At 66.7% G+C, this 56540-nt stretch carries 52 protein-coding genes; 36 read left to right on the forward strand and 16 right to left on the reverse strand.

What is annotated here, in order from left to right; genetic code table 11:
* Positions 1-133 precede the first annotated feature (133 nt).
* The 10 genes from WJ542_RS02710 (at position 134) to WJ542_RS02755 (ending at position 11453) form a co-directional block, all read left to right on the forward strand.
* Positions 134-1048, forward strand: a complete 915-nt coding sequence (locus WJ542_RS02710) for a sensor histidine kinase (protein ID WP_411187627.1) — start codon at positions 134-136, stop codon at positions 1046-1048.
* Positions 1045-1701 carry a response regulator transcription factor RqpR gene (gene rqpR, locus WJ542_RS02715; protein ID WP_411187629.1) on the forward strand — a complete coding sequence of 219 codons (657 nt, stop codon included), beginning with the start codon at positions 1045-1047 and terminating at the stop codon, positions 1699-1701. Before WJ542_RS02710 ends, rqpR begins: the two co-directional genes overlap by 4 nt.
* Before the next feature lie 369 nt (positions 1702-2070).
* Positions 2071-3480, forward strand: coding sequence for a branched-chain amino acid transporter BcaP (gene bcaP, locus WJ542_RS02720; RefSeq protein WP_411187631.1), 1410 nt, complete (start codon positions 2071-2073; stop codon positions 3478-3480).
* A 459-nt stretch (positions 3481-3939) separates the two neighbouring features.
* Entirely contained in the window at positions 3940-4434 is a 495-nt protein-coding gene (locus WJ542_RS02725; RefSeq protein WP_411187633.1) for a (2Fe-2S)-binding protein, read from the forward strand.
* Between the two features lie 12 nt (positions 4435-4446).
* Entirely contained in the window at positions 4447-6846 is a 2400-nt protein-coding gene (locus WJ542_RS02730; RefSeq protein ID WP_411187635.1) for a xanthine dehydrogenase family protein molybdopterin-binding subunit, read from the forward strand.
* 13 nt (positions 6847-6859) lie between these two features.
* Positions 6860-7672, forward strand: coding sequence for an FAD binding domain-containing protein (locus tag WJ542_RS02735; RefSeq protein ID WP_411187637.1), 813 nt, complete (start codon positions 6860-6862; stop codon positions 7670-7672).
* 77 nt (positions 7673-7749) lie between these two features.
* Entirely contained in the window at positions 7750-8637 is an 888-nt protein-coding gene (locus WJ542_RS02740; protein WP_411187639.1) for an AAA family ATPase, read from the forward strand.
* A 4-nt stretch (positions 8638-8641) separates the two neighbouring features.
* The gene (locus tag WJ542_RS02745) at positions 8642-9868 is read left to right on the forward strand and encodes a vWA domain-containing protein (RefSeq protein ID WP_411187641.1); all 1227 of its coding nucleotides are present in this window, start codon (positions 8642-8644) and stop codon (positions 9866-9868) included.
* Positions 9859-10458, forward strand: a complete 600-nt coding sequence (locus tag WJ542_RS02750) for an SRPBCC family protein (RefSeq protein ID WP_411187643.1) — start codon at positions 9859-9861, stop codon at positions 10456-10458. Before WJ542_RS02745 ends, WJ542_RS02750 begins: the two co-directional genes overlap by 10 nt.
* A complete protein-coding gene (locus WJ542_RS02755; RefSeq protein WP_411187645.1) occupies positions 10431-11453 on the forward strand; it encodes an XdhC family protein in 1023 nt (340 codons plus the stop codon). Before WJ542_RS02750 ends, WJ542_RS02755 begins: the two co-directional genes overlap by 28 nt.
* A 100-nt stretch (positions 11454-11553) precedes the next feature.
* Here the strand turns inward: WJ542_RS02755 and WJ542_RS02760 are convergent, their stop codons facing one another.
* Together WJ542_RS02760 and WJ542_RS02765 are read right to left on the reverse strand one after the other, a co-directional pair.
* On the reverse strand, positions 11554-11682 hold the full coding sequence (locus tag WJ542_RS02760) for an MFS transporter small subunit (RefSeq protein WP_411187647.1): 129 nt from the start codon (positions 11680-11682) through the stop codon (positions 11554-11556).
* Between the two features lie 13 nt (positions 11683-11695).
* Complete coding sequence (locus WJ542_RS02765) at positions 11696-13090, reverse strand: L-lactate MFS transporter (protein ID WP_411187649.1); 1395 nt, start codon at positions 13088-13090, stop codon at positions 11696-11698.
* A gap of 393 nt (positions 13091-13483) precedes the next feature.
* On the opposite strand from WJ542_RS02765, the gene WJ542_RS02770 reads away from it, so the two are divergent.
* Entirely contained in the window at positions 13484-15412 is a 1929-nt protein-coding gene (locus tag WJ542_RS02770; RefSeq protein ID WP_411187651.1) for a DUF3857 domain-containing transglutaminase family protein, read from the forward strand.
* A gap of 36 nt (positions 15413-15448) precedes the next feature.
* On the opposite strand, the gene WJ542_RS02775 is transcribed toward WJ542_RS02770, so the two are convergent.
* Together WJ542_RS02775 and WJ542_RS02780 are read right to left on the reverse strand one after the other, a co-directional pair.
* On the reverse strand, positions 15449-16501 hold the full coding sequence (locus WJ542_RS02775) for a serine/threonine protein kinase (protein ID WP_411187653.1): 1053 nt from the start codon (positions 16499-16501) through the stop codon (positions 15449-15451).
* A 106-nt stretch (positions 16502-16607) separates the two neighbouring features.
* The gene (locus WJ542_RS02780; RefSeq protein ID WP_411190462.1) at positions 16608-16820 is read right to left on the reverse strand and encodes a hypothetical protein; all 213 of its coding nucleotides are present in this window, start codon (positions 16818-16820) and stop codon (positions 16608-16610) included.
* A 390-nt stretch (positions 16821-17210) separates the two neighbouring features.
* Between WJ542_RS02780 and WJ542_RS02785 the strand changes: the two genes are divergently transcribed.
* Positions 17211-18461: an MFS transporter gene (locus tag WJ542_RS02785; protein ID WP_411187655.1), complete on the forward strand. Its 1251-nt coding sequence runs from the start codon at positions 17211-17213 to the stop codon at positions 18459-18461.
* Between the two features lie 228 nt (positions 18462-18689).
* Positions 18690-18875 carry a hypothetical protein gene (locus WJ542_RS02790; protein ID WP_027793253.1) on the forward strand — a complete coding sequence of 62 codons (186 nt, stop codon included), beginning with the start codon at positions 18690-18692 and terminating at the stop codon, positions 18873-18875.
* A 46-nt stretch (positions 18876-18921) separates the two neighbouring features.
* On the opposite strand, the gene WJ542_RS02795 is transcribed toward WJ542_RS02790, so the two are convergent.
* Entirely contained in the window at positions 18922-19908 is a 987-nt protein-coding gene (locus WJ542_RS02795; protein WP_411187657.1) for a fatty acid desaturase family protein, read from the reverse strand.
* A 142-nt stretch (positions 19909-20050) separates the two neighbouring features.
* A complete protein-coding gene (gene mgrA, locus WJ542_RS02800; RefSeq protein WP_411187659.1) occupies positions 20051-21094 on the reverse strand; it encodes an L-glyceraldehyde 3-phosphate reductase in 1044 nt (347 codons plus the stop codon).
* A gap of 295 nt (positions 21095-21389) precedes the next feature.
* On the opposite strand from mgrA, the gene WJ542_RS02805 reads away from it, so the two are divergent.
* Positions 21390-21596, forward strand: coding sequence for a DUF3185 family protein (locus WJ542_RS02805; RefSeq protein ID WP_027793251.1), 207 nt, complete (start codon positions 21390-21392; stop codon positions 21594-21596).
* A gap of 56 nt (positions 21597-21652) precedes the next feature.
* Here the strand turns inward: WJ542_RS02805 and WJ542_RS02810 are convergent, their stop codons facing one another.
* Positions 21653-22414: a phytanoyl-CoA dioxygenase family protein gene (locus WJ542_RS02810; protein ID WP_411187661.1), complete on the reverse strand. Its 762-nt coding sequence runs from the start codon at positions 22412-22414 to the stop codon at positions 21653-21655.
* Between the two features lie 456 nt (positions 22415-22870).
* Between WJ542_RS02810 and WJ542_RS02815 the strand changes: the two genes are divergently transcribed.
* Entirely contained in the window at positions 22871-23242 is a 372-nt protein-coding gene (locus WJ542_RS02815; protein WP_411187663.1) for a hypothetical protein, read from the forward strand.
* Positions 23243-23340: 98 nt separating this feature from the next.
* Here WJ542_RS02815 and metK read toward each other — a convergent pair whose 3' ends face one another.
* Complete coding sequence (gene metK / locus WJ542_RS02820; RefSeq protein ID WP_027793248.1) at positions 23341-24528, reverse strand: methionine adenosyltransferase; 1188 nt, start codon at positions 24526-24528, stop codon at positions 23341-23343.
* 319 nt (positions 24529-24847) lie between these two features.
* Between metK and WJ542_RS02825 the strand changes: the two genes are divergently transcribed.
* From WJ542_RS02825 to hslU, 9 genes are all read left to right on the forward strand, one after another.
* A complete protein-coding gene (locus tag WJ542_RS02825) occupies positions 24848-25735 on the forward strand; it encodes a lipid A biosynthesis lauroyl acyltransferase (RefSeq protein ID WP_411187665.1) in 888 nt (295 codons plus the stop codon).
* 71 nt (positions 25736-25806) lie between these two features.
* The gene (dapF, locus tag WJ542_RS02830; RefSeq protein ID WP_411187667.1) at positions 25807-26673 is read left to right on the forward strand and encodes a diaminopimelate epimerase; all 867 of its coding nucleotides are present in this window, start codon (positions 25807-25809) and stop codon (positions 26671-26673) included.
* Positions 26674-26763: 90 nt separating this feature from the next.
* Positions 26764-27447 (forward strand): DUF484 family protein, encoded by a 684-nt coding sequence (locus WJ542_RS02835; protein ID WP_411187669.1) that lies wholly within the window; start codon positions 26764-26766, stop codon positions 27445-27447.
* Between the two features lie 46 nt (positions 27448-27493).
* Complete coding sequence (xerC, locus tag WJ542_RS02840) at positions 27494-28441, forward strand: tyrosine recombinase XerC (RefSeq protein WP_411187671.1); 948 nt, start codon at positions 27494-27496, stop codon at positions 28439-28441.
* A gap of 72 nt (positions 28442-28513) precedes the next feature.
* Positions 28514-29734 (forward strand): class I SAM-dependent rRNA methyltransferase, encoded by a 1221-nt coding sequence (locus tag WJ542_RS02845; RefSeq protein ID WP_411187673.1) that lies wholly within the window; start codon positions 28514-28516, stop codon positions 29732-29734.
* 237 nt (positions 29735-29971) lie between these two features.
* Positions 29972-31069, forward strand: coding sequence for a CobW family GTP-binding protein (locus WJ542_RS02850; RefSeq protein WP_411190463.1), 1098 nt, complete (start codon positions 29972-29974; stop codon positions 31067-31069).
* A gap of 686 nt (positions 31070-31755) precedes the next feature.
* Positions 31756-32175 (forward strand): RNA polymerase-binding protein DksA, encoded by a 420-nt coding sequence (gene dksA, locus WJ542_RS02855; RefSeq protein WP_027793241.1) that lies wholly within the window; start codon positions 31756-31758, stop codon positions 32173-32175.
* A 288-nt stretch (positions 32176-32463) separates the two neighbouring features.
* On the forward strand, positions 32464-33000 hold the full coding sequence (gene hslV, locus WJ542_RS02860; RefSeq protein ID WP_027793240.1) for an ATP-dependent protease subunit HslV: 537 nt from the start codon (positions 32464-32466) through the stop codon (positions 32998-33000).
* A gap of 26 nt (positions 33001-33026) precedes the next feature.
* A complete protein-coding gene (gene hslU / locus WJ542_RS02865; RefSeq protein ID WP_411187676.1) occupies positions 33027-34376 on the forward strand; it encodes an ATP-dependent protease ATPase subunit HslU in 1350 nt (449 codons plus the stop codon).
* 117 nt (positions 34377-34493) lie between these two features.
* On the opposite strand, the gene WJ542_RS02870 is transcribed toward hslU, so the two are convergent.
* The 3 genes from WJ542_RS02870 to WJ542_RS02880 all read right to left on the reverse strand — a co-directional run bounded on the left by WJ542_RS02870 (position 34494) and on the right by WJ542_RS02880 (position 36956).
* On the reverse strand, positions 34494-35036 hold the full coding sequence (locus WJ542_RS02870; protein ID WP_027793238.1) for a response regulator transcription factor: 543 nt from the start codon (positions 35034-35036) through the stop codon (positions 34494-34496).
* Positions 35033-36469: an ATP-binding protein gene (locus WJ542_RS02875; RefSeq protein ID WP_411187678.1), complete on the reverse strand. Its 1437-nt coding sequence runs from the start codon at positions 36467-36469 to the stop codon at positions 35033-35035. The genes WJ542_RS02870 and WJ542_RS02875 overlap by 4 nt, the downstream gene beginning before the upstream one ends.
* Positions 36470-36728: 259 nt before the next feature.
* Positions 36729-36956 (reverse strand): cysteine-rich CWC family protein, encoded by a 228-nt coding sequence (locus WJ542_RS02880; protein ID WP_411187680.1) that lies wholly within the window; start codon positions 36954-36956, stop codon positions 36729-36731.
* Positions 36957-37234: 278 nt separating this feature from the next.
* Between WJ542_RS02880 and argB the strand changes: the two genes are divergently transcribed.
* The 7 genes from argB (at position 37235) to WJ542_RS02915 (ending at position 44414) form a co-directional block, all read left to right on the forward strand.
* Positions 37235-38134, forward strand: a complete 900-nt coding sequence (argB, locus tag WJ542_RS02885) for an acetylglutamate kinase (protein WP_091993999.1) — start codon at positions 37235-37237, stop codon at positions 38132-38134.
* A gap of 54 nt (positions 38135-38188) precedes the next feature.
* Positions 38189-38938, forward strand: coding sequence for a pyrimidine 5'-nucleotidase (locus WJ542_RS02890; protein ID WP_411187682.1), 750 nt, complete (start codon positions 38189-38191; stop codon positions 38936-38938).
* A gap of 54 nt (positions 38939-38992) precedes the next feature.
* Positions 38993-39664, forward strand: coding sequence for a nucleoid occlusion factor SlmA (slmA, locus tag WJ542_RS02895; RefSeq protein WP_411187684.1), 672 nt, complete (start codon positions 38993-38995; stop codon positions 39662-39664).
* 400 nt (positions 39665-40064) lie between these two features.
* Entirely contained in the window at positions 40065-41210 is a 1146-nt protein-coding gene (metX, locus tag WJ542_RS02900; RefSeq protein ID WP_411187686.1) for a homoserine O-succinyltransferase MetX, read from the forward strand.
* The gene (gene metW, locus WJ542_RS02905) at positions 41207-41815 is read left to right on the forward strand and encodes a methionine biosynthesis protein MetW (RefSeq protein WP_411187688.1); all 609 of its coding nucleotides are present in this window, start codon (positions 41207-41209) and stop codon (positions 41813-41815) included. The genes metX and metW overlap by 4 nt, the downstream gene beginning before the upstream one ends.
* Positions 41816-41895: 80 nt before the next feature.
* Positions 41896-43302 (forward strand): AmpG family muropeptide MFS transporter, encoded by a 1407-nt coding sequence (locus WJ542_RS02910; RefSeq protein ID WP_411187690.1) that lies wholly within the window; start codon positions 41896-41898, stop codon positions 43300-43302.
* Positions 43299-44414, forward strand: coding sequence for a M48 family metallopeptidase (locus WJ542_RS02915; RefSeq protein ID WP_411187692.1), 1116 nt, complete (start codon positions 43299-43301; stop codon positions 44412-44414). Before WJ542_RS02910 ends, WJ542_RS02915 begins: the two co-directional genes overlap by 4 nt.
* 45 nt (positions 44415-44459) lie before the next feature.
* Here the strand turns inward: WJ542_RS02915 and WJ542_RS02920 are convergent, their stop codons facing one another.
* The 5 genes from WJ542_RS02920 to gatC form a co-directional block, all read right to left on the reverse strand.
* Positions 44460-45242: an exodeoxyribonuclease III gene (locus WJ542_RS02920; RefSeq protein WP_411187694.1), complete on the reverse strand. Its 783-nt coding sequence runs from the start codon at positions 45240-45242 to the stop codon at positions 44460-44462.
* Between the two features lie 57 nt (positions 45243-45299).
* On the reverse strand, positions 45300-46133 hold the full coding sequence (locus WJ542_RS02925; RefSeq protein ID WP_411187696.1) for a polyphosphate kinase 2 family protein: 834 nt from the start codon (positions 46131-46133) through the stop codon (positions 45300-45302).
* Positions 46134-46277: 144 nt separating this feature from the next.
* Positions 46278-47768, reverse strand: a complete 1491-nt coding sequence (gatB, locus tag WJ542_RS02930; protein WP_411187698.1) for an Asp-tRNA(Asn)/Glu-tRNA(Gln) amidotransferase subunit GatB — start codon at positions 47766-47768, stop codon at positions 46278-46280.
* 2 nt (positions 47769-47770) lie between these two features.
* Complete coding sequence (gene gatA, locus WJ542_RS02935; RefSeq protein WP_411187700.1) at positions 47771-49261, reverse strand: Asp-tRNA(Asn)/Glu-tRNA(Gln) amidotransferase subunit GatA; 1491 nt, start codon at positions 49259-49261, stop codon at positions 47771-47773.
* A 164-nt stretch (positions 49262-49425) separates the two neighbouring features.
* Complete coding sequence (gatC, locus tag WJ542_RS02940; RefSeq protein ID WP_027793224.1) at positions 49426-49725, reverse strand: Asp-tRNA(Asn)/Glu-tRNA(Gln) amidotransferase subunit GatC; 300 nt, start codon at positions 49723-49725, stop codon at positions 49426-49428.
* A 446-nt stretch (positions 49726-50171) separates the two neighbouring features.
* On the opposite strand from gatC, the gene WJ542_RS02945 reads away from it, so the two are divergent.
* From WJ542_RS02945 to rodA, 5 genes are all read left to right on the forward strand, one after another.
* On the forward strand, positions 50172-51215 hold the full coding sequence (locus WJ542_RS02945) for a rod shape-determining protein (RefSeq protein WP_004189550.1): 1044 nt from the start codon (positions 50172-50174) through the stop codon (positions 51213-51215).
* Between the two features lie 132 nt (positions 51216-51347).
* Positions 51348-52403, forward strand: a complete 1056-nt coding sequence (gene mreC / locus WJ542_RS02950) for a rod shape-determining protein MreC (protein ID WP_411187702.1) — start codon at positions 51348-51350, stop codon at positions 52401-52403.
* Positions 52403-52915 carry a rod shape-determining protein MreD gene (mreD, locus tag WJ542_RS02955; RefSeq protein WP_411187704.1) on the forward strand — a complete coding sequence of 171 codons (513 nt, stop codon included), beginning with the start codon at positions 52403-52405 and terminating at the stop codon, positions 52913-52915. The genes mreC and mreD overlap by 1 nt, the downstream gene beginning before the upstream one ends.
* 84 nt (positions 52916-52999) lie before the next feature.
* Positions 53000-55336 (forward strand): penicillin-binding protein 2, encoded by a 2337-nt coding sequence (gene mrdA / locus WJ542_RS02960; protein ID WP_411187706.1) that lies wholly within the window; start codon positions 53000-53002, stop codon positions 55334-55336.
* Positions 55337-55346: 10 nt separating this feature from the next.
* The gene (gene rodA, locus WJ542_RS02965) at positions 55347-56513 is read left to right on the forward strand and encodes a rod shape-determining protein RodA (RefSeq protein ID WP_411187708.1); all 1167 of its coding nucleotides are present in this window, start codon (positions 55347-55349) and stop codon (positions 56511-56513) included.
* The last annotated feature ends 27 nt before the right edge of the window (positions 56514-56540 follow it).

The following is a 56540-nucleotide window of genomic DNA, read 5'->3' on the forward strand; positions in this document are numbered from 1 at the left end:
CCGATCAGGGACACAGCCAGGTTGTTACTGGATGTAAATTTCGTTACGCTGCGCCGTGCCGTTATCCGTCGCACCGGGACCCAGACTCCCGGGCATCCATGGCGCGGCAAACCGGTTCCAGAACGGGGGATGAATGGACACGTCGAATTTCGCGGCAGTGATCGCGCGTGCGCCTGATGCGTTGGCGTCAGGCGGCGATCCGTCGCCCGGCGGTCTGTCGCGCCCGTACGCGGCTCCCATGCCGCACCGGCCACGCCCCGCCGATGCAGCGCTTGCCGGCCTGAGCGAGATCGTCGGCCGGCAGGAGCAACTCGCGGCAGCCCGCACGATCCGCATCGAAGCCGACGAGGCCGCCCGCGAGCGTCTCGCCCGCGAGCTGCACGACAGCGTCGGCGCCGAGCTCGCCGCCACCCATTTCGCGCTCGCGAACGTCCACACCTGGCTGCCCGCCAATGCGCCGCCGCAGTGCGCCGAAGCGCTCGCGCTCGTCGCGCGTTCGCTCGAAACCGCCGGCGAGGCGCTGCGCCACGCGCTCGACGGGCTCGCCGCCCCGCAACTCGATGCCGGCCTCGTGCCGACGCTCGCCGAGTGGACGCGCGGCTTCGGCAAGCGCACGAACCTCGCCACGAGCTTCGTCTGCGCGGCCGACGTGCGGCTCGCGCGCCTGCCGGCCGAAGCGGCGCTCGCCGTGTTCCGCGTGGCCCAGGAGGCGCTCGCCAACGTCGCGCGGCATGCCCGCGCGACCCACGCCGACGTGCGCATCGACTGCAGCATGCGCGACCTGACACTCACCGTGAGCGACGACGGCATCGGCCTGCCGCGCAGCTCGACCGGCGTGCGGCGCGCCGGCAGCCGCCGCAGCCAGTACGGCCTGGCCGGCATGCGCGAGCGCTGCGCCGCCTTCGGCGGAACGCTGCGCACGAGCGCCCGCCATACCGGCGACGGCCAGCCCGGGACCGTCGTGCGCGCACGATTCGCCTGGGGCGCGCTCCTTGCGGCCCCAGCCTCCGATTTCGCTCCACCCCTCGTGAAAGGCGCTCTCTCATGAGCCATCGCATCCTGCTGGTCGACGACCACGCCGTCGTGCGCCAGGGCGTACGCCAGTTGCTGGTCGACCGGGGCATCGCAAGCGAAGTGATCGAGGCGCAGACCGGCGCCGAAGCCCTCGCCGCCATCGCGAAACACGCCTGCGATGTGGTGCTGCTCGACATCTCGCTGCCGGACATGAACGGCGTCGAGGTGCTCAAGCGCGCGAAACGCAAGGCGCCGCGCGTGCCGGTGCTGATGTTCTCGATGTACCGCGAGGACCAGTACGCCGTGCGCGCGCTGAAGGCCGGCGCCTCGGGCTACCTCTCGAAGACGGTGGACGCGGCGCAGATGATCGCCGCGATCCAGCAGGTAGCGAGCGGCCGCAAGTACGTGAGCCCGGCGATGGCTGAGGCGCTGGCCGATTACGTGCTCGTGGACGGCGAGCAGATGCCGCACGAAAAGCTCTCCGACCGCGAGTACCAGACGCTGTGCATGCTCGCCTCGGGCAAGCGGCTCACCGACATCGCGCGCACCCTCTCGCTTTCGGTGAAGACGGTGAGCGTGTACCGCACGCGCCTGCTCGAAAAGATGAACCTCACCAACAACGCCGAACTCACGTTCTACGTGATGAGCAACCGGCTCGTCGATCTCGCGCCGGCGGTAGGCGCGTAAGCCTCTCGCAAGGCGGACGGGCACCCTGCGGCGCTGGGGTGGCGTCTGGGTGGCGCCGGGTTGCACCTCGCGGGCACGGCAATGGCACTTAAGCGGCCTTCTCGCCATAAGCCCTTGATCTGGAAATGAGTTTTTCCGATTCCGCACGCTCGGGCAAGGATTGCGCGCGCTCGTCTTCGTTTGCGGCAGATTCGCCCGCGGCCCACGGGTTCTTCAGCCCAATTTCGCTGCTTTTTACCCCGCTTTTACCCCTTTCCTGCCCCAATCCGCCCGGTCTCGCTGTCCATATCCGCTAAAATTTCCGGTTTCACGATTTTCGGCGCGCCGGCCCCCACAGAGGCTGCGCCCAAACCAGGAGTTCCCCGCCAAATGTCCCTCTTTCGCAAGAAGAACGTCGAGCACATGCTGCAGGCGAGCGCCCAGGGCGCCGGCCTGAAGAAAGCACTCGGCGCACTGGACCTCACCTTCCTCGGCATCGGCGCGATCATCGGCACCGGCATTTTCGTCCTGACCGGCACGGGTGCCGTGCAGGCCGGCCCCGCCCTGATGGTGGCGTTCCTCATCGCCGCCGTGGCCTGCTGCTTCGCCGCCCTCGCCTATGCCGAGTTCGCCTCGACCATTCCCGTCGCCGGCTCGATCTACACGTATTCGTACGCGACGCTCGGCGAACTGGCCGCCTGGGTGATCGGCTGGGACCTCATGCTCGAGTACGGCCTCGCCACCTCGGCCGTCTCGGTGGGCTGGTCGGGCTATCTGCAATCGCTGCTCGCGGGCTTCGGGCTCAACCTGCCCGCCGCGCTTACCGCCGCGCCCGGCGCGGTGCCGGGCGTGCATACGCTCTTCAACCTGCCCGCGTTCCTCGTGATGATGGTGATCACGGCGCTCCTCTCCATCGGCGTGCGCGAATCCACCCGCATCAACAACATCATGGTCGCCATCAAGGTGACGGTCGTGCTGCTCGTGATCGCCGTCGGGGCGTTCCACGTCACGCCCGCCAACTGGCATCCGTTCATGCCCAACGGCTGGAACGGCGTGTTCGGCGCCGCCGCCGTGATGTTCTTCGCCTTCATCGGCTTCGATTCGGTCTCGTCCGCCGCCGAGGAAGTGAAGAATCCCAAGCGCGATCTGCCCGTCGGCATCATCGCCTCGCTCGCCGTGTGCGCCGTGCTCTACGTGGCCGTCGCCGCCGTCGTGACGGGCATCGTGCCGTCCGCGCAGTTCGCCAACATCGGGCACCCGGTCTCGTACGCGCTGCAGGTGGCCGGCGAAAAGTGGGTGGCCGGCTTCATCGACCTCGGCGCCGTGCTCGGCATGCTCACCGTGATCCTCGTGATGAGCTACGGCCAGACCCGCATCATCTTCGCGATGTCGCGCGACGGCCTCCTGCCCGCGGCGCTCTCGCGCGTGCATCCGCGCTACGCGACGCCCTTCCTCACCACCTGGCTCGTCGGCATCTTCTTCGGGCTGATCGGCGCGCTCGTGCCGCTCAACGTGCTTGCCGAGCTCATCAACATCGGCACGCTCGCGGCGTTCTCGATGGTCTCGATCGCCGTGCTGATCCTGCGCAAGACGCATCCGGACCTGCCGCGCGCGTTCCGCTGCCCGGGCGTGCCCGTGGTGCCCATCCTGGCCGTGGCCTCGTGCCTGTTCCTGATGATCAACCTGCAGCCGCTCACGTGGATCGCCTTCGTGGTCTGGCTCGTGATCGGCATGGTGATCTACTTCGGCTATTCGCGCCGTCATTCGCGGCTCGCGCACGAGACGCACGACTCACGCTGAGGCAGGCGGGGCAGCGCACGCTTCCCCGCTTCGCCGTTCGTCGCTCGCCGCTCGCCGTTCGCCGTTCGCCGTTCGCTGCCCGCCGCATTTCGCGGCGGCGCATCAAACGCACGAACAGGCTCGAACGGCCTGTCCCGTCCGGGACAGGCCGTTTTTCGTGCTCGCCCGGCGGTAAAAGCCCGCGCAGCGCAAACCGGCAATTTGTGCTTTACTGTCCGGGCGTCATCCCTTGGCATCACTGAAGAGCAACGCACCAGCCGGACCCTCGCCCCCACTCCTTCCGGGCCGCCCACTCCATACGGGTAGCCGCGCGCAGCACGCGCAACGGACGGCAGACAAGCAGACGGCATTTCGGGGCAACATGGTGTACGCGGGCCCAGGCCGGTCTCTATCCCATCGCTTTGCATGGGGCCGCACGAGGCGCTGAAGCGCCAGGTGCGGCCGACAAGGAGACAATCAATGGCGATCAGTATCCGCCTCACGGTCAACGGCGCACCCGTGACCGCCGAAATCGAACCCCACACGCTTCTGGTCCAGTTCCTGCGCGAGCAGCTACGTCTCACCGGCACGCACGTCGGCTGCGACACGGCGCAGTGCGGCGCCTGCACCGTCCATCTGAACGGCCGCGCGATCAAGTCGTGCAACCAGCTCGCCGTGCAATGCGACGGCATGGACGTCACCACCATCGAAGGCCTGGCGAAGAACGGCGAGCTGCATCCGATGCAGGCCGCGTTCCGCGAGTGCCATGGCCTGCAGTGCGGCTTCTGCACGCCGGGCATGGTGATGAGCGCAACGGCGCTCGCCATCGAGAACCCGGACCTCACCGAAGCCGACGTGCGCGCGGGCCTCGACGGCAATCTGTGCCGCTGTACGGGCTATCACAACATCGTGAAGGCGGTGCTCGCGGGCGCGGAAGGCATGCGCGCCGGCACGTCCGCCGCCGCTACGGTGTAAGGGGAGGCCGTCATGAACGCACCCGAACCGAACCGCCTGATCGGCGCCCCCGTCAAGCGCAAGGAAGACCAGCGCTTCCTCACCGGCGCCGGCCAGTACACCGACGACGTCGTCCTGCCCGCGCAAAGTTATGCCGTGTTCGTGCGCTCGCCGCATGCGCACGCACGCATCAAGCGCATCGACACGAGTGCCGCCAAGGCCGCGCCCGGCGTGGTGGCCGTCTTCACCGGCGCGGACCTCGCCGCCGAGAACGTGGGCGGCCTGCCGTGCGGCTGGCTGATCCACAGCATCGACGGCACGCCCATGCACGAGCCGCCGCATCCCGTGATCGCGCACGAGAAGGCGCGCCACGTGGGCGACCAGGTGGCGCTCGTGATCGCCGAATCGGTGAAGGCGGCAAAGGATGCCGCCGAGCTGGTCGAAGTCGACTACGAGGAGCTGCCCGCCGTCGTCGACACGGCCCACGCCGCCGACGCCGGCCAGGCCCTCGTGCACGACGGCGTGCCGAACAACACCTGCTACACGTGGGGCCACGGCGACAAGGCCGCCACCGACGCGGCGTTCGCCAGGGCGGCGCACGTCACGACGCTCGACATCGTGAATAACCGCCTCGTGCCGAACGCCATCGAGCCGCGCGCCGTGAACGCGAACTACTCGCTGCACGACGACAGCTACACCGTTTATGTGGCCAACCAGAACCCGCATGTCGAGCGGCTGCTCATGGCCGCGTTCGTGCTCGGGCTACCGGAAACTAAGCTGCGCATCGTGGCGCCGGACGTGGGCGGCGGCTTCGGCTCGAAGATCTTCCTCTACGCCGAGGACGTCGCGCTCACGTGGGCCGCGAAGAAGATCCGCCGTCCGGTGAAGTGGACGGCCGAGCGCAGCGAGTCGTTCGTCTCCGACGCCCACGGCCGCGACCACGTGACGAAGGCCGAGCTCGCGATGGACAAGGACGGCAAGTTCCTCGCCATGCGCGTGCACACGACCGCGAACATGGGCGCGTATCTCTCCACGTTCGCCTCCAGCGTGCCGACCATCCTCTACGCGACGCTGCTCGCGGGCCAATACACCACGCCCGCGATCTACGCCGAGGTGAAGGCCGTGTTCACGAACACCGTGCCCGTGGATGCGTATCGCGGCGCGGGCCGCCCCGAGGCGACCTACGTGGTCGAACGCCTTGTGGAAACGGCCGCGCGCGAAATGAAGCTCGATCCGGCCGAGATCCGCCGCCGCAACTTCATCACGTCGTTCCCGTACGCGACGCCCGTCGGCCTCACCTACGACACCGGCGACTACGAGGCCTGCCTCGGTCGCGCGCTCGAACTCGCCGACGTCAAGGGCTTTGCCGCCCGGCGCGACGCCTCGAAGCAGAACGGCAAGCTGCGCGGCCTTGGCTACTCGTGCTACATCGAGGCGTGCGGCCTTGCCCCGTCGAACGTCGCGGGCGCGCTAGGCGCGCGCGCCGGCCTCTTCGAAGCGGGCGAAGTGCGCGTGAATCCGACCGGCTCCGTTACCGTGTTCACAGGCTCGCACAGCCATGGCCAGGGCCACGAGACGACCTTCGCGCAGGTCGTGTCCGACCGGTTAGGCGTACCGATCGAGCAGATCGAGATCGTGCACGGCGACACGGCCCGCATTCCGTTCGGCATGGGCACGTATGGCTCGCGCTCGATCGCGGTGGGCGGCTCGGCCCTCATGAAAGCGCTCGACAAAATCGAGTCGAAGGCAAAGAAGATCGCCGCGCACATGCTCGAAGCCGGCGTGGAGGACATCGAGTTCGCGAACGGCGTCTTCCGCGTGGCGGGCACCGACCGCACGAAGGCCTTCGCGGAAATCGCGCTCTCGGCCTACGTGCCGCACAACTACCCGCTGGAAACGCTCGAACCGGGCCTCGACGAAAGCGCGTTCTACGACCCGACCAACTTCACCTATCCCTCGGGCGCGTACATCTGCGAGGTGGAAGTCGATCCCGAAACGGGCGTGACGAGCATCGAGCACTTCACCGCCGTGGACGACTTCGGCAACGTCATCAATCCGATGATCGTCGAAGGCCAGGTGCATGGCGGCCTGGGCCAGGGGATCGGCCAGGCGATGCTGGAGCAGTGCATCTACGACAACGAGACCGGCCAGTTGCTCTCGGGCTCGTATATGGACTACGCGATGCCCCATGCGTCCGACGTGCCCTCGTTCACCGTCGAAACCGCGAAGGGCACGCCGTGCACGCATAACCCGCTCGGCGTGAAAGGCTGCGGCGAGGCGGGCGCGATCGGCTCGCCGCCCGCCGTCATCAATGCGATCCTCGACGCGCTCGGTCCCCTCGGCGTGAAAGACCTGCAGATGCCGGCCACGCCGCATCGCGTGTGGTCGGCGATCCAGGCCGCCGGGGGTTCCGGCGCGGCTTCACAACCTTGAGCGGAGGCGCACCATGTATTCATTCGACTACCAGCGCGCGGACGACGCGCAAGGCGCCGTGAAGACGATCGCCGCCGACTCGGACGCCAAATACCTGGCCGGCGGCCAGAGCCTGCTCGCGGCGATGAAGCTGCGGCTCGCGCAGCCCTCCACGCTCGTGGACGTCACACGCATTCCCGACCTGAAGGCGCTCTTCGTGGACGGCAAGGTCGTGAAGGTGGGCGCAGCGGTGTGCCATGCGGACGTCGCCGAAAGCGCGCAGGTCCAGAACGCGCTGCCCGCGCTCGCGCAGCTCGCGGGCGGCATCGGCGATCGCCAGGTGCGTGCGCTCGGCACGATAGGCGGCTCGCTCGCGAACAACGACCCCGCAGCCGACTATCCGGCCGCCGTGCTCGCGCTGAACGCGACTGTCGTCACCGACCGCCGCCGCATCGCCGCCGACGACTTCTTCCTCGGCATGTACGAGACGGCGCTGGAACCCGACGAGCTGATCGTGGCCGTGGAGTTTCCCGTTCCCGAGCGGGCGGCCTACGAGAAGTTCAAGAACCCGGCCTCGCATTTCGCGCTGACCGGCGTGTTCGTCGCGCAGTTCGCCAATGGCGCGGCAGGCGGACCCGTGCGCGTGGCCGTCACGGGCGCGGCGCCTTCGGTGTTCCGTGCGGACGCGCTCGAACAGGCGCTCGCGGCGAACTTCACGCCCGCCGCCGCGCGCGCCGTGACCGTGGCCGCCGACGACCTGAACACGGACCTCCACGCCAGCGCCGCCTATCGCGCGCACCTGATTCCGGTGCTCGCGGGGCGCGCGGTGACCGAGGCCATCGGCTAGGTCCGCCATCGGGGCACGCTCGCGCGCGCAGCCTGCTGCCCGCGGGAGCGTGCCCGCTTACGCTTTTCAGGCACGCCATGCAACCGGCCTCGATCGACGACACCCAGGCGCAACTCCAGACGCGCGGCTATTTCGCGAGCCGCGAGCTGGCGACCGCCCTCTTTCTCGCGCTGCGCATGCAGCGTCCGCTGTTCCTCGAGGGCGAGCCCGGCGTGGGCAAAACGGAGCTCGCCAAGTCCGCCGCCGCGATGCTCGGCACGACGCTGCTGCGGCTGCAGTGCTACGAAGGGCTCGACACCGCGAGCGCGCTCTACGAATGGGACTATCCGCGCCAGATCATGGCGCTGCGTCTTGCGGAAGCGGCCGGCGAAAAGCCGCGCAACGACACGCTCTACCGCGACGAATTCCTGCTCAAGCGGCCGCTGCTGCAGGCGTTGCAGCCCGACCCGCAGAACCCTGCGGCGCGGCGCGTGCTGCTGATCGACGAAATCGACCGCGCGGACGAACCGTTCGAAGCCTTCCTGCTGGAGCTTCTTTCGGACTTCCAGGTATCGATCCCCGAGTACGGTACGGTGCGCGCCCACGAACCGCCGCTCGTTGTCATCACCTCGAACCGCACGCGAGAAGTGCACGACGCGCTCAAGCGCCGCTGCCTCTATCAATGGCTCGGCTATCCGGACCGCGAGCGCGAGCTGGCGATCGTGGCGGCGCGCGCGCCCGAAACCTCCGAAGCGCTGCAGCGCCGCGCGGTGGCCTTCGTGCACCGGCTGCGCACGATGGATCTCTTCAAGGCCCCGGGCATTGCGGAAACCATCGACTGGTGCCGCGCGCTGGAGGCACTCGCGGTGACCGAACTCGATCCCCAGTCGGTGCAGGACACGCTGGGCGTCCTGCTCAAGTATCAGGACGACCTCGCACAACTGGACCCGCAGCGCATCGCCGAGGCGCTCGCGGTGGCGGAATAGATCGATGGACACCACGCCTCCCATGCTCGCGCGCAACGTCGTGCACTTCGTGCGCGTGCTGCGCGGCGCGGGCTTGCCGATGTCGCCCGCCCAGGCTGCCGACGCGCTCGAAGCGCTGAGCCTGATCGATCTCGCGCGCCGCGACGACGTGCGGGCCGCGCTGGCCGCCTTGCTCACGGCGGCGCCCGACGAGCGCGAGATCTTCGACGCCGCCTTCGAGCTGTTCTGGCGCGACCCCGACTGGGAGAGCAAGCTGCGCGCCCTGCTGCTGCCGAAGGTGCAGGGCGGCCTGCCGCCGCCGCGCCGCAACAACCGTCTCGCGGAGGCGCTCGCGGCCCGCGCCGCCGCGCCGCGCGGCGCGCCCCCCGCGCGCGACGAGCACAAAGAACACGAATTGCGCGCCCACGCGAGCTTCAGCGCCGAGGAACGCCTGCGCCATCGGGACTTCGAAACGCTCACCGCCGACGAATGGAGCACGCTGCGCCACCTGATCCGCGCGCGCCGCCTGCCGCTCGCGACCGAGCGCACGCGGCGGCTCAAGGCCGCCTCGCACGGCACGCACGCCGATCTGCGCGCGAGCGCGCGCCACGCCGTGCGCGCGGGCGGCGACTGGACCGTGTGGAAATACCGCGCCCCCGTCGAGCGCAAGCCGCCGCTCGTGCTGATGCTCGATATCAGCGGATCGATGAGTGCATATTCGCGCGCGGTGCTTTACTTCTGTCACGCGTTACTGCATTCTCGCGAGCGCCTTCAGGTCTTCCTGTTCGGCACGCGCCTCACGCACGCCACGCGCGCCCTGCGCGAACGCGACCCCGACATCGCGCTCGCGCAGCTCGCCACGCAGGTGGCGGACTGGTCGGGCGGCACGCGCATTGGCGCGACGCTCGGCGAGTTCAATCGCCGCTGGGCGCGCCGTATGCTCGGCGGAAGAGCCACCGTGCTGATCGTCACCGACGGACTCGATCACGAAGCAAGCGAGACGCTCGCCGCCGAAATGGCGCGCCTGCATCGCTTCGCGCATCGCGTGGTGTGGCTCAATCCGCTCCTGCGCTACTGCGACTTCGCGCCGAAGGCGCGCGGCGTGCAGGCGATGCTGCCGCACGTGGACGCCCACTACCCGGTCCACAACCTCGATTGCCTCGAAGCGTTCGGGCGCAGTCTGAGCGAAGCGCCGTTCGCCGCGCGCATGCCGCAGCGAACGTCACCAGAAGGAGGAACACGATGGAGCTGACCGAAAGCCACTCGCTGCCGGTACCGCAGCAGCGAGCGTGGGAAGCGCTCAACGACACGGCGATACTCAAGGCCTGCATTCCGGGCTGCGAGAGCATCGAGCCCGAAGGCGAATCCGCCTACGCCGTCGCGCTGACCGCCGTCGTGGGCCCGGTGAAGGCGCGCTTCAAAGGGCGCATGGAACTGACCGATATCGACGCGCCGAGAAGCTACACGATCCAGTTCGAAGGCCAGGGCGGCGCAGCGGGCTTCGGCAAGGGCAGCGCGCAGGTGAAACTCGAGCCGGAAGGCGAGAACGCCACGACGCTCACCTACACCGCGAACGCGCAAGTGGGCGGCAAGCTCGCGCAGATCGGTTCGCGGCTCGTGGACGGCGCCGCGCGCAAGATTGCGGCAGAATTTTTCAAACGCTTCGGCGAGCAGTTGGGCGGCGGTCCGGCCGCCGCCGAGGAAAGTGAAGAACCCGAAGCGGTTCAAGCAAGAAACGAAGCAGGAAGCGAAGTGGACAGTGAAAACGCCGCCGAAGACGCATCGGACGACGACGGAAAAAAGAGGAAACGATCATGGACAGCGTGGATCTCGAGGTCCTGAAGTCCAGCGTACGCTGGCTGGAAGAAGGGCACCGCGCCCTGCTGGTGACGGTGGTGAAGACGTGGGGCTCGTCGCCGCGTCCCGAGGGCGCGATGCTCGTGGTGCGCGACGACGGGCTCGTGGTGGGCTCGGTCTCGGGCGGCTGCATCGAGGACGACCTGATCGACCGCGTACGCCGCGAAGGCATCGGCATCGACAAACCCGAAGCCGTGAAATACGGCATCACGGCCGAAGAAGCACATCGTTTCGGACTGCCATGCGGCGGCACGATCCAGCTCGTGCTGGAGCCGCTTGGCGAGGCAAGCGGCATCGGCGCGCTGCTCGCAGCCGTGGAGCGCGGCGAACTCGTAGCGCGCACGCTCGCCATGGCGAGCGGCGAGGCCTCGCTCGGCCCCGCCAGCGCGACGGACGGCGTCTATTTCGACGACGCGCAACTGCTTACCATCCACGGGCCTCGCTACCGCATGCTCGTCATCGGCGCGGGGCAGCTCTCGCGCTACCTGTGCCAGATTGCCGTCGGGCTCGACTATCAGGTGACGGTGTGCGATCCGCGCGAGGAGTACACCGACACCTGGGATGTGCCGGGCACGGCGCTCGTGCGCACCATGCCCGACGACACGGTTCTGGAGATGAAGCTGGACGAACGCTGCGCCGTGATCGCGCTCACGCACGATCCGAAGCTCGACGACCTCGCGCTGATGGAAGCGCTCAAGACACCCGCGTTCTACGTCGGCGCGCTAGGTTCGCGGCGCAACAATGCGGCACGGCGCGAGCGGCTCAAGGAGTTCGATCTGAGCGAGGCGGAGCTTGCGCGGCTGCACGGGCCGGTCGGCATTTACATCGGCAGCCGCACGCCGCCCGAAATCGCCGTGTCGATTCTCGCCGAGGTGACTGCGGCAAAGAACGGTGTCTCGCTGCCCACCATCCTCCAGGTTGAAGGCGCGAAAGCCGCGCGCGAGATCGCGGCCGGCGCCGGGTCGGCCTGTCACGTTTGAGCGTGTTTGAGCGCGCTTGAACGGTTCCAGCGGGCCCCGACTCTCGTCGGCGGCCCGCGTCGCCGCCTGACTGACGCGGCGGCGAATTGCCGTCTCCGGCCTAGCCGAACAGCTTCATCGCCTGGGTGAGCGTACTGGTCACGCCCCATGCGAGCGGCACCAGCACATAAAACCAGAAGATAGCCATCAGCAGCTTGTTCGAGGATTTCGTGGCAACGGTCGTGCTCATTGTTCGAGACTCCTTAGTTTCCGGCCGCGAGTTGCGACTCGCTCATGTGATGCTTCTCGTGCACGCGCGTGACGAGCAGATTGCAGACGAAACCGACCACCAGCAGCACCGCCATGATGTGTACGGTCATCGTGTAGGCGTCGGCCTTCGCGACGCCATGCGCCACCTGGTAGGCGCGCACGTAGTTGACGAGGACCGGCCCCGCGACGCCGGCCGCGGCCCATGCGGTCAGCAGGCGCCCATGGATGCCGCCGACGAACGCCGTGCCGAACATGTCCGCGAGATAGGCAGGCACGGTCGAAAAGCCGCCGCCGTACATCGAAAGGATCACGCAGTACGCAAGCACGAACAGCACGATGTTGCCGCTCTGCGCGAACTGCGGCACCGCGTAATAGAGCACCGCGCCCAGCACGAAGAATATGTAATAGGTGGTCTTGCGCCCCACCCAGTCCGAAGCCGAGGCCCACACGAAGCGCCCGCCCATGTTGAAGAGCGAGAGCAGGCCCACGAAGCCCGCCGCTGCGGCCGCGCTCACGGTTCCCTTGAAGCTCTCCTGGATCATCACCGAAGCCTGCCCCAGGATGCCGATGCCGGCCGTCACGTTGAGAAACAGCACGAGCCAGATCAGGTAGAACTGCGGCGTCTTGAGCGCGCGGTCGATATGGACGTGCGCACGCGAAACGAGCCTGGCCGTGGTCGCGGGCGGCGTCCAGCCTTCGGGCTTCCAGCCGGGCGGCGGCACGCGGATCGCGAGCGAGCCGATCGACATCGAGATGAAGTACGCCACGCCGAGCACGACGAAGGTCTGCGCAACGCCCATGCTCGTGTCGCTTGCGAAATGCTTCATCAGCATGACGGAGAGCGGCGCCGCGATCATCGCGCCGCCGCCGAAACCCATGATCGCGAGGCCCGTGGCCATGCCGCGGCGATCCGGAAACCAGCGGATCAGCGTCGAAACGGGCGAGACGTAGCCGAGCCCGAGCCCGATGCCGCCGATCACGCCATAGCCCAGATACAGCATCCAGATTTCGTGCAGCCACACGCCGAGCGCCGAAACGAGAAAGCCGCCGCCGAAGCAGCAGGCCGCCGTGAACATCGTGCGGCGCGGGCCGACGCGTTCGAGCCACTTGCCGCCGAACGCCGCCGACAGCCCGAGGCACACGATGGCGAGCGAGAAGATCCAGCCGAGCGTGGTGAGCGACCAGTCGTCGGGCGCCGACTGCGTGATGCCGATCACTTTCGTGAGCGGCGCATTGAATACCGAGAAGGCGTACGCCTCGCCGATGCACAGATGCACGGCAAGCGCGGCGGGCGGCACCATCCAGCGCGAAAAGCCCGGCGGCGCGATCGTGGCCTCCTTCGAAAAGAAAGGTGGGGCACCGCGCGTCGAATCCGCAACGCTGCTCATGTTGGTCTCCTGTTCTGGGGCATCTGGGTACATGCGTGTGGGTACATCAAGCTGCGCACCCCACCAGGCTGGATGTACGGTGCGCTTAAATGTCGCAGAGCGACTGCCCGGAACCTTAGTCCCCACCGCCGGCGTTGGCAATATGAGACATCTATGCATATGGGATGCCCCCAGGTCCCCGAGTCCCCGCTCGGGCCCGGCAACCAGGCCGCGAGCGCCTGTCCGCACCATTACATGATCGAAAGGAGTCCCCATTGGATGCGCCCGGAACACGACCTCCGGCATTGTGCGGGGCTCCCGCTTGACAAGCGCATCGCGTGACTTTTAAGTGGGAACGTTGCGTTCGACAGCCGTGCCCCCCACACACCCGTTGCCAACCGCACGAGCACTTCCATGCGCCTCGCTCACCTGATCGCGCTATGCCTCGCCCTTGCCGGCGCGACCGCGCACGCGACCCATGCGGCCAATGCGGCGCTGCCCGACGACGCCTCGCAGGCGCCCTATACCAACGAGTCGGAGACGCAGACCTACACCGTCAACAAGGACGGTTCGTTCATCAAGCTCGACAAGCTCACGCTGCGCGTGAACACGGAAGCGGGCGTCGAGCGCGCCGGCCAGTACTACATCTGGTTCAACCGCGAGATGGCCGACGTCGAGGTGCTGGACGCCTGGACCGAGGATGCCCAAGGGGGCCGCCACGACGTGCAGCCCGGCCAGATCCGCGATGTCCAGGAAGTGCGTTCGTTCGACGCGCCGATGTTCCAGGACGTGGAGGACAAGGTCATCGTGTTCCCGGCCGTCGAGCCCGGCGCCCGCGTGCACCTCACCTATCGCAAGACGCAGCGCACGCCGGTCGTGGCAGGCTGGTTCAGCGACTTCACGCCGCCCGACCTCGCGCCCACACACGACTTCCGCGTGATCTACGACATGCCCGCCTCGGAGCCGCTCTACGCCGACGCACGCGGCTTCACGGCGCTGCCGCCGCGAACCTCGGGCGACCGCACGCGCTACGAATTCCGCTACGACAAGGCGAATTTCGGGCGCCTCGAATATGGTTCGGTTTCCTACGTTAGCTATGGCGACCGGCTCATGGTCTCGACCTTTCCCGACTATGCGGCGTTTGCGGCGGTATATCGCGAGTCGGCGGCGGACCCGAGCGCGCGCGATCCGTCGCTCGTCGCATTTGCGAAGCACCTCACCGAACACGATGCGACACCGCGGGCGAAGGCGCAGACGCTCTACGACTGGGTGCGCCGCAATATCCGCTACGTGGCGATCAATATCGGACGCGGCGAGATCGTGCCGCACCGCGCCACGGACATCCTCGCCAACCGCTACGGCGACTGCAAGGACCATGTGGCGCTCTACGGCGCGCTGCTGGCGGCGGTGGACGTGAAGAGCGAGCCCGCATTGGTCAATAGCGGCACGGTCTACACGCTGCCCGACGTACCGGGCTTCGGCGTGATCAATCACGTCATCACGTGGCTGCCCGACCTGCAGTTGTTCGCCGATTCCACCGCGAACAACATCGAGTTCGGCTTCTTGCCCTCCACCGACATGGACCGCGTGGCGGTGCTCGCGGGCGACGGCACGCGCGTACGCACGCCCGCCACGGCTTCGACGACGCGCGAGAGCGACCTCGACATCACCGTCGCGCCCGACGGCTCCGCGCACTTCGTGTTCCGCCTGCAGGCGAACGGCTGGGCCGCCGAGCAGACGCGCAGCGTGCTGCGCCTGCAAACCCCCGCCCAGCGCGAAGAATCGCTGCAGTGGGAGTTGCACAACGCGAACCTGCGCGGCACAGCAACGATCGCGACAAGCCCGCTCGAAGCGACGAGCGGTCCTCTCGTGCTCATGCTCACGGGCCAGTTGGACGGCTTCGTCGACCCGGAGATGACCACGCCCGTCCCGGCGCTCACGAGCTTCGTGGGCGGACTCGATGCGAACCTGCGCTACTGGCTGGACGAGCCGCGCCGCACGCAGCCGTTCGTATGCCGCAACTTCGTGGCCACCGAGCGCGCGCGCATCGCGCTGCCAGCGAGCATGCGCGTGCTGGACGTGCCCACGCCGCAGCACGCCGGGGATGCCTATGTCGAATTCAGTTCGGAGTACACACTCGATCCGGCAACGAACGTGCTGCGCGTCACGCGCACGGGGCGCACGCATTTTGCGAGCGACGTCTGCACGCCCGACGAATTTGCGCAAATGCGCCCGGCGTTCGAAACGATGTCGCGCGACCTGCGCGCGCAGTGGATCATCAAGCCGGTAACGAACGCCGCCGCCGCGAGCGGGCAGCCGGTGCACGCGGCGAGCGCGCAATGAGAGGACCTGTGACGCGACAAGCGGCCGGCAGGAACCTCACACCGGCCAGAGCGGCCCTTCCTGCATCGCGCCGATCTGTTCGCGCAACTCGAGAATGCGCTCTTCCCAGTAGCGTTGTGTGTTGAACCACGGGAAGGCGGCGGGGAACGCCGGGTCGTGCCAGCGCCGCGCAAGCCATGCCGAGTAATGAAGGAGCCGCAGCGTGCGCAGCGCCTCGACCAGGTGCAGTTCGCGAGGCTCGAATTCCGCGAAGTCCTCATAGCCCGCGAGCAGGTCCGCGAGCGCGCGCGACGCACCCGCGCGATCGCCCGGCAGCAGCAGCCACAAATCCTGGATAGCGGGACCCATCCGGCTGTCGTCGAAATCGACGAAGTGCGGCCCGGCATCGGTCCACAGCACATTGCTCGGGTGGCAATCGCCGTGCAGACGCAGCGAGCGCACGTCGCCCGCGCGCTCGAACGCGGCCTCGACGCCCTCCAGCGCGAGATTCGCGGCCGCCTCCCAGGCGCCGCGCACGTCGGCGGGCACGAAGCCGTGCCCGATCAGATAGTCGCGCGGTTCGTAACCGAAGGCCTGGATGTCGAGCGTGGGCCGCGCACGGTACGGCGTGAGCGCGCCCACCGCATGAATGCGGCCGATGAAGCGGCCGAGCCATTCGAGCGTCTCGCTGCGGTCCAGATCGGGCGCGCGGCCGCCACGCCGCTCGAACAGGGCGAAACGAAAGCCCTCGAAGCCGTGCAGCGTGCGGTCCTCGAACGTGAGCGCGGGCACGGCCGGAATCTCGCGCGCAGCGAGTTCGGCAACGAAGGCATGCTCTTCGAGGATCGCCTCGTCCGACCAGCGCTCGGGACGATAGAACTTCGCGACGAGCGGCGACTCGTCCTCCACGCCCACCTGGTAGACGCGGTTCTCGTAGCTGTTGAGCGCGAGCATGCGGCCGTCCGTGCGGCGGCCGGCGGGCATCAGCACGCTATCGACGGCGTCGAGTACGCACTCGGGCGTGAGGCGCGCGTAGGGTGCGGACGGGGAAGCCGACGACGCGGGCGTGTCGTCGGGGAAAGGAGGCTGGGAAGAGGGATCGTGAGTCATACCCGCAATTGTGCCTTCTGCGGGCCGACTGGGCGAGTGACGCGATCGGCGATCGGACTGCTACCGGGCGCGTCGCGCGCCCGGCGCCTGCTTCAGCTTGCCAGTTTCAATGCACGAGTGATCCGGCCGGCAGAACGTGCTCGCCCGTGTCGATCAGGTCTTCCAGAAAAAAGGGTTCGGTGTTGAGCTGCTTCGATGCGCCGGGCTCGCCGATGTACCAGGTGACCATGGCCATATTGCCGAGAATACGCATCACGATGCCACGAGCGCCATGCGGGACGGCGATGTGGACAGTGCGGACGATAGAACCGATTTGCATGATGTTTCCCCGTTCTCCATGCCGGCTTTCCTGCGTGAAACGCCGGTCAATTTGCTGAACCAGGTCTGCGGGCACCAACGGTTGTGCTCACATCCATACCAACACCGGCGGCTTGCCATTTCGCGCGCGCCACGCGCAGCAAGCCGGACCGGTTAACGCATTGTTGCCTGTTTGGGCCTGCGCGCAAAGCGAAAAATTAGGGGGGAGAATCATCTGCCCCATGTTTGCGCCTGCGCGCCCGGGTCGCCAGATCGGCCTCTTTTCTTACAAGAGACGAACAATAGCAGACGATCAAGTCAGCTCTTCGAACCACCCGCGCTGCGGCCCCGGCGCCGCGATTCGCACAACTGGCGTATCGTTGCGCCTTCGTTATCTTTCGGAGACCTTGCCGTGACCGTTTCACCGGGCGCCGATCGCAATTTCGCGGCCCCCTCGCCGTCGACCGCACCGTATCTCGAACGAGGCTCGCGTGCCTACTGGCGCGCCTGTCTCGCGCTGCTGTTCGCGGGCTACGCGACATTCTCCCTGCTCTACTGCGTGCAGCCGCTCCTGCCCGCGTTCTCGCAGGCATTTGGTGTGAGCCCCGCCCAGAGCAGCCTCTCGCTTTCGCTCAGCACCGCCGCGCTCGCAGGCGCGATCTTTATCGCCGGCTTCGTTTCCGAAGGCTGGAGCCGGCGCGCCATGATGACCGCTTCGCTCAGCGCGTCGGCGCTGCTCACACTCGCGGCCGCGTTCGTGCCGCACTGGCACGAACTGCTGGTGCTGCGCACGCTCGAAGGCCTCGCGCTGGGCGGCGTGCCCGCGGTCGCCATGGCCTGGCTTGCCGAAGAGATGCATCCCGATGGCCTCGGCCTCGCCATGGGCCTCTATGTCGGCGGCACCGCCATTGGCGGCATGTCCGGGCGCGTCATCACGGGTGTCATCACCGATCTGTTCGGCTGGCGCGTGGCCGTGGGCGCGATCGGTGCGCTCGGCATCGCCTCGATGCTCGCGTTTCGCGCGCTGCTGCCCCCGTCACGCCACTTCGTGCCGAAAAAGGGACTCGGCTTAGCGCATCACCGCGCCGCGCTCCTCCAGCAGTTCGCGCGGCCCGGTCTGCCCGTGCTGTTCGCCATGGGCTTCGTGCTGATGGGCGGCTTCGTCACGCTCTACAACTATATCGGCTACCGGCTCATCGCCGCGCCCTACCACCTGAGCCAGTCCGCCATCAGCGCGATCTTCATCGTCTATCTGACCGGCGTGGTCGCCTCGCCCTGGTCGGGCCGCATGGCCGACACCTTCGGCCGCGGGCGTGTCCTGATCGCGAGTCTCGCGATCATGCTCGCGGGCGTCGTGCTCACGCTCTTTACGCCGCTCGCGCTGATCGCCAGCGGCATCGGCTGCCTCACGATCGGCTTCTTCGCCGGGCACGCCGTGGCCAGCAGTTGGGTCGGCCGGCTCGCGCGCGAGGCCAAGGGCCAGGCCGCGGCACTGTATTTGCTCGCCTATTACCTCGGGTCCAGCATCATGGGCTCGATTGGCGGGCACTTCTGGACGACGGGCGGCTGGCCGGGCGTCGCAGGGCTGGTTGCCGTGCTGCTGGTCGTGGGCCTGTGGGGCGCGCGGACGCTGCGCCGGCGCGAACTGGCCGGCACGGCCTGACGCCCGGCGTCGCCGCCAATCGAAAGGCATTCGTAACATGAGCGAACCGCGGCCTCATGAGGAGCGGTACGGTGAGAGCCACCGCAAAGCCCCGCCGGACGGCCGGCACGTCTTGCCGCGGCAGGCGAGACGGCGCACGCCGTAGCGGCCTCGTTTCCAACCCTCTCCTATACTCGATGAAGGCTGGTCGCCTCATCGGCGAACACAAGCCTCGGAAAGGAGACGAACATGGAAGGTTATTTCACGATCGGCGACTTCGTGATGATCATCCCGATGGCCCTCGCCGGCGCCCTCTTTCTTGGCGCGCTGCCTTGCTCCACCGAATTCCGGCACAACACGCTGCGCGTGATCGGCGCGCTGCTTGGCGCGCTCGTAGCCGTTGCCCTCGTCGAAACCCTGCCCGCGCTGATGTAGCGATACGGCGGAAGGCGTCGCTTGCGGCGCCGCCAGCCAGCGAGATTCAGTGCACGCGGTTTCCCGGCTGCAGTCCGCGCAACTGCCGCAGCGCCGCGCGGAAATACGCGGGGCGCACACCCGGATCCTCGGCACCCTCGCGCGCGAGCGCCGGCAGCGCCGTCCACGGCATCGTCGGATGCAAATGATGCTGGCGATGCAAATGATGGTTCATCAGCATCGCGCCGACCCCGCGCGGCACGCGAAAGTCGCGCGCACGCCCCGGTTCGTCGAGCGCGACGCCATAGTGCGGCAGGTTGTCGGCCATCGAAAGCCACAAACCGCGCAGCCACATCGTCACCACCAGAACGGGCCAAGCCTTGCCGTACAGCGCAAACGCAAGCGCATAGAGCGCGCATGAGCACAGCCAGTCGCGGCGCGCCTGGCTGCGCTTTCGCGCGTCGCCGGCATGGTTGGCAAAAAGCCGCTGAACCTGCGCGCCCTCGAAGCCATGCGCGCCCACCCCGCGCGCGATCAGTTCGCGCGCGCGCCGCGCCGGCAGGAATGCCACGAGCGGCACGATCAGTTCACCCAGGTAAAGTCCGCCGAACAGACGCACGTAATAGGCAAGCCGCTTGCGCCAGCGTGGTTCGGTGGCATCGTCCACGTCGGGACGGTCGAACGGCTCGCGCGTGAAACGATGATGCATCAGGTGTCCGAAGCGAACCGCATCGAACGGCATGGCGAGGCCGATCGCGAGAAGCCGCGCGAGGGCCTCGTTCGCGCGCCGATCGCGCAGCAACTGGCCGTGTATGCCCTCGTGAATCAAGCCCCAGTGGACCGGCGTGGCGAGCACGACCGGCACGAGCGTCGCGAGCAGCGCCAGCGACAGCCCGCCCGATGCGCGCACAACGAGCGGCAGCCCCGCCAGTTGCCAGGCGAGCGCGAGTCCCGCGAAAGCCAGCATCGCGGCGTTTGCGCGAATATCGGGCGGCTGCATCGCGGCCCGCGCAGGGGCGCAAGCGGCGGTTCGGTCGGCGGTCGTGGGCTCCATCGGCTCTACTCGCAGCAAGGACTGCGGCGACGTTAGCAGCGGAGCATGACAGCGAGAAGAATCGCGCCGTCCGTAATGATCTGTAATGCAGAAAAAGAAACGCCTCGCGTGCGCGAGGCGTCCAGAACCGATACGACGCGAATCAGATGTGCTGATCCGTGGACGGCTTTTCCCAAAGATTGACGCCGCCTTCCATGGCGTAGCGGTCGATCTCCGCGAGTTCCTCCGGCGAGAAATCGAGATTCTTCAGCGCGGCCACGTTCTCGCGCACCTGTTCCGCACGACTTGCGCCGATCAGCGCCGAAGTCACGCGGCCGCCGCGCAGCGTCCACGCGATGGCCATCTGCGCGAGGCTCTGGCCGCGGCGTTGGGCAATCTCGTCGAGCTTCTTCACATGCCCGATGTTCCCCGCGCTCAGGTGCTCGCCCTTGAGCGAGCCGCCGCCCGGACGGTTCACGCGCGCGTCGGCCGGCACGCCGTTCAGATACTTGTTGGTGAGCAGGCCCTGGGCGAGCGGCGTGAACGCGATGCTGCCCGCGCCGACTTCTTCGAGCGTATCGAGCAGGCCGTGCTCGATCCAGCGGTTGAGCATGTTGTACGACGGCTGATGGATCAGCAGCGGTACCTTGTATTCGGCCAGCAGCTTCGCCATCTCGCGCGTTTTCGCGGGCGAATACGACGAGATGCCGACGTAGAGCGCCTTGCCCTGCTGCACGGCCGTGGCGAGCGCGCCGGCCGTCTCTTCGAGCGGCGTTTCCACGTCGAAACGGTGCGAGTAGAAGATGTCGACGTAGTCGAGCCCCATGCGCTGCAAGCTCTGGTCGAGGCTAGCCAGCACGTACTTGCGCGAGCCGCCGCCCTGGCCGTAGGGACCGGGCCACATGTCCCAGCCGGCCTTCGACGAGATCAGCAGTTCGTCGCGGTAGGGGCGGAAGTCATCCTTGAAGATGCGGCCGAAGTTGGTCTCGGCGCTGCCGTACGGCGGGCCGTAGTTGTTGGCGAGATCGAAGTGCGTGATGCCCAGATCGAACGCGGTACGCAGGATCTCGCGCTGCGTCGAAATCGGCGTGGTGTCGCCGAAGTTGTGCCACAGGCCGAGCGACAGCGCCGGCAGCTTGAGTCCCGACTTGCCGCAAAAACGGTATTGCATCTCCGAATAGCGCTCAGAAGCAGCTTCGTAGGCCATTGATTGAATCCTTGACGAAAACGGGGAAAGTGGGCGGCCGGCAGCGTGAAGGCGGCCGCCCCGCGCGCGCAGGTGCGGCGCCGGGGCTCCGCTGCGCGCAAGACGCGACGGAGGCTGCCATGTTAGCCAATCCGCGCGCGCTCTGCAGAAGCCCAGTATGCGGGATACGGCGCGGGACGCCACGCAGAATGCGGAGCGAGAAAACAGCGCGGACGATCCGCGGCAGCGGGCCCCCATGGACGCCGCCGCGCCGCTCGCCTACACTGCGGCGTCCGTCCCACCGAAGAGGTTTTCCATGGTCAAGGCGCTTTCGTTCGCGCTGATCGCCTGCGGCGTCGTGCTGCTGTATTTCGGCGGCCAGTCGTTCCATTCGTTCGCGAACGACATGTCGCGGCTTTTCACCGGCGCCCCCACCGACCGCACGATCTGGCTGATCGCAGGCGGCGTGGTGGCGACCATCGCCGGCCTCACGGGACTCGCGACTTCGGGGCGGCGGCGCTAGCGTCCGCTTATACCCGCTTATGGCCGCTTGCGCCCCCCCTTCGGCCGGCGCTCCGCTCAGAACGGGACTTCGGGCAACGACGCCGAACGCGTGCCGGGCAGCGGCACGTTGCTCGCGCCGTGGTAGGTGAACACGAGCGAGAACTTCACCTGATCGGTCTGGTTCTGCCCCGCCGAGTGCAGCGTATTGCAGTGGAAGAAGACCACGTCGCCGGTCTGCAGCGTCGGCGACACCGCGCGGTCGATCCATGCCCGATTCTCGGGCAGGTCCGCGCGGAAGAATTTGGAGGCGTCGAAGCGCTCCGAGGTAAACGCCTCCTGGTGCGAGCCGGGCACGAACCAGAGGCCGCCGTTTTCCACCGTCTCCGGCCCTAGTGCCAGCCAGACGGAAACGAGATCGTCGCGCTCGAACGACCAGTAGCGCACGTCACGATGCCAGCCGGTAAGGCTCCCGTAGGCGGGATGCTTGGACATCATGCAGTTGTGATGCGCGCGCGACAGCACCGGCGTTTCCCCGAAATAGACCTCCATCCAGCCGGCGATCTCGGGCGACGTCGCCCATTCGCGAAAACGCGGGTGGCGCGAGTACGCGTCGAGCAGGCGCCGCACCGTATGGCCGCCCGGCGCTTCCTTCGAGGCGGGTGCGCCGGGATAGCGCAGATCGGCTTCGAATTCGAGGGGGGCGGCAGCCTCCCGCAATTGCGTCTCGCCGATGCGCTTCAGTTCCTCGCACCGCTCGGGCGAGACGAGCCCCGGCACCACCACGAAGCCGTGCTCGCGCAGCGCCTGTACCTGTTCCTTCTTTGACTGGACTGACATGGGACTTCCGTTATTCGATGTCTTTGTGTCTTTGGCGTCGGGCCGCGCGAACCACGCGCGCCGATTATCCGATTGTAAAGCGACTGAGCGTTCGGGAAAGCGCACGGCGTTGGGGCACGCGCACCGTCATGACGTCAAAGGGCGGGATCGCAGGCGCCAAACGCGCGCGAAGGCGGGGGTTTCACCGACTTCAGCAGGTCACGAAACGCGTGTAGCCTGCGCGGATGTCGTTTGATTTTGTTGATCCGAATTCGCAAGGACGGGCGGCCCGCAACCGCTGCGAGGCCCGCCAGAGAACGCAAGCCCTGTCCGCTGCCTCCCTCGCCCTACCGTGCACGTGCCGCGGGGCGTCCACCGTTTCCTGCGCCGTTTCCCGATACCGTCGCGACAGGCACGTTTGCTGCTGCAAACAAAGCGCCACGCACGGCGCTACGCGCCTCCGATTCCGTTAAGACCATGCATACCCTTTTCGATAGCCGTCGTCTCACCCATGCCGCACTGAAGGCGGCACGTCCTACGCGCCGCCATGTGATGCGCGCGCTGCGGCACCATGCCGCGCGCACGCGCGCGCTCGCCTCGCAAGTGCGCGAAGCGAAGCCCGTCGACGGCATGCGCACCTGGTTCCATTCTTTCTTTTCGGTGTTGCGCATGCGTTCGGGCAAGCGGCATTTCTCGCTGCGCACGCTGCTGTATCGGCCGAATACGCCGCTGCAGGCATTCAGCGCCGTCGGCACCTCGGCAAGCGCCAACCGCGCTCCGAGCGGCGCGCGCCGGCCGCGCCGCACGTCGGCCAGCAGCACGGGATGGTTCGCGTTCGCCATGCGCTAACGTCGGCAACCGGCCACAAAAAACCCCGCACGGGCTCGCCGCCCTGCGGGGTTTTCTTCGGGGGCGGCAAACCGTCCCCTTACAACGCTCGACGCGTCTTAAGCCAGCGCGCCCACCGGCTCGGTGCCGGCCGCTTCGGCCAGCACAAGCGCCTTGTCGGTCGCTTCCCACGAGAATTCCGGCTCTTCGCGGCCGAAGTGGCCGTAAGCCGCGGTCTTCTCGTAGACCGGGCGCAGCAGGTCGAGCATCTGGATGATGCCCTTCGGACGCAGGTCGAAGTGCTCGCGCACGAGCTTCGTGATGGTGGCGTCCGAAACCTTGCCGGTGCCGAACGTGTTGACCATCACCGAGGTCGGCTGCGCCACGCCGATCGCGTACGACACCTGGATCAGGCAGCGCGACGCGAGGCCCGCGGCCACGATGTTCTTCGCGACGTAACGGCCCGCATAGGCGGCCGAACGGTCCACCTTCGACGGATCCTTGCCCGAGAACGCGCCGCCGCCGTGCGGGGCTGCGCCGCCGTACGTGTCGACGATGATCTTGCGGCCCGTGAGGCCGCAATCGCCTTGCGGGCCACCGATCACGAAACGGCCGGTCGGGTTCACGAGGAACTTGATGTCGCCCTTGATCAGGTCGGCCGGCAGCACGGGCTTGATGACCTCTTCGATCACGGCTTCGCGCAGCGTGGGCAGGTCGATGTCCGGCGAATGCTGCGTCGAGAGCACGACCGTGTCGATCGCGAACGGCTTGCCGTCGACATAGCGGATCGTGACCTGCGACTTCGCGTCCGGGCGCAGCCAGGGCAGGCGGCCGTCGCGGCGCAGGTTCGACTGGCGCTCGACGAGGCGGTGCGACAGGTGGATCGGCAGCGGCATCAGTTCGGGCGTTTCATCGCACGCATAGCCGAACATCAGACCCTGGTCGCCGGCGCCCTGGTCGAGGTTGTTGTCGTGCGCGCGGTCCACGCCCTGGGCGATGTCCGGCGACTGCTTGTCGTAAGCGACGAGCACCGCGCAGCCGCGGTAGTCGATGCCGTAGTCGGTGTTGTCGTAGCCGATGCGCTTGATCGTGTCGCGCGCCACCTGGATGTAGTCGACGTTCGCGGTCGTGGTGATTTCACCGGCGAGCACGACGAGACCCGTGTTGCACAGCGTTTCGGCAGCAACACGCGAATACTTGTCCTGGGTGAGGATGGCGTCGAGGATCGCGTCCGAGATCTGGTCGGCGACCTTGTCCGGATGGCCCTCGGAGACGGATTCGGAGGTGAAGAAATAATCGTTTGCCACGCTTGTGACTCCTGTAGCTGGTGACGGTTGAGTTTCACGTAGCCAACTTCGGGAGGTCTGAAGCGGCGACGCTTTAGCGGATTTCCTGCCCGGCTTGCACCTGATCGTGTGTTTATCCTGAATGGATCGGCACGATCTGCTGCCAGCCGGCTTCGCCCCGCAAGTTGTCTATTAACTCGGCGAAGCCCTTATTATAGCGACTTCCTTAATTTGTCGCAGAGTGCCGCCGCGTGCAGTCCACCGCATTCGCCCCCGTTTCCGTTCCTGCTGGCCTCGCTGCCGCTGTCCACGCATCGGCGCCCGACGTGGGAGCTGCCGCATGATAGGCAAGCTCGGCTCCCATTTCGCCATCGGCCTGCTCAAGCTGTTCGCGATCCTGCCCTATGGTTTCGTCGCGCGTCTCGGCGACGGGCTCGGCTGGCTGCTTTACCAGATTCCCAGCCGCCGCAAGCGCGTGGTCCACACCAATCTCAAGCTCTGCTTTCCCGAGTGGAGCGACGAGAAGCGCGAAGAGGTGGCAGGCCAGCACTTTCGCCATGCGATCCGCAGCTACATGGAGCGCAGCGTGCAGTGGTTCGGCTCCGCGAAGAAGCTCGAAAAGCTCGTCGAGCTCGACAGCGAGATCGACCTCACCGATCCCGACCTCCCGCCCACGCTGTTCCTCGGCCTGCACTTCGTCGGCATCGAGGCGGGTTCGATGTTCCTGAATTACTCGCTGCACCGGCCCTGCGGCTCGCTCTATCAGCCGTTCTCCAACTCCGAGTTCGAGGCAGCCGCCAAGGCCGGGCGCAGCCGCTTCGGTGCGGAGATGGTGAGCCGCGCGGACAGCGCGCGCGTCGTGCTGCGCTGGCTGCGCGACCGCAAGCCCGTGATGCTCGGCGCGGACATGGACTACGGCGCGCGCAATTCGACGTTCGTGCCGTTCTTCGGCGTGCCGACCTGCACGCTGACCGCCGTGGGGCGGCTCGCGAAGGTGGGACGTGCGCAGGTGGTGCCGTTCATCGGCGAGGTGCTGCCGAACTACAAGGGCTACCGGCTCAAGGTGTTCAAGCCGTGGGACAACTATCCCACCGGCAACGACGAGGAGGATGCGCGCCGGATGAACGCGTTCCTCGAAGAGCAGATTCCGCGCATTCCCGAGCAGTACTACTGGGTGCACAAGCGATTCAAGACGCGGCCGCCGGGTGAGCCGAGCGTGTATGGTTAAGGCTGCGCACCGGGAAGTCTTCGCCACGGCCAACGCGTGGCGTATGCGCGTACCTCACTTACAATAGCGGCATGAAGCTCAAGTTCACCAAAATGCACGGCGCCGGCAACGACTTCGTCGTGCTCGACGGTTACAGCCAGCCGCTCGCGCTCACGCCCGAGCGGGTGCGCGCGCTCGCCGACCGCCATTTCGGCGTCGGCGCCGACCAGTTGCTGCTTGTCGAAAAGCCCACCATCGAGGGCGTCGATTTTCGCTATCGCATCTTCAATTGCGACGGCGGCGAGGTCGAGCACTGCGGCAATGGCGCGCGCTGCTTCGTGAAGTTCGTCCGCGATCGCAAGCTCACCGAAGCGAAACGCGTGCGCGTCCAGGTCCAGAACGGCACGATCTCGCTCGCGATGCAGGACAACGGCGAGGTCGTCGTGGACATGGGCAGCCCGGTGTTCGAGCCGGCGCGCGTGCCGTTCGACGCAAGCGGCCTGGAAGGTCGCCGCGAGGGCAACGACACGCTCTGGCCGCTCGAAGTGAACGGGCAAACCCGCTGGATTTCGGTCGTCTCGATGGGCAACCCGCATGCCGTGCAGGTGGTGGACGATGTGGAAGCCTTCCCGGTGCTCGTCGACGGCCCTGTGGTCGAGGCGCACCCGCGCTTTCCCCACAAGGTCAATGCCGGCTTCATGCAGATCGTCTCGCGCCATGAGGTGCGGCTGCGCGTCTACGAGCGCGGCGCGGGCGAAACGCTCGCCTGCGGCACGGGCGCCTGCGCGGCCGTGGCCGCCGGCATCCGCCGCGGACTGCTCGACTCGCCGGTGCTCGTGCATACGCACGGCGGCGCGCTGACCATCGCCTGGGACGGCGCACGCGACGAATCCGCCGCGCTCACGATGGCCGGGCCGGCCGCAACCGTATTCGAAGGTGAAATCGAGCTTGCCGACTGAATTGCCGACCGGGGCCGGCGTCCGGTTCACCCGCTTTACCGCTGTCATGCCGGCGCCTTGCGCGCCGTCCGTCCACAACGCGCCACCAACATGAACGATCGCGAAGTCGCCGACTACCTGATTGCCAATCCCGAGTTCTTCGTTGAGCATGCCGAACTGCTTGCCGCCATCAAGCTCGGCAACCCGCACGGCAAGGCCGCCGTGTCGCTGCAGGAGCGGCAGATGGAAATGCTGCGCGAGAAGAACAAGCATCTGGAGCGCCGCCTTTCGGAGCTGCTGCGCTACGGCCACGAGAACGACAGCATTGCAACGAAGTTCGCCCGCTGGACCCAGCGCGTGATCGCCGAGCGCGATCCGTACGCGCTGCCGCGCACGATCACCCAGAACCTGCTCGACGTGTTCGACGTGCCGCAGGCGACGCTGCGTCTCTGGGACGTGGCCGAGGCCTATACGCAAGCCGATTTCGCACGCCACACCGGCGAGGAAGTGCGGCTCTTCGCCAACAGCCTTGCCGTGCCCTACTGCGGCGCGAACTCGGGTTTCGAAGCGGCGCAATGGCTCGACGCGACCGATGGCGCGTCGGAATCGGTCGCGCTGATCGCGCTGCGCGCACCCGCGGCGGACGGCGGCAGCGAGCCCGAAGGCAGCGCGTTCGGCCTGCTGGTGATGGGCTCGCCCGATGCGCGCCGCTTTCACGACGGCATGGCGACGGACTTTCTCACGCAGATCGGCGGTCTCGCGAGCGCGGCGCTCACGCGCCTGCTGCCGCACTGAGCCTGAACGCAACCGAAGCACAACCGAAGCGAAAGACGCCGCCACCGTGAACCCGACCGATCCGATCGCCGACTACCTCGCGAGCCTCGAGCACGAGCGGCGGCTGTCGGCTCACACGCTGCGCGGCTATACGCACGAGCTCGACGAGCTCAAGAAGGTCGCGAACGGCCGGCCGCTCGAACAGGTGAGCGCGGCCGACGTGCGCGGCGCCGCGGCGCGCGCGCACGCCGGCGGGCTTTCGGCGCGTTCGATCGCGCATCGGCTTTCGGCATGGCGCGCGTTCTACCGCTGGCTCGCGGGCCGCATCGAACTCGAAGCGAACCCGGTGGCCGCCGTGCGCGCGCCCAAACGCGCGAAGACGCTGCCGAAGGCGCTTTCGGTGGACGATGCGCAGCGCCTGATGGAGACGCCCGCGCCCGCCGGCAAGACCGATGCCGGCAGCGACAGCGCCGAGTCGCTGCGCGACCGCGCGATGCTCGAACTGTTCTACTCGTCGGGGCTGCGGCTCGCCGAGCTCGTGGGGCTCGACGTGCGCTACGTGCGGCGCGACGACTACGAATCGGCGGGCTGGCTCAAGCGCGACGCCGCCGAAGTCGAAGTCCATGGCAAGGGCAACCGGCACCGCATGGTGCCGGTCGGCCGCAAGGCGCTCGACGCGCTCGACGCATGGCTCGCCGTACGCGACGCGCTCGTGAAGCACGACGACGCCCCGCTCTTTCTCTCCGTGCGCGGCAACCGCATGGCGCCCGGCGTGGTGCGCGAACGCGTGAAACGCGCGGCAATCGCGGCGGGCATTCCGGCGAACGTCCACCCGCACGTGCTGCGGCACTCGTTCGCCACCCACCTGCTGCAGTCGAGCGGCGACCTGCGCGCGGTGCAGGAGCTGCTCGGCCATGCGAGCATCGCGGCCACCCAGGTCTATACGTCGCTCGATTTCCAGCATCTCGCGAAGGTCTACGACACCGCGCATCCCCGCGCGAAGAAACGCGACTGACGCAAATTGGCGAGCTTGAACGGCGGCCCTCAACGGTCGCCGTGCGCCGCGCTTTTCCGTACCGAACTCACCATGAATATCGTCACGCTCAAACCGTCGAAAGAAAAATCCCTGCTGCGCCGCCATCCGTGGGTCTATGCGAACGCGATCGACCGCGTGGAGGGCAAGCCCGCCCTCGGGGCGACCGTCATCGTGCGCTCGCACGACGGCCGCTTCCTCGCGCGCGCCGCATACAGCCCGCACTCGCAGATCCGCGCGCGCGTCTGGAGCTTCGACGAAAACGAACCCATCGACCACGCGTTCTTCAAGCGCCGCGTGCAGCGCGCCGTCGCGCACCGCGAGGCCATGGTGAGCAATACCGGCGCCGTGCGCCTGATCTTCGGCGAGGCCGACGGCCTGCCGGGGCTGATCGTCGATCACTATGTCGAGGATCGCGCGGATGGCGCGAACGGCACCCCGGGCCGTGGCCAGCTCGTCTGCCAGTTCATGGCGGCAGGCGTGGAGGCATGGAAGGAGGCGATCGTCGGCGCGCTCGCGGCGGCCACCGGCTGCCCGAACGTCTACGAACGCTCGGACGTGTCGATCCGCGAGAAGGAAGGGCTCGAACAGATCACGGGCCGGCTCGCGGGCGACGAGCCGCCCGAAACCATCGTCACGAGCGAAAACGGCGTGCGCTATCACGTCGACGTGCGCAACGGTCACAAGACCGGCTTCTACGTCGATCAGCGCGATAACCGCGCGCTCGTGCAAACCTTCGCGCACGAACGCGAGGTGCTGAACTGCTTCTGCTACACGGGCGGCTTCTCGCTCGCGGCGCTCAAGGGCGGCGCGACGCGCGTGGTGTCGATCGACTCGTCGGGCGAGGCGCTCGCGACGGCGCAAAAGAACGTCGAGGAGAACGGTTTCGATGCGGCCCGCGCGGCCTGGCTCGACGCCGACGCCTTCAAGACGCTGCGCCGGTTGCACGAAGAAGGCGAGCGTTTCGATCTGGTGGTGCTCGATCCGCCCAAGTTCGCCGCCTCGCGCGAGCACGTGGACCGCGCCGCGCGCGCGTACAAGGACATCAACCTGACGGGCCTGAAGCTGCTGCGCCCGGGCGGCCTGCTCTTCACATACTCGTGCTCGGGCGCGATCGACGCGGAGCTGTTCCAGAAGATCGTCGCAGGCGCGGCCGCCGACGCGAAGGTCGATGCGCGCATCCTGAAGCGCCTGGGTGCCGGCGTCGATCACCCGTTGCTGACCGCCTTCCCGGAAGGCGAGTACCTGAAGGGTCTGCTGCTGCAAATCGTCTGAGCGGCCCGATGGGCGAAGGGGCATGGCCCCTGCCGGGGCTCGCCGATCCCGCCCCATATCGGGCAAAAACGACCCCGCCGGGGCGCTTCCAGCGTCCTGCCCTCAGATATGTTTCAATAGCTAGTTATGTTGTAACACTGGACGACGGCCGCCGCGCCCGCCTTTCGGGCGCGCCTTGCGGCCGGCGCCGATTTCCGATCGCACTGCACCACAGAACAGGCACCCAGCATGGCAACCATGATCCCCGTCACCATCCTGACCGGCTTCCTCGGCAGCGGCAAGACCACGCTGCTCAAGCGCATCCTGAACGAACAGCACGGCATGAAGATCGCCGTGATCGAAAACGAGTTCGGCGAAGAGAACATCGACAACGAAATCCTCGTGCAGGACAGCAACGAGCAGATCATCCAGATGAGCAACGGCTGCATCTGCTGCACGATCCGCGGCGACCTCGCGCGCGTGCTCGGCGACCTTGCGCAGCAAAAGCGCGACGGCAAGCTCGATTTCGACCGCGTCGTGATCGAGACCACCGGCCTCGCGAACCCGGGCCCGGTCGCGCAGACGTTCTTCATGGATAACGAGATCGCCGACGAATTCCTGCTCGACGCGATCATCACGCTCGTGGATGCGAAGCACGGCAACCACCAGCTCGACGAGCACGAAGTGGTGCAGCGCCAGGTCGGTTTCGCCGACCGCCTGTTCATCACGAAGGCCGACCTCGTGGACGAAAAGGAACTCGCGGATCTGCGCCATCGCGTGCTGCATATGAATCCGAAGGCGCAGGTTCGTCAGGTGAATTTCGGCGAAGCGGACATCAAGGAAGTGTTCGACCTGCGCGGCTTCAACCTGAACGCGAAGCTCGAGATCGACCCGGACTTCCTCGCGGAAGACGAGCACGATCATGCGCACACGCACGCCCACGCGCACGACGATCACGGCCATACGCACGATCACGACCACGCGGACTGCGACCACGATCACGGCCAATGCAACCACGAAGGCCACGACCACGGCCATCATCACCACGCGCATCACGACGACAAGATCAAGTCGTTCGTGTATCGCAGCGACCGCCCGTTCGATCCGAACCGGCTCGAAGACTTCCTCGGCGGCATCCTGCAGATCTATGGCGAGCGCCTGCTGCGCTACAAGGGCGTGCTGTACATGAAGGGCGTGGATCGCAAGGTGGTGTTCCAGGGCGTCCACCAGATGATGGGCAGCGACCTTGCCGCCAAGTGGCTGCCGGTCGAGAAGAAGAACAGCAAGATGGTGTTCATCGGCATCGAACTGCCGCAGGATCTCATCACCGACGGCCTCGACGCCTGCCTCGTCTGACCCTTCGCCCAGGCCTACGGCTGGCCCGCGCGCCGAGGCGCGCCCGGCCATGCCCGGCTTCCCGCCCCGCCGGCCCTACCCCGCCCGCCCCCGCCGTCTGCTACCCCACGCAATAACGTACCCGACCATCGCTTTTTCACTGACGGCGCGTTATATTTTCCGGATATCGACTGAAGCGCGCCGGTAGGGAAAAGGAAGGGATTTCCCGCTTGCGGTGCGAGTTTGCGATTCAGTTACAATACGGCCCCACTGGAATGCAGGCAGCGGCCGCCCGTTAAGCCAAACCGGCGTAAAACCGGACAAGCGAAAACGCGGACGGACAAAAGCGCGGGCAGGCAAGAGCGTACAGGCTGTGCCGACAGTGCGGAAAGTACGACGAGTACGAGCAAATGGGCAACCCACCGGAAAATCCGGTCCGGATGGTCTGGCCCCACCGGCAGAACGCGGTAGCGTGCCGCGGCGCAGCGGGCAGCCGGTATGAAACATGCCTCAGGAGCATCTGAAGACCGGTTTCCAGAGGAGTTCGGCCCCGCAGCGGCGCTTTGGGCGTCACGACAGCGCATCGTCCGTGCCCACCAGCGTTTGAGCATAAAAAGAACGGCGCGTAATACAAGGCCATTGCGGGTAACACAAAAGTGCAGGCAATATGTGCAAGTTTTGCCTCACTCATTGAAGAAGCAAGCCAGATGACGACGAAACGACTCTTGACTGAAGCCGAAATCCTGAAGATGAGCGACAAGGATTACATGAATGAGGATCAGCTCGCCTTCTTCAAGAACCGGCTCGAACAACTGCAGGCGGAAATCCTCCGCAATGCGGGCCAGACCACCGAGAACCTGCGCGAAACCGTGATCGTGCCGGACCCGGCCGACCGCGCGACCATCGAGGAAGAGCATGCGCTCGAACTGCGCACGCGCGACCGCGAGCGCAAGCTGCTGAAGAAGGTGCAGCAGTCGCTGGCGCGCATCGACTCGGGCGAGTACGGCTGGTGCGAGGAAACCGGAGAGCCGATCGGCATTCCGCGTCTGCTCGCGCGGCCCACGGCCACGCTGTCGCTCGAGGCGCAGGAGCGCCGCGAACTGCGCCAGAAGCTGTTCGGCGACTGATCGGCCCGCCGGCGCGGATAGCGCGCCGCGCACTACCGCCTTCCACGTGAAAGCGCACGGAGTCCCGTGCGCTTTTTTGTTTTCACGGGCCGGAGCGTTTTTTTGCGCCCGCTTTTCCGGGATGCCGGCCCTTGAAGTGCCCCTACCCGCCCTAAACTTGAATCGATAATGCGTCAGAGCCACGCGCCGTACCGCGTGTGCCGCGCGCTCCGTATTCCGGACGCGGCGCCCCGACCGCCGCTGCGCCCGTCCGCCCACACCCGGCATCAACGGTAAAAAGGAACCCACATGGAGCAATTTCACGGCACGACGATCGTTTCCGTGCGACGCGGCGACAAGGTCGCGCTCGGCGGCGACGGCCAGGTCACGCTCGGCAACATCGTCATGAAGGGTGGCGCGAAGAAGGTCCGGCGCATCTACGGCGGCAAGGTCATGGTCGGTTTCGCCGGCGGCACGGCCGACGCGTTCTCGCTGCTCGACCGCTTCGAAGCCAAGCTCGAAAAGCACCAGGGCAACCTCACGCGCGCCGCCGTCGAACTCGCGAAGGACTGGCGCACCGACCGCATGCTGCGCCGCCTCGAAGCGATGCTGATCGCCGCCGATGCGCAAACCACCCTCGTCATTACCGGCAACGGCGACGTGCTCGACCCCGAAGGCGGCATCTGCGCAATCGGCTCGGGCGGTTCGTACGCACAGGCCGCGGCACGCGCGCTCGTCGACAATACCGAGCTCTCGCCGCGCGAGATCGTCGAGAAGTCGCTCGAAATCGCGGGCGACATGTGCATCTACACGAACCACAACCGCGTGATCGAAACCATCGAGTAACCCCGGACAGACGCCAAGGAATCAGGATGAGCACCATGACCCCCGCCGAGATCGTCTCGGAACTCGACAAGCACATCATTGGCCAGGCGAAAGCGAAAAAGGCCGTGGCCGTCGCGCTGCGCAACCGCTGGCGCCGCCAGCAGGTGGCCGAGCCGCTGCGCCAGGAAATCACGCCGAAGAACATCCTCATGATCGGGCCGACGGGCGTCGGCAAGACCGAGATCGCGCGCCGCCTCGCGAAGCTCGCGGACGCGCCCTTCATCAAGATCGAGGCGACCAAGTTCACCGAAGTGGGCTACGTGGGCCGCGACGTCGATAGCATCGTGCGCGACCTGATCGAGATTTCGGTCAAGCAGACGCGCGAGTCGGAAATGCGCAAGGTGCGCAGCAAGGCCACCGACCAGGCCGAAGACCGCATTCTCGACATCCTGCTGCCGACCGCGCGCCCGGTGGGCTTCGGTTCGTCGTCTTCGGAATCCGGCCACAGCGATAGCGAGAATGCCACGCGCCAAACCTTCCGCAAGCGCCTGCGCGAAGGCCAGCTCGACGACAAGGAGATCGAGCTCGACGTCGAGCTGCCGCAGGTCGGCATGGACATCATGGGGCCCCCGGGCATGGAGGACATGACCGAGCAGATCCGCTCGATGTTCGCCAACCTGGGCGGCGGCAAGAAGGCGCGCCGCAAGGTGAAGGTCAAGGAAGCGCTCAAGCTCCTCACCGACGAAGAAGCCGGCAAGATGCTCAACGACGAAGAGGTCAAGCAGAAGGCCGTGCAGAACGTCGAGCAGAACGGCATCGTGTTCCTCGACGAGATCGACAAGATCGCCTCGCGCAACAACGAAGGCAGCGGCGGCGAAGTCTCGCGCCAGGGTGTGCAGCGCGACCTGCTGCCGCTCGTGGAAGGCACGACCATCAACACGAAGTATGGGATGCTCAAGACCGACCACATCCTCTTCATCGCGAGCGGTGCATTCCATCTGGCCAAGCCGAGCGACCTGATCCCCGAACTGCAGGGGCGTTTCCCGATCCGCGTGGAACTGGACTCGCTCTCTGTGAAGGACTTCGAAGCGATTCTCGTCGCTACTGACGCGAGCCTCGTCAAGCAGTACCAGGCGTTGCTCGCCACCGAAGACGTGCAGATTGAGTTCGCTGAGGACGGCATCCGGCGCCTGGCCGAAATCGCATTCGCCGTGAACGAGAAGACCGAAAACATCGGCGCGCGCCGTCTCTACACGGTGATTGAAAAGCTGCTGGAGGACGTGTCGTTCTCGGCCGGCAATCATGCGGGCGAGAGCGTGACGGTGGATGCCGCTTACGTGGACCGCGCTCTGGGCGAAGTCGCACAGGACGAAGATCTGTCGCGCTACGTGCTGTAAGTGCGTTAGGTACTTTTCGGCTCCGGACATGCGCAGCACCGCTGCGCTGCATGCAAAAGGCCCCGCATCGCGCGGGGCCCTTCTTTCATGCGGGCGCCGCTTCGCGCCGGTCGGCGCTTACTGGCGCACCGGACGCTTCGCCAGCTTGCGCTGCAGCGTGCGCCGGTGCATGTTGAGCGCGCGCGCCGTAGCCGAGATATTGCCGTTGTGCTCGGCCAGCACACGCTGGATGTGCTCCCATTCGAGCCGCGCGACGGAGAGCGGCGCCGGGTGTTCGATAGCCTCCTCCGCCTGCAGCGTACTGGAATCGCTTTGCAGTGCCGAGAGAATCATCTCGACGTTCGCGGGCTTCGCGAGGTAGTTGTCGGCGCCGTCCTTCACGGCCTGAACCGCCGTCGCAATGCTCGCGTAACCGGTCAGGATCAACATGCGCGCGTCGGGTTGCAACTGGCGCAGCGGCGCAACGAGAGAAAGGCCCGAGTCGCCACCCAGATGCAGATCCACCGTGATCTGCGCGAACTTCTGCTGGTTCGCGAAGCGGATCGCCTCGTCGGCGTTGTGCGCCTGCTGCACCTGATAACCGCGTCGCGTCAGGCCGCGCGTGAGGATGTCGGAGAACACCTCGTCGTCGTCGATCACCAGAAAATTCATGTCGCTCATGCCTGCTTCTCCGTGTTGTTAGGCGGCGCCGAGCCGGGCCGGCCGGCGCCTGCTGAACCGATGTCCGGGGCTGCCGTGTCGGCGTTGCGCGCGGCATCCCCCGCGGCGCTCTTGCCAACCTTCACCGGCACGCGCAGCACCGCGCGCGTACCGCGCGGCTTGTCTGGGCGGCCCACTGCCCCGCCTGCTCCTGTGCCGGCACTCCCGCCGTCGGATGCGGCCGGCCCCGCGCCCGCCGCGACGTCTGTCAGTTCGATCGTGCCACCGAGCCGCGTGGCGGACGAAAACGCCAGATAAAGGCCGACGCCGTGGCCGCCCTGGGTGCTCTCCACGGGCACCGTGCCGAGCGCATTGCGCAGCGAAGCCGGAATGCCCGGCCCGGCGTCGCAGACCTCGAAATCGACGTAGCCCGCGCGCGGCGCCGGACAAGCTCGCAGCGTGACATGATCTCGACTGGCGCGCGCGGCATTGTCGAGCAGAATAGTCAGGATCTGGCCGACCGCGACGCTGTCGTCGAGGCTCAGATCGGTGGGCGGTTCGCCGATCTGTTCGAACGTGACGTGGGGATGACGCAGCCGCCACTGCTCGACGAACGGACCGATCCATTCGGCCAGCGCCTGGCGGCTGACCTGCGACGACGCGCGGCTGCGCAGCCGCGCAAGCGCCGACGTGCACAGCGAGATCTGCTTGTCGAGCAGGTCGAAGTCGCTCGTATAGGGGATGAGCGCCTTGTCGCTGCGGGCCATGTCGCGCAGCTCCTCGGTGAGCATCGCGATGGTCGAGAGCGGCGTGCCGATCTCGTGCGCCACGGTCGCCGCCTGCACGCCCAGCGCAACGGCGCGCTCGTCGCGCAACAGGCGTTGCTGCGCGGCGCCGAGCGCGGCATCGCGCTGACGCAGCGCGCGCGACATGCGCGCCACGAACCACACGATCAACCCGACGCTCACCATGAAGTTCACCCACATGCCCGCACGGTAGTAGACGAACAGGTTGGCGGGGTTGTCCATGTCGAGCGCCACGTTGTCGAAGCCGAGCAGCACGTAGCACGCCACCGCGAAGGTGGCGAGCCAGCCCGTGAGATACCAGGGCAACACGGCCGCGGCGATCGCGAGCGAGGGCAGATAGAGCGAGACGAACGGATTGGTCGTGCCGCCCGAGAGAAACAGCAGCGCGGAGAGCGCGGCGAGATCCACCCAGATCTGGCCGAACAGTTCGAGATTCGACTCGGGACGATCCTGCGCAACGCGCATCCAGGTGACGCCGTTGAACGCCACTTCCATGGCGACCACGAACAGCATGGCCGGCAGCGGCAGATGCACGCCCAGAAAGAACTGCACGAATGCAATCGTGCAAAGCTGGCCGAAAATGGCGAGGCTGCGCAGCCAGAACAGATGGCGAAGATTGACGCGCGCGCTGACGGTGATGCGATGCATAGAGTCAGTTTACCGGTTCATACGAATCCGATTCATTATCCCGAAATAATCTGATGCACTGAGACTCGCCGGCCGCAATGCCGACGCTGTCGAACCTTACCGCCGAGCACGAACGATCGCGCCCGATTTCCCGCATCTTCACCAATAATCCCGCCAAATCTTTGACGCACATCAACTTTGATGGCGACGAAATCAACCCTCTGCCTGGGGAGGCTGTCGGAGGCTGTCGCCAGCGATCCAGCCGCTTCGACGGCGCGGATCAACCCGGTCTACTCACTTCGGGCACCGCGGCGGCGGCCGCCGCCGTGGCGAGACATTCGGGACACAGGCAGCGCCCGCGCGGATCCAGCTCGCTCGCAGGCAGCGCCGGAAGCATACGGCACCAGCAGTCGAACGGTTCGGTATGCCGGCCGCAATCGAACAGACGGCCGCAACGTGGACAGCGGACGTGTTTCACGTCTGCGGCAGGGGTGGCGGAAGCGGTCATGGCGGCGCGCTCCTCATGATGCCGGCCTTGGCGGTAAGGAAATAATGCCACAGCCCGCCCATGGGGTTCGGGCCACCGGTTGCCCCGCGGACCGGACAAAAAATCAGGCCGCGGATTCGCTCATGACAAGCGTATGACGCGGCCGCCGAACCCGCGTCCCGCCGTGTTGCGCGCTTGCCCGCAACCCCTGCCGAAATCCCTGTTGCGCCGCGCCAGTCCTGTACAATTCGGCCTGTTTCAACCGTTTTCGCCCCGACTCTTCGTCCATTCCCGCCGCCATGTCCGAGCCCATCGACCTCTCGCAGATCGCCCCCACCCTGAAAGCCGAAATTCTGGCTGAAGCGCTGCCCTATATCCGCCAGTATCACGGCAAGACCGTGGTCATCAAATACGGCGGCAATGCCATGACCGAGGAACGGCTCAAGCAGGGCTTCGCGCGCGACGTGATCCTGCTCAAGCTCGTGGGCATCAACCCGGTCATCGTGCACGGCGGCGGCCCGCAGATCGACACGGCGCTCAAGAAGATCGGCAAGCAGGGCACCTTCATCCAGGGCATGCGCGTGACCGACGAGGAAACGATGGAAGTCGTCGAGTGGGTGCTCGGCGGCGAGGTGCAGCAGGACATCGTCACGCTCATCAACCACTTCGGCGGGCATGCCGTGGGCCTCACGGGCAAGGACGGCGGCCTCATCCACGCGCGCAAGCTGATGATGCCGGACCGCGACAACCCGGGCCAGTACGTCGACATCGGCCAGGTGGGCGAAGTCGAGGCGATCAACCCGGCCGTGGTGAAGGCGCTCCAGGACGACGCGTTCATTCCGGTGATCTCGCCGATCGGCTTCGGCGAAGACGGTCTCTCGTACAACATCAACGCCGACCTCGTGGCGGGCAAGCTCGCGGTGGTGCTCAACGCCGAGAAGCTCGTGATGATGACCAATATCCCGGGCGTGATGGACAAGGAAGGCAATCTGCTCACGGACCTTTCGGCCCGCGAGATCGACGCGCTCTTCGAAGACGGCACGATCTCGGGCGGCATGCTGCCGAAGATCTCGTCGGCGCTCGACGCCGCCAAGAGCGGCGTGCGCTCGGTGCACATCATCGACGGCCGCATCGAGCATTCGGTGCTGCTCGAAATCCTGACCGAGCAGCCGTTCGGCACGATGATCCGCTCGCACTGAGCGGACGTCATACACGGCGGCCGGTACGCCCGGCCGCCGCGCTCCCCTCCAGCCATGACCGTCTCCCGCCCGCGCCCACGCCGGCCGCAGCGCGCCAAACGCGGCGCCCCCGTCTGGCTCTTCGACCTCGACAACACGCTGCACGGCGCCTCGCGCGCGATCTTCCCGGCTATCAACGCGGCGATGACGCAGTACATCATCGACACGCTCGGCGTGAGCCGCGACGCCGCGAACCACCTGCGCACGAGCTACACGCAGCGCTACGGCGCCGCGCTCCTCGGCCTCACGCGTCATCATCCGGTCGATCCGCACGACTTCCTGAAGGTCGTCCACACGTTCGACGACCTGCGCTCGATGGTCTACGCCGAGCGCGGCCTCGCGCGCACGCTGCGCGCGCTGCCGGGCCGCAAGTTCGTGCTGACCAACGCCCCCGAGGCCTACGCGCGCGCGGTGCTCGCGGAACTGGGCATCGAGCGCCTGTTCGAACGCGTGATCGCCATCGAGCACATGCGCACGCGCCACCGCTGGCGCGCCAAGCCCGACCGCGCCATGCTGCGCGAGACGCTGCGCCGCGCGGGCGCGACGCTGGCCGACGCCATCCTGATCGAAGATACGCACGGCCATCTGAAGCGCTACCGGGCGCTCGGCATCCGGACGGTGTGGATCACCGGCCATCTGCCCACGCGTGCGCCGGCGCTGCGCGTGTCGGGCCGCGGCCGACCCCACTATGTCGATCACCGCATTCGTTCGTTAAAATCGCTGCAAACGGGCCTGCAGTCAGGAAGACTGCGGCAGACGGGGTGACGACGCAAGCGCCGGAACGCAGCACGTCCGGGGCGAAAGACGAGGGCGACATTCATGCAGCCAACCGAAACGCGTGACGCAGTCGTAACAACCGACCCACCCGGCGTGGTTCGCCGCGCCGCCCGCCCGAAACCGGGCGAACGCCGCGTCCACATTCTCCAGACGCTCGCCTCGATGCTCGAGACGCCGCGCGGCGAAAAGATCACCACGGCTTCGCTGGCCGCGCGAATCGGCGTTTCGGAGGCCGCGCTCTATCGCCACTTCGCGAGCAAGGCCCAGATGTACGAAGGTCTGATCGATTTCATCGAGCAGACGCTCTTCGCGCTCATCAACCAGATCGTCGCGAAGGAGCCGAGCGGCGTGCTCCAGGCTCGCGCCATTGCGCTCATGCTCATCAACTTCTCCACCAAGAACGCCGGCATGACGCGCGTGCTGACCTGCGAGGCCCTCGTGGGCGAGCACGAACGGCTCGCCGAGCGCGTGAACCAGATGCTCGACCGCATCGAGGCGTCGCTGCGCCAGTGCCTGCGCGTGAGCGTCGCCGAGGCCGAGCAGGGTGAAAGCACCGCCGGCGCAGCGGCCCTGCCGAAAGGGTACGATCCGGCTGTACGCGCGAATCTGGTCGTCCGCTATGTGATCGGCTGCTGGCACCGCTACGCGCAGAGCGGCTTCACGCGCTCTCCGAGCGAGCACGCCGACGAACAGATTCGCGTCATTCTTCAGTAACACGCGCCAGGCACAGCCCGGGCCGCCGCTGTTTCGCGGGCCGCGGCCCGGGCCGGTCCCGCGCTTCGTCACCAGGAGAAGAACCGCATGAACCGTCCGCTGCCCACCGCTCCCCTGCCGCGTCTCTCCGGCCTCTCCGCCATTTGGGCTGGCTCATCGCGCGCGGCCGCGCGCCAAGGCGTCGGCCAGCCCCTCGCCGGGCGCGTTTTCCGCTATACTTTGCGTTCGTTTTGAAACACCGTCGCGCCGATTTGCTGACTCGATTGCGGGCGCGCGAACCTCTGAGCCAACGCTCGCGGGTTCATTACAAATGCGGCTAAAGAGGTCGTCAGCCGCGCCAATCCTTCGCACTCCGCGCCCCGCCGACACCGTTTAGCCGCCCGAAGACAAGGCGGAACGAATGGAATCGATCGGCGTCGTCGCTCCACAAACACTGCATTTCGACGAGCCCCTGCAACTGCAGAACGGCATGGCCTTGGCCGGTTACGACCTCGTGGTCGAAACCTACGGCACGCTCAATGCCGCGCGCAGCAACGCGGTGCTCGTCTGTCACGCGCTCAACGCGTCGCATCACGTCGCGGGCGTCCATGCGGACGACCCCAAAAACGTGGGCTGGTGGGACAACATGGTCGGGCCGGGCAAGCCGCTCGACACCAACCGCTTCTTCGTGATCGGCGTGAACAACCTGGGCTCGTGCTTCGGCTCGACCGGCCCGATGAGCGTCGACCCGGCCACCGGCCAGCCGTACGGCGCGAAGTTTCCGGTCGTCACCGTCGAAGACTGGGTGGACGCCCAGGCGCGGGTGGCCGACCGCTTCGGCATCGAGAAGTTCGCCGCCGTGATGGGCGGCAGCCTCGGCGGCATGCAGGCGCTCGCGTGGAGTCTGCGCTATCCGGACCGGCTTGGCCACTGCATCGTGATCGCCTCCACGCCCAAGCTCTCGGCGCAGAACATCGCGTTCAACGAGGTCGCGCGCTCGGCGATTCTTTCGGACCCCGACTTTCATGGCGGCGACTACTACGCGCACGGCGTGAAGCCGAAGCGCGGCCTGCGCGTGGCGCGCATGATCGGCCACATCACCTATCTCTCCGACGACGACATGGCGGAGAAATTCGGCCGCGCGCTGCGCCGCGCAGAGGGCGCCGTAGACGCCTACAACTTCAACTTCGACGTGGAGTTCGAGGTGGAGTCCTACCTGCGCTACCAGGGCGACAAGTTCGCCGACTACTTCGACGCGAACACGTATCTGCTGATCACACGCGCGCTCGACTATTTCGATCCGGCCAAGTCCTACGACGGCGACCTCACCAGGGCGCTCGCGCACACGAAGGCGAAGTACCTGGTGGCGAGTTTCTCGACCGACTGGCGCTTCGCACCCGCGCGCTCGCGCGAACTCGTGAAGGCGCTGCTCGACCACAAGCGCCAGGTGACCTACGCGGAGATCGACGCGCCGCACGGCCACGACGCATTCCTGCTCGACGACGCGCGCTATCACGGTGTCATGCGCGCTTACTACGAACGCATTGCCAGCGAGGTGGGCGCATGAACCCGAGCGCTTTCGACAGTCTTTCCGCCCGTCCCGACTTCCGCACCATCGCGCGCTGGATCGAACCGCGCTCGAAGGTGCTCGACCTGGGTTGCGGCGACGGCGCGCTGCTCTCGCTGCTCGGCGAGGAGCTCGAATGCACGGGCTACGGCATCGAGCTCAACGACGCGGGCGTGCTCGCCTCGGTGGCGAACGGCATCAACGTGATCCAGCAGAATCTGGAAGACGGCCTGCGCCTCTTCGAAGACGCGAGCTTCGATTTCGCGATCCTCTCGCAGACGCTGCAGACCATCCACCAGACCGCCGCGATCCTGCGCGAGACGGCTCGCGTGGGCAAGGAATGCATCGTGTCGTTCCCGAACTTCGGCTACTGGCCGCACCGGCTTTCGGTGCTGCGCGGGCGCATGCCGGTGTCGAAGTCGCTGCCTTACCAGTGGCACAACACGCCGAACGTGCGCGTGCTCACGGTGAAGGATTTCGAGGCGCTCGCGCCCGAAGTGGGCATCGAAATTCTCGACCGCGCAGTGCTGCATGGCGGTCAGACCGTTCGATGGGGTGTGAACTGGCGTGGTAGTCTTGCGGTCTATCGCGTGAAGAAAAAATGACGTCAGCCGGCTGAACCCAGGCAGCGGCGGCGCATTTTTAACCCGGACCCATAAAAACCGCCGCCGCCGCTGACGACGACATGCCGAATCCGCCCCACGAGGCCCCCTCCCGCATCGATCACATCGCCGCTCACGAAGACCATCCCGGCTGGCGCGCGTACCTGAACACGCACATGCTGATCTGCGTGTTCCTCGGCTTCACTTCGGGGCTGCCGCTCTTCACGCTCGTCTACCTCGTGCAGGCGTGGCTGCGCTCCGAAGGCGTGAATCTGAAAGAGATCGGCCTCTTCGCGCTGATCCAGTTCCCCTACACCTGGAAGTTCGTCTGGGCCCCGCTCATGGACCGCTACGTGCCGCGTCTGCCGGGCTGGCGTCCGGGGCGCCGGCGCGGCTGGATGCTGGTCACGCAGATTCTCGTGGCGGGCGCGATCGCGACGCTCGGCTTCGTTTCGCCGAAGGATTCGATCTGGACCGTGGCCGCGCTCACGGCGCTCGTCGCGTTCTTTGGCGCGAGCCAGGACATCGCCATCGACGCCTACCGGCGCGAGCTGCTCACGGATACCCAGCAGGGCCTCGGCAACGCCGTCCACGTGAACGCGTACAAGATCGCCGCGCTCGTGCCGGGCTCGCTTGCGCTGATCCTCTCCGACCATCTGCCGTGGAGCACGGTGTTCGCCGTCACGGCGGCGTTCATGATTCCGGGCATGATCATGTCGCTCGTGGTGAGCGAGCCCGAGGTGCACGGCGCGCCGCCGAAGAATCTGCGCGAGGCAATCGTCCAGCCGTTCGCCGAGTTCGTGCAGCGCGACGGCTGGACCGGCGCGCTCTTCGTGCTGGCGTTCATCTTTCTCTACAAGCTCGGCGATACGATGGCCACCACGCTCTCGACGTCGTTCTTCCTCGACATCGGCTACACGCGCACCGAGATCGGCGTGATCGCCAAGATGACGGCGTTCGGCGCGAGCCTCGCGGGCGGCATCATCGGCGGCGTGGCGCTCGTGAAGATCGGCATCGGGCGGGGACTGTGGATCTTCGGCCTCCTGCAGATCGTCTCGACGCTCGGCTTCGCGTGGCTCGCGCAGCTCGGGCCCGGTTCCGCGTCGCTCGCCACGATCTATGACGGCGTTCTCGCCGTGAGCCATGCCGTTGCGCAAGCGGCGTCCGCGCTCGGCATCGCGGCGCACGTCGCGCTCGACCCGCGCGCCGTGGCGCTCGCGCTCGTGTACGGCTTCGAGACTTTCGCGACGGGGCTCACGCTCGCCGCCTTCACCGCCTATATCGCCAGCACCACCGATCCGCGCTATACCGCCACGCAGTTCGCGCTCTTCACGAGCCTCGCCTCGGTGCCGCGCACGCTCGCCTCGGCGGCGAGCGGCTACGTGGTCGCGAAAATCGGCTGGTTTGATTACTTCGTCGTGTGCACGGCTTTGGCCGTACCGGGTATGCTCCTGCTCGTTCGTATCGCCCCGTGGAGAATCCGGACGTGATCCCGTCCCTGCCTGCCGTCCTCGACCGGTTCCGGACCCGACGCCGTGCGCGCCGGGGCGCGGTACGCGTGCGCGCGCTCGCAATGGCGCTTGCGGTGCTGGCGACCTGGCCCGCTCCGTGGGCGCTCGCCGAGAACGCCGCGCCCACGGTGCCGCCCGCCGCTCCGGCTACGCCTTCGGGGGCGGCCTCCGGGGCCGAGCCGTCTGTCCAGGCCCAGCCACAAGGCGGTGCGCAAGGCGCCCAGGCCGAAGGCAGCGCAAGCGCGGCGCAAGAGGCGTCGAGCGCCGCCGCGCAAAACGCGAGCCGCGAGGTTCGCCTTGGCCAGAGCGCCCTGTTTCGCAACCTGATTCCGTCGCCGGCGCTGGAGGCCCAGGCCGCCGCCGAGTACGCCGAGATCGTGCGCGGCGCCGCGCACTCGGACCGCCTCTACCCCGACACCGATCCGCGCGTGCAGCGCGTGCGCCAGTTCGTCGACCGTCTCGCACCCTATGCGCAGAAGTGGAGCGACCGGGTGAAGAACTGGAAATGGGAAGTGGCGGTGATCCGCTCGCCCGATATCCGCATGTACTGCCTGCCGGGCGGCAAGATCGTGGTGTACAGCGGCCTGCTCGACCGCGTGAAGCTCAACGACAACGAGTTTGGCATGCTGCTCGGCCACGAGATCGCGCACGCGGTGCGCGAGCATCTGCGCGAGCGCCTGGGCGAGCAGCAGTCGGCGCAGATCGAAGCCGGCACGGTGCCGCAGTTGTTCGGGCTTGCGGATCTGGGCGTATTTCCGCTCGGCATCGGCTCGCAGCTCTACGAGATGCACTACGGCAACGCCGACGAAACCGAAGCCGACGTGATCGGCAGCGACATCGCCTCCCGCGCGGGCTTCGACCCGCGCGCGGCCGTCACACTGTGGGACAAGCTGGCCCTCGCGACGAAAAGCGACCGCGACGATGGCTTCATCTACGTCCATCCGTACACGCCGGCGCGGCGCGCGGACATCATCAAGCGCCTGCCCGACATGCTGCCGCTCTACGCCAAGGCGATCGGCAAGCCGCTCGACGAACTGCCCGACTACGCGGGCATCGCCGTGCCGCAGCGGCGCAAGGTGGCGGCGCCCTGAAACGTAAGCGCCGCCTTTGCCCCGCGGTTTCCCGCGGGTCGGCGCTTACGACTTCGCCTTCCAGTCGTAGTCGATGGTGAGCGGCGCGTGGTCGCTGAACTTGATGTCCCTGAAGATCGACGTGCGCTTCGCGGTGGCCGCAATGCCGGGCGTGGCGATCTCGTAGTCGATACGCCACCCCACGTTCTTCGCGTAGGCCTGGCCGCGGTTGCTCCACCACGTGTACTGCTCGGCGCGCGAGTCGAGCGTGCGGAACACGTCCACGTAGCCCACTTCGTCGAACAGCTTCGTGAGCCATGCCCGCTCTTCGGGCAGGCAGCCGGAGTTCTTCTGGTTGCCCTTCCAGTTCTTGATGTCGATTTCCTTGTGGACGATGTTCACGTCGCCGCACACGACCACCTCGCGCCCGGCGCCTTTGAGCTCGGCCAGATGCGGCATGAACTCGTCCATGAAGCGGTATTTCGCCTCCTGGCGCTCCTCGCCGCTCGACCCCGACGGCACGTACACCGAAACGATCGAGAGCTTGCCGAAGCGCGCCTCGACATAGCGCCCTTCGGGATCGAACTCCTCGCTGCCGAAGCCGATGATCACGTCGTCGGGTTCGTGGCGCGTATAGAGGCCCGCGCCGCTGTAGCCCTTCTTCACGGCGTGCTGGAAATAGCCCTTGAAATCGTGCGGCGCGAGGAACTCGGGCGTCATGTCGTCCTGCGAGCACTTGATTTCCTGCACACACAGCACGTCGGCCTTCTGCTCTCCGAACCATTCGAAGAAGCCTTTCTTCGCCGCCGAACGGATGCCGTTGAGGTTGGCGGTAATCACACGCAGCATGTTCCGTTTCCTTATGGTTTCGGCCTGATATCGGCCAGGTCCAGGCCAGGTGTTGACCTATTCGATCGTGAGGCCCTTCAGTTCCGGCTTCGCGGGCGGATAGTCGAGCTTGAGGCTTTCCATGAGACGCAGCAGCAGTTCGGCCACCATCAGGTTGCGATGCGACTTCGAATCCGCCGGAACCACGTACCACGGCGCGTATTCAGTTGAGGTAGCCGCGAGCGCGTCGCGGTAGGCCGCCCCATACGCGTCCCAGTGCTTGCGCGCCTCGAGGTCGGAGACGTCGAACTTCCAGTGTTTGGTCGGATCGTCGATGCGCGCCTGGATACGGCTCTTCTGCTCGTCCTTCGAGATGTGCAGCAGGCACTTGATGATGGTCGTGCCCGTTTCCGCGAGCATGGCCTCGAAATCGCGAATCTGGCGAAAGCGCCGCTCGCATTCGGCTTCATCGATCTGGCCCATCACGCGCGGCACCAGCACGTCTTCGTAGTGGCTGCGGTTGAAGATGGCGAGCTCGCCCGCGGCGGGCACCTGCAGATGCACGCGCCACAGAAAGTCGCGAGAGAGCTCGATGGGCGTGGGCGCGCGAAACGCCACGATGCGCAGGCCGAGCGGATCGACCTCGTGGAACACGCCGCGTATCGTGCCGTCCTTGCCGCTCGTGTCCATGCCCTGCAGCACGAGCAGCACGCGCTGGTGACGCTGTGCGTGCAGGCGCTCCTGCTGCACGTCGATCTTCGCGCCGATCTCGGCCAGCCGGTCGCGGTCGCCTTCCTTGCTGCCCCTGGAGAACGGCTTGGCCGCCGGATCGATCGCGTCGAGCGAAAACGTCTCCGCCTTGTCGCCGAAATACGGCACGCGGTAATCGTCGAGACTCGGGGACTTCGCCATGCATGGTTCTCCTGTTCTTCTGCCGGACGTCTTATGCCAGACGCCTTGCGCGGGCGACGCCTCAAACGGCAGGGCGGCGCTGCGCGGTCCGTCGACCCGCAGCACCGCCCTGTCGAAGCCTGCCATGGATGAGCAAACGAACGCTCAGGATAGCTTTTTCTTCAGCAGCTCGTTCACCTGCTGCGGATTGGCCTTGCCCTTCGTGGCCTTCATCGCCTGGCCGATCAGCGCGTTGAACGCCTTTTCCTTGCCCGCGCGGTACTCCTCCACCGACTTCGCGTTCGCGGCCAGCACCTCGTCGATGATCGCTTCGAGCGCGCCCGTGTCCGAGATCTGCTTGAGCCCCTTCGCTTCGATGATGCGGTCGGCGGCGTCCGCGCCCTCGGCCTTCTCTTCCCACATCGCGAGGAACACTTCCTTCGCGATCTTGTTCGAGATCGTGCCGTCGGCGATGCGCTGCAGCAAGAGCGCGAACTGCTCCGCCGTGACCGGCGAGGCGTCGATCTCGAGGCCTTCGCGGTTCAGTTGCGACGAGACTTCGCCCATCAGCCAGTTCGCGGCCGACTTCGCCTGCGTTTTGTCCGGGTTGGCCCCCGTCTTCGCGACGACGGCCTCGAAATACGCCGCCATCGCCTTGCTCGACGTGAGCACGCCCGCATCGTACGGCGTCACGCCGTACTGCTCCACGAAGCGCGTCTGCATCGTCGCGGGCAGTTCGGGCATCTCGCCCTTCACGCGCTCGGCCCATGCGGCATCGATCACGAGCGGCATGAGGTCGGGGTCGGGGAAGTAGCGGTAGTCGTGCGCGTCTTCCTTGCTGCGCATCGAGCGCGTCTCGCGCTTGTCCGGATCGTAGAGACGCGTTTCCTGCACGACGGTGCCGCCGTCCTCGATCAGTTCGATCTGGCGGCGCACTTCGTACTGGATCGCCTCTTCGAGGAAACGGAACGAGTTCAGGTTCTTGATCTCGGCGCGCGTGCCGAATTCCTTCTGGCCGACCGGGCGCACGGAGACGTTCGCGTCGCAGCGGAACGAGCCTTCCTGCATGTTGCCGTCGCAGATGCCGAGCCAGACCACGAGCGTGTGCAGCGACTTCGCGTAAGCAACCGCCTCCGCCGCGCTGCGCATTTCAGGTTCTGTAACAATTTCGAGCAGCGGCGTGCCCGCGCGGTTCAGGTCGATGCCCGTCATGCCCGCGAAGTCTTCGTGCAGCGACTTGCCGGCGTCTTCTTCCAGGTGGGCGCGCGTGAGATTGATGGTCTTCTCGTACGCTTCCTTGCCCGCCTTCTCGTTGGCCGGCACCTGAATCGTGATCTGACCGCCCTGCACGACCGGAATCTCGTACTGGCTGATCTGGTAGCCCTTCGGCAAATCCGGGTAGAAGTAATTCTTGCGCGCGAAAATGCTGCGCGGCGCCACCGTCGCGCCGATCGCGAGGCCGAAGCGGATCGCGCGCTCCACGGCGCCGCGGTTCATCACCGGCAGCACGCCCGGCAGCGCGAGATCGACGGGGCAGGCCTGCGTATTAGGGGCCGCGCCGAACTGCGTCGATGCGCCCGAAAAGATTTTCGACGCGGTTGAAAGCTGCGTGTGCGTCTCCAGACCGATGACGACTTCCCATTGCGTTGTTGCCATGTTCACACCTCTGCCGGCGCCTTGCGATGCCAGTCGGTCGCGCGCTGGAAGGCGTCGGCGACCTGCAGCATGCGGGCCTCGTTGAAATAGTTGCCGACGATCTGCAGACCGACCGGCCGTTGCGCGTTCGCGCCCGCGCCGAAGCCGCACGGCACGCTCATGCCGGGCAGGCCCGCGAGGCTCGTCGAGAGGGTGTAGATGTCCGCGAGATACATCTGCAGCGGATCGTCGCCCTTCGCGCCGATGTCCCAGGCCACGCTCGGCGCGACCGGCCCCATGATGACGTCGCACTGCTTGAACGCCTCCTGGAAGTCCTGCGCGATGATGCGGCGGATCTTCTGCGCCTGCAGGTAATAGGCGTCGTAGTAGCCGTGCGAAAGCACGTACGTGCCCACCAGAATGCGGCGCTTCACCTCGGGGCCGAAGCCCTCGGCGCGCGACTTCTTGTACATGTCGAGCAGGTCGCGGTACTCGGCCGCGCGGTGGCCGTAGCGCACGCCGTCGAAGCGCGAGAGGTTCGACGAGGCTTCCGCCGGGGCGATCACGTAGTACACGGGGATCGACAACTCGGTCTTCGGCAGCGTCACCTCCACGAGCGTCGCGCCGAGCGACTCGTAGACCTTCAGCGCCGCGTCGATGGCCGCGCGCACGTCGTCGGCGAGGCCCACGCCGAAGTACTCCTTCGGCAGGCCGATGCGCAGGCCGGCGAGCGGCTTGCCGGCCGGGGCGCCGGCGCTCCACGCCTCGCCCAGATGGCGCGCGTAGTCCTCGTGATCGTGGGTGAGGCTCGTCGAGTCGCGCTCGTCGAAGCCCGCCATCGCGTTGAGCAGCAGGCCGCAGTCGGCGGCGCTCTGTGCGAACGGGCCGCCCTGGTCGAGCGACGAGGCGAACGCGATCATGCCGTAGCGCGACACGCGGCCATAGGTCGGCTTGATGCCGGTGACGCCCGAGAACGACGCGGGCTGACGGATCGAGCCGCCCGTGTCCGTGCCGGTCGCGGCGGCCGCGAGGCGCGCCGCCACGGCCGCGGCCGAGCCGCCCGACGAACCGCCCGGCACCGCCTTGCGGTCCCACGGGTTCTGCACGGCGCCGAAATGCGAGTTCTCGTTGGACGAGCCCATCGCGAATTCGTCCATGTTGGTCTTGCCGACGCACACCATGCCCGCGCGCTCAAGGCGCTCGACGACGGTCGCGTCGAACGGGCTCACGTAGTTCTCGAGCATCTTCGAGCCGGCCGTCGAACGCCAGCCGCGCGTGACGAACACGTCCTTGTGCGCGATCGGCAGGCCGAGCAGCGGGCCGTTTTCGCCGGCCGCAAGGCGCGCATCGGCGGCCTTTGCCTGCGCAAGCGTCAATTCCGGGTTGACGTCGACGAAAGCGTTCAACTCTTGATGTGCGTCAATCCGACCGAGATAGAGCTGCGCCAGCTCGACGGCGGAGCACTCCTTGGCAGCCAGCGCGGCGCGCAGTTCGGTCAAGCTTTTTTCATGCATTGCGTGGTTCCTGGAAGAACGAAGGCGGCGAATTCGGGCTTGCCGGACCGCCGTCCGGGGCGCCGGATCAGGCCGCGCCCCGCGGGAAACGGGAGCCGCCGCAGCGCCTTGTCCGGCAGGCGACAGACGGCCGGATAAGGCGGCGACAGCAATAAAACGAACGCTTACTCGATCACGCGCGGCACGAGGTACAGGCCGTCCTGCACCGCCGGCGCCGGGCGCTGGAAGGCTTCGCGGTCGACCGTCTCGGTCACGGCGTCCGCGCGCAGGCGCAGCGCCACGTCCTCGATCTGCTCGATCGGGTGCGCGAGCGGAGCGATGCCGGCCGTGTCCACGGCCTGCATCTGCTCGACGAGACCGAAAAAATCGTTCAGGCGTGCGAGCGTATTGCCGGCTTCGGCGTCGGCCAGTTCGAGGCGCGCGAGGTGCGCGATGCGCTTCACATCGTTCAGGGTCAGGGCCATGCGGTCACCGGGAAAAATGGCGGTTGCTCTGGCCGTTGCGGCAGTGCGGAAAAAACGGTGCTGCAACAGCGGTTTATCGCGACGGATCCGGCTTTCGAGGAAAGCTTCGGCCGTGTCAAAAAGTGGCTTTCGGATCGTGCAAAACAGGCAAAATTATAAGGTATCATTACGCGTTCGACCCAAACCCGGACCGCCTTGCGCCTGCCTTTCGTCACCGATCAAGGCACTTTGCGGCCTGAAGTCACACTAAGGGGCACATAAAGGCACGAGCGGAGCGCAAGCGGCGCACCCTCAGCCAGGCTGCCTCCGGTAACCATTCCCGCAGTGTCAGGTTTCCAGAAGGTTCCAAGCGGCGCGCTTCGCGCCGGCCTCACGCTGTTATTTTTTCCGCTGCCGCCCTCGCCCATTGTCGCGAAGGTCGGCCACAAGCGAGACAGGATTTTTGAATGTTCGGTTTTCTGCGTAGCTACTTCTCCAACGACCTGGCGATCGACCTCGGCACGGCCAACACGCTGATCTACATGCGCGGCAAGGGTATCGTGCTCGACGAGCCGTCGGTCGTCTCGATCCGCCAGGAAGGCGGCCCGAACGGCAAGAAGACGATTCAGGCGGTCGGCAAGGAAGCCAAGCAGATGCTCGGCAAGGTGCCGGGCAACATCGAAGCGATCCGCCCGATGAAGGACGGCGTGATCGCCGACTTCACGGTGACCGAGCAGATGATCAAGCAGTTCATCAAGACCGCTCACGAGTCGCGCATGTTCTCGCCGTCGCCGCGCATCATCATCTGCGTGCCGTGCGGCTCCACCCAGGTCGAGCGCCGCGCGATCAAGGAAGCCGCGCACGGCGCCGGCGCCTCGCAGGTCTACCTGATCGAAGAACCGATGGCCGCCGCGATCGGCGCGGGCCTGCCGGTGTCGGAAGCCACGGGCTCGATGGTCGTCGACATCGGCGGCGGCACGACGGAAGTGGGCGTGATCTCGCTCGGCGGCATCGTCTACAAGGGCTCGGTGCGCGTAGGCGGCGACAAGTTCGACGAAGCCATCGTCAACTACATCCGCCGCAACTACGGCATGCTGATCGGCGAACAGACCGCCGAAGCCATCAAGAAGGAAATCGGCTCGGCGTTCCCGGGCTCCGAAGTCAAGGAAATGGAAGTGAAGGGCCGCAACCTCTCGGAGGGCATTCCGCGCAGCTTCACGATCTCCAGCAACGAAATCCTCGAAGCACTCACCGACCCGCTGAACCAGATCGTCTCGTCGGTGAAGATCGCGCTGGAGCAAACGCCGCCGGAACTCGGCGCCGACATCGCCGAACGCGGCATGATGCTCACGGGCGGCGGCGCGCTGCTGCGCGACCTCGACCGTCTGCTCGCGGAGGAAACCGGCCTGCCGGTGCTCGTCGCCGAAGACCCGCTTACCTGCGTGGTGCGCGGGTCGGGCATGGCGCTCGAGCGCATGGACAAGCTCGGCAGCATCTTCTCGTACGAGTAAGCGCCGCGCGTACCATGCAGTCGGCGCGGCGCACCCTGTCGAGGCGGCTGAAAGGCCGCCTTGCGCCCCGCTGACAGGCGCCCGTTGAGGCGCCGCCGTTTCATCCTTTCGCACACGCCCCCGGCGCCGACCATGGAATACAGTCCGCCGCCCCTGTTCAAGCAAGGCCCTTCGGCACTCGCACGACTGATCTTTTTCGTCGTGCTGTCGCTCGCCCTGCTGTTCTCCGACGCCCGCTTCAAGACACTGGAAATCGTGCGAGGCGTGCTGGGAGCAGGCCTCTATCCGCTGCAGCGCGCGGCCCTCGTGCCGCGCGATCTGTTTATGGGCGCCGCCGACCTCGCGGTCACGAGCGCCTCGCTGCGCGCCGACAACGCGAAGCTGCATACGCGCAATCTGCAGCTCTCGCAGCAAGCCAACGAAGCCGCGTCGCTCGCCGCCGAAAACACCCACCTGCGCGCGCTGCTGCAGCTCTCGCAGCGCATCGGCGCGCAGACCACGCCCGCCGAGATCCAGTACGACACGCGCGATCCGTTCACGCAGAAGGTGGTGATCGGCGGCGGCTCGCAACAGGGCATCCAGAACGGCGCGCCGGTGGTAAGCGAGGATGGCGTGGTGGGCCAGGTGACGCGCGTGTTCCCGATGCAGTCGGAAGTCACGCTGCTCACCGACAAGGATCAGGCGGTGCCGGTGGAGATCGTCCGCACGGGCCTGCGCAGCGTGATCTACGGCACGCCGCAGGGTGCGCTGCTCGATTTGCGCTTCGTGCCGATCAGCGCGGACGTGCAGGCCGGCGACGAACTCGTGACGAGCGGCCTCGACGGCATCTATCCGCAGGGGCTGCCGGTGGCGAAGGTGCTGCGCGTGGACAAGCAGGCCGACACGGCGTTCGCGCGCGTGGTCTGCGTACCGGTCGCCGCCGTGCGCGGCGCGCGCGAGGTGCTGGTGCTGCATTACACGCCGCAGGTGCCGCCGAATCCGGTGGAAGCGGCGGAGGCTGCCGAGGCCGCTTCCGAAGCCGCGGCCAAAGACGCGAAAAAGAAGAAGCCGGCCAAGGGCGAGGACAAGAAGGCCGACGACAAGTCGAAGGCCGCCGCGGCTAAACCGGTTGTGAATGCCCCCACGAACGCACACGCAAGCGCACATACCGGTGCGCCCGCGAAGCCTCAAGCGCAGAGGGGCCACTGATGCCGCGTCCGCAATACATCCTCCAGCCGGTCAACCCGTACTTCATCGCGTTCAGCCTGGCCGCCGCGTTCCTGCTGAACCTGCTGCCGTGGGGCAAGCTGCCGGGCGTGCCCGATTTCGTCGCGCTCGTGCTGCTGTTCTGGAATATCCACCAGCCTCGCAAGGTGGGCATGGGCCTCGCGTTCTGCCTCGGCCTGCTGATGGACGTGCATAACGCGAGCCTGCTCGGCGAGCACGCGCTCGCCTACACCCTGCTCTCGTACGGCGCGATCACGATCCACCGGCGCGTGCTGTGGATGTCGATCGGCGTGCAGATGTTCGCCGTGATGCCCATGCTGGTCGGCGCGCAGTTCGTGCCGTTCGTGATCCGGCTGCTGATGGGCGCCGCGTTCCCAGGCTGGGACTATCTCGTGAGCGGTTTCGTCGCCGCCGTGCTCTGGCCCGTGACGAGCCTCCTGCTGCTGCTGCCGCAGCGCCGCCCCGTCGATCCCGACGACACGCGGCCCATCTGAGCGGCGCGCGAGCCCAGCAGGAAGACGCTTGATAACCTCTTACTTCCCCCGGTCCGCTGAACCGCATTCGCGGGCCGTCATCGCATGACCGAATTCAAGGACACCCAGCAGCAGATCTCGAAATTCCGCCTGCGCGTCGCGGCGGCGGGGCTGTTCGTGTTCGTCTGCTTCGGGCTGATCGCCTTCCGCTTCCTGTACCTGCAGGTGTGGAACCACAGCAAGTACTCGCTGCAGGCCGACGAGAACCGCATTTCGGTCGCGCCCATCGTGCCCAACCGCGGCATCATCACCGACCGCAATGGCGTCGTGCTGGCGAAGAACTACTCGGCCTATACGCTCGAAGTCACGCCCTCGAAGCTGACCGACACGCTCGACAACACGATCGACCAGCTTTCGACGGTGATCCCCATCGACCAGCGCGATCGCCGCCGCTTCAAGAAGCTGCTCGAGGATTCGAAGAACTTCGAGAGCCTGCCGATCCGCACGCGTCTCACCGACGACGAAGTCGCGCGCTTCACGGCGCAGCGCTACCGCTTCCCCGGCGTGGAAGTGCGCGCGCGGCTGTTCCGCTCCTATCCGCTCGGGCCGACAGCCGCGCACGTGATCGGCTATATCGGCCGCATTTCGCAGCGCGACCAGGAAAAGATCGACGCGATGAGCGACCAGAACGACAGCGATCAGGAGCACTACGATCCGCGTCTGGACGCCAACAACTACAAGGGCACCGACTACATCGGCAAGATCGGCGTCGAGCAGAGCTACGAAACCGAGCTGCACGGCCTCACCGGCTTCGAGGAAGTGGAAGTGACGGCGGGCGGGCGGCCGGTGCGCACGCTCTCGCGCACCCAGGCCACGCCCGGCAACAATCTCGTGCTCTCGATCGACATCGGCCTGCAGGAAGTGGCCGAGCAGGCGTTCGCGGGCAAGCGCGGCGCGCTCGTCGCAATCGAGCCCGCGACGGGCGACGTCCTCGCATTCGTTTCCGCGCCGAGCTTCGACCCGAATTCGTTCGTGGACGGCATCGACCAGCAGACCTGGGACCAGCTCAACAACTCGCCCGACCACCCGCTTCTGAACCGGCCGCTGCACGGCACGTATCCGCCGGGCTCGACCTACAAGCCGTTCATGGCGCTCGCCGCGCTCACGCTGCACAAGCGCACGCCGCAATGGGGCTTCTCGGACCCCGGCTACTACATGTTCGGCGGCCACCGCTTCAACAACGACGTGCGTAGCGGCCAGGGCTGGGTCGACATGAACCGCGCGATCATGGTGTCGAACGACACCTACTTCTTCATGCTCGCGCACGACCTGGGCGTGGACAACATCGCGAACTTCATGAAGCCGCTCGGCTTCGGCCAGATCACCGGCATCGACATCGCGGGCGAGGCGCGCGGCATCCTGCCCTCCACCGAATGGAAGCGCAAGGCCTACCGCAAGCCCGAGCAGCAGAAGTGGTACGAGGGCGAGACGATCAGCCTCGGCATCGGCCAGGGCTACAACTCGTTCACGATCCTGCAGCTCGCGCACGCCACGGCCACGCTCGCCGACAACGGCATCCTCATGAAGCCTCACCTCGTGAAGGAAATCGAAAATCCGATCACGCACGAGGAGCGCCTTACCGTGCCGCATGAAAGCGGCCGCCTGAACGTCTCGCAGGCCGACATCGACGTCGTGAAGCGCGGCATGGAAGGCGTGACGATGAACCCGTCGGGCACTGCGTACCAGATCTTCGCCAACGCGCCCTATACCTCGGCGGGCAAGACCGGCACGGCCCAGGTGTTCTCGCTGCAGGGCGGCAAGTACCAGGCGCACGCGCTCGCCGAAAATCTGCGCGACCATGCGCTCTTCATCGCCTTCGCGCCGGCCGACAAGCCGCAGATCGCCGTCGCGCTGATCGTCGAAAACGGCGGCTGGGGCGCCCAGGCCGCCGGTCCGATCGCGCGCCGCGTGCTCGACTACTATCTCGTCGACCGGCTGAAGCCCGGCGCGCTGCAAACCGAAGTGGCCGCCGCGAAGGCAGCGGCACAGAACGCCTCGTCGCCCGTGATCGGCGCGCCCGAACCGGCTTCGGACGCGCAGCCGGTCGAGGTCGCCACCGGCTTCGCGGCGTTGCCCATTCCCGGCGCGGCTTCGGCTGCCGCCGCGGCTTCTGCGGCATCCGACTCTGCGGCGCCGGCGGGCACGGCTTCAGGCACGGCTTCAAGCGCGGCGTCGGCCGCCAGCGCCTCCCCCACCGCCGCGCGCGCAGCGGTCCCGGGAACCGCCAGCGGTGCCGACGCGGCCTCCGCTACCCGCCACAACACCCCGCATCGCCCGCGCCGTCCGGCGAGCGCGCCCGATGCAACGCTCGCCGCGCCGCCGCGCGACGACGACGCCCAGCCGGCACCGCCGAAGGCCGCCACCGGCGGCATCGACGAGTAAGGAGTACGCCATGCCCTTTCTTCAGTTCGACAAGATCGACAAGCGCGCGGTACTCGACACGATCCGCAAGATGTTCATCGGCTTCGACGGGCCGCTCGCCCTCACGGTGTTCCTGCTGATGTGCGTGGGCATCGTGACGCTCTATAGCGCGACCCTCGACATGCCGGGTCGCGTCGAAGACCAGTTGCGCAACATCATGCTGACCTTCGTGCTCATGTGGGCGCTCGCGAACGTGCCGCCCACCACGCTGATGCGCTTCGCGGTGCCGGTCTATACGTTCGGAATTGCGCTATTGATAGCGGTTGCGCTCTTCGGGCTCACGCGCAAGGGCGCGAAACGCTGGATCAACGTGGGCGTCGTCATCCAGCCCTCGGAGATCCTCAAGATCGCCACGCCGCTCATGCTCGCCTGGTACTACCAGCGGCGCGAAGGCGTGATGCGCTGGTACGACTTCGTCGTCGGCTTTGTCATCCTGCTCGTGCCGGTGGGCCTGATCGCCAAGCAGCCCGATCTCGGCACCGCAGTGCTCGTGTTCGCGGCGGGCCTCTTCGTGATCTATTTCGCGGGGCTCTCGTTCAAGCTGATCGTGCCCGTGCTGGTGGCATGCGTGATCGCGGTGGCGTCGATCGCGGCGTTCCAGGACAAGATCTGCCAGCCTCAGGTGAACTGGCCGCTGATGCACGACTACCAGAAGCACCGCATCTGCACGCTGCTCGACCCCACCTCCGATCCGCTCGGCAAGGGCTTCCACACGATCCAGGCCGTGATCGCGATCGGTTCGGGCGGCCCGCTCGGCAAGGGCTGGCTCAAGGGCACGCAGTCGCACCTCGAGTTCATCCCCGAAAAGCACACCGACTTCATCTTCGCCGTGTTCTCGGAGGAATTCGGCATGACCGGCGGCCTCGTGCTGCTTACGCTCTACATGTGTCTGATCGCGCGCGGGCTCTATATCGCCGCGAACGGCGCGACGCTGTTCGGGCGATTACTGGCCGGCTCGCTGACCATGGCCTTTTTCACCTACGCGTTCGTCAACATCGGGATGGTGAGCGGCATCCTGCCCGTGGTGGGCGTGCCGCTGCCGTTCATGAGCTACGGCGGCACCGCGCTCACGACGCTCGGCGTCGCGATCGGGCTCATCATGAGCGTCGGCCGTCAGAAGCGATTGATGCAGAGCTGAGCTTCGTACAACGAGGTGCGGCGCACG

Origin of the sequence: Paraburkholderia yinzeri (assembly GCF_046581065.1) — a bacterium.
Lineage (GTDB): Bacteria > Pseudomonadota > Gammaproteobacteria > Burkholderiales > Burkholderiaceae > Paraburkholderia.

Excerpts from the sequence above, each read along its gene's own strand:
- WJ542_RS02710 (WP_411187627.1), top strand. The coding sequence starts at position 134 with ATGGACACGTCGAATTTCGCGGCAGTGATCGCGCGTGCGCCTGATGCG.
- rqpR (WP_411187629.1), top strand. The coding sequence starts at position 1,045 with ATGAGCCATCGCATCCTGCTGGTCGACGACCACGCCGTCGTGCGCCAG.
- bcaP (WP_411187631.1), top strand. The coding sequence starts at position 2,071 with ATGTCCCTCTTTCGCAAGAAGAACGTCGAGCACATGCTGCAGGCGAGC.
- WJ542_RS02725 (WP_411187633.1), top strand. The coding sequence starts at position 3,940 with ATGGCGATCAGTATCCGCCTCACGGTCAACGGCGCACCCGTGACCGCC.
- WJ542_RS02730 (WP_411187635.1), top strand. The coding sequence starts at position 4,447 with ATGAACGCACCCGAACCGAACCGCCTGATCGGCGCCCCCGTCAAGCGC.
- WJ542_RS02735 (WP_411187637.1), top strand. The coding sequence starts at position 6,860 with ATGTATTCATTCGACTACCAGCGCGCGGACGACGCGCAAGGCGCCGTG.
- WJ542_RS02740 (WP_411187639.1), top strand. The coding sequence starts at position 7,750 with ATGCAACCGGCCTCGATCGACGACACCCAGGCGCAACTCCAGACGCGC.
- WJ542_RS02745 (WP_411187641.1), top strand. The coding sequence starts at position 8,642 with ATGGACACCACGCCTCCCATGCTCGCGCGCAACGTCGTGCACTTCGTG.
- WJ542_RS02750 (WP_411187643.1), top strand. The coding sequence starts at position 9,859 with ATGGAGCTGACCGAAAGCCACTCGCTGCCGGTACCGCAGCAGCGAGCG.
- WJ542_RS02755 (WP_411187645.1), top strand. The coding sequence starts at position 10,431 with ATGGACAGCGTGGATCTCGAGGTCCTGAAGTCCAGCGTACGCTGGCTG.
- WJ542_RS02760 (WP_411187647.1), bottom strand. The coding sequence starts at position 11,682 with ATGAGCACGACCGTTGCCACGAAATCCTCGAACAAGCTGCTGATGGCT.
- WJ542_RS02765 (WP_411187649.1), bottom strand. The coding sequence starts at position 13,090 with ATGAGCAGCGTTGCGGATTCGACGCGCGGTGCCCCACCTTTCTTTTCG.
- WJ542_RS02770 (WP_411187651.1), top strand. The coding sequence starts at position 13,484 with ATGCGCCTCGCTCACCTGATCGCGCTATGCCTCGCCCTTGCCGGCGCG.
- WJ542_RS02775 (WP_411187653.1), bottom strand. The coding sequence starts at position 16,501 with ATGACTCACGATCCCTCTTCCCAGCCTCCTTTCCCCGACGACACGCCC.
- WJ542_RS02780 (WP_411190462.1), bottom strand. The coding sequence starts at position 16,820 with ATGCAAATCGGTTCTATCGTCCGCACTGTCCACATCGCCGTCCCGCAT.
- WJ542_RS02790 (WP_027793253.1), top strand. The coding sequence starts at position 18,690 with ATGGAAGGTTATTTCACGATCGGCGACTTCGTGATGATCATCCCGATG.
- WJ542_RS02795 (WP_411187657.1), bottom strand. The coding sequence starts at position 19,908 with ATGGAGCCCACGACCGCCGACCGAACCGCCGCTTGCGCCCCTGCGCGG.
- mgrA (WP_411187659.1), bottom strand. The coding sequence starts at position 21,094 with ATGGCCTACGAAGCTGCTTCTGAGCGCTATTCGGAGATGCAATACCGT.
- WJ542_RS02805 (WP_027793251.1), top strand. The coding sequence starts at position 21,390 with ATGGTCAAGGCGCTTTCGTTCGCGCTGATCGCCTGCGGCGTCGTGCTG.
- WJ542_RS02810 (WP_411187661.1), bottom strand. The coding sequence starts at position 22,414 with ATGTCAGTCCAGTCAAAGAAGGAACAGGTACAGGCGCTGCGCGAGCAC.
- WJ542_RS02815 (WP_411187663.1), top strand. The coding sequence starts at position 22,871 with ATGCATACCCTTTTCGATAGCCGTCGTCTCACCCATGCCGCACTGAAG.
- WJ542_RS02825 (WP_411187665.1), top strand. The coding sequence starts at position 24,848 with ATGATAGGCAAGCTCGGCTCCCATTTCGCCATCGGCCTGCTCAAGCTG.
- dapF (WP_411187667.1), top strand. The coding sequence starts at position 25,807 with ATGAAGCTCAAGTTCACCAAAATGCACGGCGCCGGCAACGACTTCGTC.
- WJ542_RS02835 (WP_411187669.1), top strand. The coding sequence starts at position 26,764 with ATGAACGATCGCGAAGTCGCCGACTACCTGATTGCCAATCCCGAGTTC.
- WJ542_RS02845 (WP_411187673.1), top strand. The coding sequence starts at position 28,514 with ATGAATATCGTCACGCTCAAACCGTCGAAAGAAAAATCCCTGCTGCGC.
- WJ542_RS02850 (WP_411190463.1), top strand. The coding sequence starts at position 29,972 with ATGATCCCCGTCACCATCCTGACCGGCTTCCTCGGCAGCGGCAAGACC.
- dksA (WP_027793241.1), top strand. The coding sequence starts at position 31,756 with ATGACGACGAAACGACTCTTGACTGAAGCCGAAATCCTGAAGATGAGC.
- hslV (WP_027793240.1), top strand. The coding sequence starts at position 32,464 with ATGGAGCAATTTCACGGCACGACGATCGTTTCCGTGCGACGCGGCGAC.
- hslU (WP_411187676.1), top strand. The coding sequence starts at position 33,027 with ATGAGCACCATGACCCCCGCCGAGATCGTCTCGGAACTCGACAAGCAC.
- WJ542_RS02870 (WP_027793238.1), bottom strand. The coding sequence starts at position 35,036 with ATGAGCGACATGAATTTTCTGGTGATCGACGACGACGAGGTGTTCTCC.
- WJ542_RS02875 (WP_411187678.1), bottom strand. The coding sequence starts at position 36,469 with ATGCATCGCATCACCGTCAGCGCGCGCGTCAATCTTCGCCATCTGTTC.
- WJ542_RS02880 (WP_411187680.1), bottom strand. The coding sequence starts at position 36,956 with ATGACCGCTTCCGCCACCCCTGCCGCAGACGTGAAACACGTCCGCTGT.
- argB (WP_091993999.1), top strand. The coding sequence starts at position 37,235 with ATGTCCGAGCCCATCGACCTCTCGCAGATCGCCCCCACCCTGAAAGCC.
- WJ542_RS02890 (WP_411187682.1), top strand. The coding sequence starts at position 38,189 with ATGACCGTCTCCCGCCCGCGCCCACGCCGGCCGCAGCGCGCCAAACGC.
- slmA (WP_411187684.1), top strand. The coding sequence starts at position 38,993 with ATGCAGCCAACCGAAACGCGTGACGCAGTCGTAACAACCGACCCACCC.
- metX (WP_411187686.1), top strand. The coding sequence starts at position 40,065 with ATGGAATCGATCGGCGTCGTCGCTCCACAAACACTGCATTTCGACGAG.
- metW (WP_411187688.1), top strand. The coding sequence starts at position 41,207 with ATGAACCCGAGCGCTTTCGACAGTCTTTCCGCCCGTCCCGACTTCCGC.
- WJ542_RS02910 (WP_411187690.1), top strand. The coding sequence starts at position 41,896 with ATGCCGAATCCGCCCCACGAGGCCCCCTCCCGCATCGATCACATCGCC.
- WJ542_RS02920 (WP_411187694.1), bottom strand. The coding sequence starts at position 45,242 with ATGCTGCGTGTGATTACCGCCAACCTCAACGGCATCCGTTCGGCGGCG.
- WJ542_RS02925 (WP_411187696.1), bottom strand. The coding sequence starts at position 46,133 with ATGGCGAAGTCCCCGAGTCTCGACGATTACCGCGTGCCGTATTTCGGC.
- gatB (WP_411187698.1), bottom strand. The coding sequence starts at position 47,768 with ATGGCAACAACGCAATGGGAAGTCGTCATCGGTCTGGAGACGCACACG.
- gatA (WP_411187700.1), bottom strand. The coding sequence starts at position 49,261 with ATGCATGAAAAAAGCTTGACCGAACTGCGCGCCGCGCTGGCTGCCAAG.
- gatC (WP_027793224.1), bottom strand. The coding sequence starts at position 49,725 with ATGGCCCTGACCCTGAACGATGTGAAGCGCATCGCGCACCTCGCGCGC.
- WJ542_RS02945 (WP_004189550.1), top strand. The coding sequence starts at position 50,172 with ATGTTCGGTTTTCTGCGTAGCTACTTCTCCAACGACCTGGCGATCGAC.
- mreC (WP_411187702.1), top strand. The coding sequence starts at position 51,348 with ATGGAATACAGTCCGCCGCCCCTGTTCAAGCAAGGCCCTTCGGCACTC.
- mreD (WP_411187704.1), top strand. The coding sequence starts at position 52,403 with ATGCCGCGTCCGCAATACATCCTCCAGCCGGTCAACCCGTACTTCATC.
- mrdA (WP_411187706.1), top strand. The coding sequence starts at position 53,000 with ATGACCGAATTCAAGGACACCCAGCAGCAGATCTCGAAATTCCGCCTG.
- rodA (WP_411187708.1), top strand. The coding sequence starts at position 55,347 with ATGCCCTTTCTTCAGTTCGACAAGATCGACAAGCGCGCGGTACTCGAC.